The 57,671-nt window shown below is 71.8% G+C and carries 49 protein-coding genes, 5 tRNA genes and 1 pseudogene; 37 read left to right on the forward strand and 18 right to left on the reverse strand.

Annotation, left to right across the window (positions count from 1 at the left end):
* The 5 genes from EAO71_RS23555 to EAO71_RS23575 form a co-directional block, all read left to right on the forward strand.
* On the forward strand, positions 1-582 hold a 582-nt coding region (locus EAO71_RS23555), incomplete at its 5' end, for a TetR/AcrR family transcriptional regulator (protein WP_261992309.1).
* A 75-nt stretch (positions 583-657) separates the two neighbouring features.
* On the forward strand, positions 658-1,992 hold the full coding sequence (locus EAO71_RS23560; RefSeq protein WP_147979821.1) for an MFS transporter: 1,335 nt from the start codon (positions 658-660) through the stop codon (positions 1,990-1,992).
* 402 nt (positions 1,993-2,394) lie between these two features.
* Positions 2,395-4,011, forward strand: a complete 1,617-nt coding sequence (gene cimA / locus EAO71_RS23565; RefSeq protein WP_147979822.1) for a citramalate synthase — start codon at positions 2,395-2,397, stop codon at positions 4,009-4,011.
* 50 nt (positions 4,012-4,061) lie between these two features.
* A complete protein-coding gene (locus tag EAO71_RS23570; protein ID WP_261992310.1) occupies positions 4,062-6,407 on the forward strand; it encodes a glycoside hydrolase family 3 protein in 2,346 nt (781 codons plus the stop codon).
* A 59-nt stretch (positions 6,408-6,466) separates the two neighbouring features.
* Positions 6,467-7,804, forward strand: coding sequence for a hypothetical protein (locus EAO71_RS23575; RefSeq protein WP_147979824.1), 1,338 nt, complete (start codon positions 6,467-6,469; stop codon positions 7,802-7,804).
* A 48-nt stretch (positions 7,805-7,852) separates the two neighbouring features.
* Here the strand turns inward: EAO71_RS23575 and dnaN are convergent, their stop codons facing one another.
* Together dnaN and EAO71_RS23585 are read right to left on the reverse strand one after the other, a co-directional pair.
* Complete coding sequence (dnaN, locus tag EAO71_RS23580; RefSeq protein WP_147979825.1) at positions 7,853-8,983, reverse strand: DNA polymerase III subunit beta; 1,131 nt, start codon at positions 8,981-8,983, stop codon at positions 7,853-7,855.
* A gap of 163 nt (positions 8,984-9,146) precedes the next feature.
* A complete protein-coding gene (locus tag EAO71_RS23585) occupies positions 9,147-9,764 on the reverse strand; it encodes a YceI family protein (RefSeq protein ID WP_147979826.1) in 618 nt (205 codons plus the stop codon).
* Positions 9,765-10,104: 340 nt separating this feature from the next.
* On the opposite strand from EAO71_RS23585, the gene EAO71_RS23590 reads away from it, so the two are divergent.
* From EAO71_RS23590 to EAO71_RS23605, 4 genes are all read left to right on the forward strand, one after another.
* A complete protein-coding gene (locus EAO71_RS23590) occupies positions 10,105-13,959 on the forward strand; it encodes an endo-alpha-N-acetylgalactosaminidase family protein (protein WP_147979827.1) in 3,855 nt (1,284 codons plus the stop codon).
* 131 nt (positions 13,960-14,090) lie between these two features.
* Positions 14,091-16,436, forward strand: a complete 2,346-nt coding sequence (locus tag EAO71_RS23595; protein ID WP_147979828.1) for a polysaccharide lyase 8 family protein — start codon at positions 14,091-14,093, stop codon at positions 16,434-16,436.
* Between the two features lie 143 nt (positions 16,437-16,579).
* Entirely contained in the window at positions 16,580-18,163 is a 1,584-nt protein-coding gene (locus EAO71_RS23600) for an acyl-CoA carboxylase subunit beta (protein WP_147979829.1), read from the forward strand.
* A 14-nt stretch (positions 18,164-18,177) separates the two neighbouring features.
* On the forward strand, positions 18,178-18,375 hold the full coding sequence (locus tag EAO71_RS23605) for an acyl-CoA carboxylase subunit epsilon (protein ID WP_147979830.1): 198 nt from the start codon (positions 18,178-18,180) through the stop codon (positions 18,373-18,375).
* Positions 18,376-18,571: 196 nt separating this feature from the next.
* Here the strand turns inward: EAO71_RS23605 and EAO71_RS23610 are convergent, their stop codons facing one another.
* From EAO71_RS23610 to EAO71_RS23645, 8 genes are all read right to left on the reverse strand, one after another.
* Positions 18,572-19,153 (reverse strand): GTP-binding protein, encoded by a 582-nt coding sequence (locus EAO71_RS23610; RefSeq protein ID WP_017235983.1) that lies wholly within the window; start codon positions 19,151-19,153, stop codon positions 18,572-18,574.
* The gene (locus tag EAO71_RS23615) at positions 19,134-19,673 is read right to left on the reverse strand and encodes a DUF742 domain-containing protein (RefSeq protein ID WP_147979831.1); all 540 of its coding nucleotides are present in this window, start codon (positions 19,671-19,673) and stop codon (positions 19,134-19,136) included. Before EAO71_RS23615 ends, EAO71_RS23610 begins: the two co-directional genes overlap by 20 nt.
* A gap of 93 nt (positions 19,674-19,766) precedes the next feature.
* Positions 19,767-20,180, reverse strand: a complete 414-nt coding sequence (locus EAO71_RS23620; RefSeq protein WP_147980024.1) for a roadblock/LC7 domain-containing protein — start codon at positions 20,178-20,180, stop codon at positions 19,767-19,769.
* A gap of 7 nt (positions 20,181-20,187) precedes the next feature.
* Positions 20,188-23,406, reverse strand: a complete 3,219-nt coding sequence (locus EAO71_RS23625; RefSeq protein WP_147979832.1) for a sensor histidine kinase — start codon at positions 23,404-23,406, stop codon at positions 20,188-20,190.
* Positions 23,407-23,747: 341 nt separating this feature from the next.
* The gene (locus tag EAO71_RS23630; RefSeq protein ID WP_147979833.1) at positions 23,748-24,338 is read right to left on the reverse strand and encodes a GTP-binding protein; all 591 of its coding nucleotides are present in this window, start codon (positions 24,336-24,338) and stop codon (positions 23,748-23,750) included.
* A complete protein-coding gene (locus tag EAO71_RS23635) occupies positions 24,319-24,726 on the reverse strand; it encodes a DUF742 domain-containing protein (protein ID WP_147979834.1) in 408 nt (135 codons plus the stop codon). The genes EAO71_RS23630 and EAO71_RS23635 overlap by 20 nt, the downstream gene beginning before the upstream one ends.
* A 106-nt stretch (positions 24,727-24,832) precedes the next feature.
* Positions 24,833-25,246: a roadblock/LC7 domain-containing protein gene (locus EAO71_RS23640; RefSeq protein ID WP_147980025.1), complete on the reverse strand. Its 414-nt coding sequence runs from the start codon at positions 25,244-25,246 to the stop codon at positions 24,833-24,835.
* 9 nt (positions 25,247-25,255) lie between these two features.
* Positions 25,256-28,852, reverse strand: coding sequence for a sensor histidine kinase (locus tag EAO71_RS23645; protein WP_147979835.1), 3,597 nt, complete (start codon positions 28,850-28,852; stop codon positions 25,256-25,258).
* A 548-nt stretch (positions 28,853-29,400) separates the two neighbouring features.
* Here EAO71_RS23645 and EAO71_RS23650 point away from each other — a divergent pair.
* The 9 genes from EAO71_RS23650 (at position 29,401) to EAO71_RS23690 (ending at position 33,489) form a co-directional block, all read left to right on the forward strand.
* Positions 29,401-29,589 carry a hypothetical protein gene (locus EAO71_RS23650; protein ID WP_147980026.1) on the forward strand — a complete coding sequence of 63 codons (189 nt, stop codon included), beginning with the start codon at positions 29,401-29,403 and terminating at the stop codon, positions 29,587-29,589.
* Between the two features lie 80 nt (positions 29,590-29,669).
* A complete protein-coding gene (locus EAO71_RS23655; RefSeq protein ID WP_147979836.1) occupies positions 29,670-30,455 on the forward strand; it encodes a fumarylacetoacetate hydrolase family protein in 786 nt (261 codons plus the stop codon).
* Entirely contained in the window at positions 30,448-31,929 is a 1,482-nt protein-coding gene (gene gltX, locus EAO71_RS23660) for a glutamate--tRNA ligase (RefSeq protein WP_147979837.1), read from the forward strand. Before EAO71_RS23655 ends, gltX begins: the two co-directional genes overlap by 8 nt.
* 128 nt (positions 31,930-32,057) lie before the next feature.
* Positions 32,058-32,846, forward strand: coding sequence for an HAD family hydrolase (locus EAO71_RS23665; protein ID WP_147979838.1), 789 nt, complete (start codon positions 32,058-32,060; stop codon positions 32,844-32,846).
* A gap of 90 nt (positions 32,847-32,936) precedes the next feature.
* A tRNA-Gln gene (locus EAO71_RS23670) sits at positions 32,937-33,008 on the forward strand.
* Positions 33,009-33,050: 42 nt separating this feature from the next.
* Positions 33,051-33,123: transfer RNA gene (locus EAO71_RS23675), tRNA-Glu, on the forward strand.
* 88 nt (positions 33,124-33,211) lie between these two features.
* Positions 33,212-33,284 (forward strand) — tRNA-Glu (locus tag EAO71_RS23680).
* Positions 33,285-33,300: 16 nt separating this feature from the next.
* A tRNA-Gln gene (locus EAO71_RS23685) sits at positions 33,301-33,372 on the forward strand.
* Between the two features lie 41 nt (positions 33,373-33,413).
* Positions 33,414-33,489: transfer RNA gene (locus EAO71_RS23690), tRNA-Glu, on the forward strand.
* Positions 33,490-33,608: 119 nt separating this feature from the next.
* Here the strand turns inward: EAO71_RS23690 and ndgR are convergent.
* On the reverse strand, positions 33,609-34,325 hold the full coding sequence (gene ndgR, locus EAO71_RS23695; RefSeq protein ID WP_015036427.1) for an IclR family transcriptional regulator NdgR: 717 nt from the start codon (positions 34,323-34,325) through the stop codon (positions 33,609-33,611).
* Positions 34,326-34,506: 181 nt separating this feature from the next.
* On the opposite strand from ndgR, the gene leuC reads away from it, so the two are divergent.
* The 4 genes from leuC to EAO71_RS23715 all read left to right on the forward strand — a co-directional run bounded on the left by leuC (position 34,507) and on the right by EAO71_RS23715 (position 37,669).
* Positions 34,507-35,931: a 3-isopropylmalate dehydratase large subunit gene (gene leuC / locus EAO71_RS23700; RefSeq protein ID WP_147979839.1), complete on the forward strand. Its 1,425-nt coding sequence runs from the start codon at positions 34,507-34,509 to the stop codon at positions 35,929-35,931.
* A gap of 6 nt (positions 35,932-35,937) precedes the next feature.
* Positions 35,938-36,531 (forward strand): 3-isopropylmalate dehydratase small subunit, encoded by a 594-nt coding sequence (gene leuD / locus EAO71_RS23705; protein ID WP_147979840.1) that lies wholly within the window; start codon positions 35,938-35,940, stop codon positions 36,529-36,531.
* Between the two features lie 104 nt (positions 36,532-36,635).
* Complete coding sequence (locus tag EAO71_RS23710) at positions 36,636-36,863, forward strand: SCO5555 family protein (protein ID WP_147979841.1); 228 nt, start codon at positions 36,636-36,638, stop codon at positions 36,861-36,863.
* Between the two features lie 143 nt (positions 36,864-37,006).
* Positions 37,007-37,669 carry an HU family DNA-binding protein gene (locus EAO71_RS23715; RefSeq protein ID WP_147979842.1) on the forward strand — a complete coding sequence of 221 codons (663 nt, stop codon included), beginning with the start codon at positions 37,007-37,009 and terminating at the stop codon, positions 37,667-37,669.
* A 228-nt stretch (positions 37,670-37,897) separates the two neighbouring features.
* On the opposite strand, the gene EAO71_RS23720 is transcribed toward EAO71_RS23715, so the two are convergent.
* Positions 37,898-38,104, reverse strand: a complete 207-nt coding sequence (locus tag EAO71_RS23720; RefSeq protein WP_147979843.1) for a hypothetical protein — start codon at positions 38,102-38,104, stop codon at positions 37,898-37,900.
* 10 nt (positions 38,105-38,114) lie between these two features.
* Positions 38,115-38,762 (reverse strand): 2-phospho-L-lactate guanylyltransferase, encoded by a 648-nt coding sequence (gene cofC, locus EAO71_RS23725; RefSeq protein ID WP_147979844.1) that lies wholly within the window; start codon positions 38,760-38,762, stop codon positions 38,115-38,117.
* 161 nt (positions 38,763-38,923) lie between these two features.
* On the opposite strand from cofC, the gene EAO71_RS23730 reads away from it, so the two are divergent.
* From EAO71_RS23730 to EAO71_RS23740, 3 genes are all read left to right on the forward strand, one after another.
* Positions 38,924-39,676 (forward strand): lysophospholipid acyltransferase family protein, encoded by a 753-nt coding sequence (locus EAO71_RS23730; RefSeq protein ID WP_147979845.1) that lies wholly within the window; start codon positions 38,924-38,926, stop codon positions 39,674-39,676.
* Positions 39,673-40,674 (forward strand): NAD(P)H-dependent glycerol-3-phosphate dehydrogenase, encoded by a 1,002-nt coding sequence (locus EAO71_RS23735; protein ID WP_147979846.1) that lies wholly within the window; start codon positions 39,673-39,675, stop codon positions 40,672-40,674. The genes EAO71_RS23730 and EAO71_RS23735 overlap by 4 nt, the downstream gene beginning before the upstream one ends.
* A gap of 101 nt (positions 40,675-40,775) precedes the next feature.
* Positions 40,776-41,915 carry a D-alanine--D-alanine ligase family protein gene (locus EAO71_RS23740; protein ID WP_147979847.1) on the forward strand — a complete coding sequence of 380 codons (1,140 nt, stop codon included), beginning with the start codon at positions 40,776-40,778 and terminating at the stop codon, positions 41,913-41,915.
* A 103-nt stretch (positions 41,916-42,018) separates the two neighbouring features.
* Here the strand turns inward: EAO71_RS23740 and EAO71_RS23745 are convergent, their stop codons facing one another.
* Both EAO71_RS23745 and EAO71_RS23750 read right to left on the reverse strand, forming a co-directional pair.
* On the reverse strand, positions 42,019-42,498 hold the full coding sequence (locus EAO71_RS23745) for a DUF3515 domain-containing protein (protein WP_147979848.1): 480 nt from the start codon (positions 42,496-42,498) through the stop codon (positions 42,019-42,021).
* A 23-nt stretch (positions 42,499-42,521) separates the two neighbouring features.
* The gene (locus tag EAO71_RS23750) at positions 42,522-42,755 is read right to left on the reverse strand and encodes an Lrp/AsnC family transcriptional regulator (RefSeq protein ID WP_147979849.1); all 234 of its coding nucleotides are present in this window, start codon (positions 42,753-42,755) and stop codon (positions 42,522-42,524) included.
* Positions 42,756-42,994: 239 nt separating this feature from the next.
* Between EAO71_RS23750 and EAO71_RS23755 the strand changes: the two genes are divergently transcribed.
* Both EAO71_RS23755 and thiD read left to right on the forward strand, forming a co-directional pair.
* A complete protein-coding gene (locus EAO71_RS23755) occupies positions 42,995-43,957 on the forward strand; it encodes a thiamine-phosphate kinase (RefSeq protein ID WP_147979850.1) in 963 nt (320 codons plus the stop codon).
* Complete coding sequence (gene thiD, locus EAO71_RS23760; protein WP_147979851.1) at positions 43,954-44,754, forward strand: bifunctional hydroxymethylpyrimidine kinase/phosphomethylpyrimidine kinase; 801 nt, start codon at positions 43,954-43,956, stop codon at positions 44,752-44,754. Before EAO71_RS23755 ends, thiD begins: the two co-directional genes overlap by 4 nt.
* Before the next feature lie 195 nt (positions 44,755-44,949).
* Here thiD and rpmB read toward each other — a convergent pair whose 3' ends face one another.
* Positions 44,950-45,135 (reverse strand): 50S ribosomal protein L28, encoded by a 186-nt coding sequence (gene rpmB, locus EAO71_RS23765; protein ID WP_003957616.1) that lies wholly within the window; start codon positions 45,133-45,135, stop codon positions 44,950-44,952.
* Between the two features lie 239 nt (positions 45,136-45,374).
* Between rpmB and EAO71_RS23770 the strand changes: the two genes are divergently transcribed.
* The 9 genes and pseudogenes from EAO71_RS23770 to mutM all read left to right on the forward strand — a co-directional run bounded on the left by EAO71_RS23770 (position 45,375) and on the right by mutM (position 54,804).
* Entirely contained in the window at positions 45,375-47,000 is a 1,626-nt protein-coding gene (locus EAO71_RS23770) for a DAK2 domain-containing protein (protein ID WP_147979852.1), read from the forward strand.
* A 211-nt stretch (positions 47,001-47,211) separates the two neighbouring features.
* A pseudogene (recG, locus tag EAO71_RS23775) lies at positions 47,212-49,532 on the forward strand (ATP-dependent DNA helicase RecG).
* Positions 49,533-49,597: 65 nt separating this feature from the next.
* Positions 49,598-50,182 (forward strand): 16S rRNA (guanine(966)-N(2))-methyltransferase RsmD, encoded by a 585-nt coding sequence (rsmD, locus tag EAO71_RS23780; RefSeq protein WP_147979853.1) that lies wholly within the window; start codon positions 49,598-49,600, stop codon positions 50,180-50,182.
* Positions 50,183-50,208: 26 nt separating this feature from the next.
* On the forward strand, positions 50,209-50,700 hold the full coding sequence (gene coaD, locus EAO71_RS23785; protein WP_187282810.1) for a pantetheine-phosphate adenylyltransferase: 492 nt from the start codon (positions 50,209-50,211) through the stop codon (positions 50,698-50,700).
* Positions 50,701-50,820: 120 nt separating this feature from the next.
* Positions 50,821-51,873 carry a DivIVA domain-containing protein gene (locus EAO71_RS23790; protein ID WP_147979855.1) on the forward strand — a complete coding sequence of 351 codons (1,053 nt, stop codon included), beginning with the start codon at positions 50,821-50,823 and terminating at the stop codon, positions 51,871-51,873.
* Between the two features lie 142 nt (positions 51,874-52,015).
* On the forward strand, positions 52,016-52,747 hold the full coding sequence (locus EAO71_RS23795; protein ID WP_261992311.1) for a YceD family protein: 732 nt from the start codon (positions 52,016-52,018) through the stop codon (positions 52,745-52,747).
* 2 nt (positions 52,748-52,749) lie between these two features.
* Positions 52,750-52,923: a 50S ribosomal protein L32 gene (gene rpmF / locus EAO71_RS23800; RefSeq protein WP_030496967.1), complete on the forward strand. Its 174-nt coding sequence runs from the start codon at positions 52,750-52,752 to the stop codon at positions 52,921-52,923.
* 19 nt (positions 52,924-52,942) lie between these two features.
* Entirely contained in the window at positions 52,943-53,755 is an 813-nt protein-coding gene (gene rnc / locus EAO71_RS23805; RefSeq protein WP_147979856.1) for a ribonuclease III, read from the forward strand.
* A gap of 188 nt (positions 53,756-53,943) precedes the next feature.
* Positions 53,944-54,804, forward strand: coding sequence for a bifunctional DNA-formamidopyrimidine glycosylase/DNA-(apurinic or apyrimidinic site) lyase (gene mutM, locus EAO71_RS23810; protein WP_147979857.1), 861 nt, complete (start codon positions 53,944-53,946; stop codon positions 54,802-54,804).
* Between the two features lie 60 nt (positions 54,805-54,864).
* Here mutM and EAO71_RS23815 read toward each other — a convergent pair whose 3' ends face one another.
* On the reverse strand, positions 54,865-55,275 hold the full coding sequence (locus tag EAO71_RS23815) for a winged helix-turn-helix transcriptional regulator (RefSeq protein WP_187282800.1): 411 nt from the start codon (positions 55,273-55,275) through the stop codon (positions 54,865-54,867).
* 118 nt (positions 55,276-55,393) lie between these two features.
* On the opposite strand from EAO71_RS23815, the gene EAO71_RS23820 reads away from it, so the two are divergent.
* Positions 55,394-55,978 (forward strand): flavodoxin family protein, encoded by a 585-nt coding sequence (locus EAO71_RS23820; protein WP_147979859.1) that lies wholly within the window; start codon positions 55,394-55,396, stop codon positions 55,976-55,978.
* A 93-nt stretch (positions 55,979-56,071) separates the two neighbouring features.
* On the opposite strand, the gene EAO71_RS23825 is transcribed toward EAO71_RS23820, so the two are convergent.
* Entirely contained in the window at positions 56,072-57,529 is a 1,458-nt protein-coding gene (locus EAO71_RS23825) for a hypothetical protein (RefSeq protein ID WP_261992312.1), read from the reverse strand.
* Positions 57,530-57,671 lie beyond the last annotated feature (142 nt).

Consider the following 57,671-nt stretch of genomic DNA (forward strand, 5'->3'; position numbering starts at 1 on the left):
GCCGCCCCGCCTCGCGAGGACGTCCTCGCCGCCGCCATGGACACCATCGCCGCGCGCGGACTCGACGGGCTGACCATGGCCGGGCTGGGGCGCGAGGTCGGCATGAGCAGCGGGCACCTCCTCTACTACTTCCGCACCAAGGACGAGCTGCTGCTGCAGACGCTGGAGTGGAGCGAGGGGCGCCTCGGCGCCGAGCGCAGCGCGCTGCTGTCCCGGCCCGGTACCGCCCGCGAACGGCTGGACGGTTACGTCGACGTCTACGTCCCCGACGGTCCGCGCGACCCGCACTGGACCCTCTGGCTGGAGGTCTGGAACCGGTACCAGGGCGCAGGCGACGACGCCCGCGCGCGGCAGGCCGCCATCGAGGGGGCCTGGCACCGCGACCTGGTGGCGCTCCTCGCCGAGGGCGTCTCCCGCGGCGAGTTCCGGGCCGTGGACCCCGACCGCTTCGCCACCCGGATGCGGGCCCTGCTCGACGGGTTCAGCGTCCACGTGGCGGTCGGCATCCCCGGCTTCGGGCGCGACCAGGTCCTTGAACACGTACGGGAGTTCGTCGAACAGAGCCTGCTGGCGCGACCGTAAGGCACGTAAGTACTCCCGATCGTTGCGTGCTACACCCTTGTTGCGCGTCCCGGTCCTCCGGCACGGTTCCGGTCCATGGGACGAGAGCACTGGAAGAAGATCTGGGTCGGCTCGGCCGGCAACATGGTCGAGTGGTTCGACTGGTTCGTGTACGCGAGTTTCGCGACCTACTTCGCGGGGGCGTTCTTCCCCGAGGGGAACGACACCGCCAAACTCATGAACACCGCGGGCATCTTCGCCGTCGGATTCTTCATGCGGCCCGTCGGCGGCTGGCTGCTCGGCCGGGTCGGTGACCGCAAGGGCCGCAAGGCGGCGCTCACCCTCACCGTGYCGCTGATGTCCGCGTCGGCCCTGCTCATCGCCGTCGCCCCCACCTACTCCGTCGCCGGCTACGGAGGCGCGGCCGTCCTCCTGGTGGCCCGGCTGCTCCAGGGCCTGTCGGTCGGCGGCGAGTACGCCGCCAGCGCCACGTACCTCACCGAGGCGTCCGCCCCGGAGCACCGCGGCTTCGCCTCCAGCTTCCAGTACGTGTCGATGACCGCGGGCCAGGTCGTCGGTCTCGGCCTGCAGATCGTGCTGCAGCGCACGATGTCCGCGGAGGCCCTGCACAGCTGGGGATGGCGCATCCCGTTCGTCATCGGGGCGCTCGGCGCGGCCGTCGTCTTCTACCTGCGGCGCAACATGCTGGAGACCGACGTCTACGAGGAGACCGCGGACGACGGCGTCGCCCGCGGCGAGAAGGGCACGATCAAGGCGCTCTGGGCGCACCGGCGCGAGGCGTTCCTCGTCGTCGCCCTCACCATGGGCGGCACCGTGGCGTACTACACGTACACCACCTACCTGACCAAGTACCTCTCCAACTCCGCCGGGTTGCCCAAGCAGACCGCGACCCTGGTCTCCTTCTGCGCGCTGATCGTCTTCGCCTGCCTCCAGCCGCTCGCCGGACGGCTGTCCGACCGGATCGGCCGCCGCCCGCTGCTGATCACCTTCGCGGTCGGCTCCACGCTGCTCACCGTGCCGATCATGACGATGCTCCGGCACGCCGGCTCGTTCTGGCCCGCGCTCGGCCTCTCGCTCCTCGCGCTGGTCGTCGTCACCGGCTACACCTCGATCAACGCGTGCGTGAAGGCGGAGCTCTTCCCGACCGGCATCCGCGCCCTGGGCGTGGCCCTGCCGTACGCCGTCGCCAACGCGCTCTTCGGCGGCACGGCGGAGTACGTGGCGCTCTGGTTCAAGGACGCGGGGATCGAGTCCGGCTACTCCTGGTACGTGGCCGGCTGCGCGGCCGTCTCGCTGATCGTCTACCTGACGATGCGCGAGACCCGCGACATCGACCTGGGCCGGGTCGGCCGCACCGACGCGCCGGTCCCCCCGCGGGACCGGGCGGAGACCCCGGCCGCCTCGCGCTGACGCCTCGCCGCWGCCGGCACGCGGTCTCCCGGCGGACCGGGGGCCGCTCCGGCGCGGTCACGCGCCTCCTCGCGCGGGGCCGCGGCGGGGCGGCCGTCCGGCGGGCTGACCGCATCGTGAGATCCGTGTCCACGGGACGGGGCCGGTGTGGGAGACTGCGGGCGTGCTCGCTACCACCATGATTATCGGCAGCAGCGCGCCGGTCCGCAGTGACCGCTGACCCGTGGCTCGATCCCCGCGGCAGTGGACACCGTGCCCCAGACCCGCGCGCAGACCTCTCGCACCCGCGAGGGGTTTTTTCGTTTTCCGGCCCCACCACGGCCGGAGACGGACGGCGCGTGAAAATGGGGGCAAGTGGATCCATACCTTCCGGAGCCACATCCGACAGGAGCCATCACAGTCATGACCACGGAGACCGACGCGAGCCCGCGTCCCGACGACAGCTTCCATGTCTTCGACACCACGCTGCGCGACGGGGCGCAGCGCGAGGGCATCAACCTCACCGTCGCGGACAAGCTGACCATCGCGCGGCACCTCGACGAGTTCGGCGTGGGCTTCATCGAGGGCGGTTGGCCCGGCGCCAACCCGCGTGACACGGAGTTCTTCGCCCGTGCCCGGCAGGAGATCGACTTCCGGCACGCACAGCTCGTCGCCTTCGGCGCGACCCGCCGGGCCGGAGGCAGCGCCGCCGACGACCCGCAGGTCAAGGCCCTCCTCGACTCCGGCGCCCCGGTGATCACGCTCGTCGCCAAGTCCCACGACCGGCACGTCGAACTCGCCCTGCGGACCACCCTGGACGAGAACCTGGAGATGGTCCGCGACACCGTCGCGCACCTGCGCTCCCAGGGCCGCCGGGTCTTCGTCGACTGCGAGCACTTCTTCGACGGCTACAAGGCCAACCCGCAGTACGCGAAGGCCGTCGTCCGCGCGGCCCACGAGTCCGGCGCCGACGTCGTCATCCTCTGCGACACCAACGGCGGCATGCTCCCCGCCCAGATCCAGGCCGTGGTGGCCACCGTCCTCGCCGACACCGGCGCCCGACTCGGCATCCACGCCCAGGACGACACCGGCTGCGCCGTCGCCAACACCCTGGCCGCCGTCGACGCCGGCGCCACCCACGTCCAGTGCACCGCCAACGGCTACGGCGAGCGCGTCGGCAACGCCAACCTCTTCCCGGTCGTCGCGGCCCTGGAACTCAAGTACGGCAAGACGGTCCTGCCCCCGGGCGCGCTCGCCGAGATGACCCGGATCTCCCACGCCATCGCCGAGGTCGTCAACCTGACGCCCTCCACCCACCAGCCCTATGTGGGTGTCTCCGCCTTCGCCCACAAGGCCGGACTGCACGCCTCCGCCATCAAGGTCGACCCCGACCTGTACCAGCACATCGACCCCGAGCAGGTCGGCAACACCATGCGGATGCTCGTCTCCGACATGGCCGGACGCGCCTCCATCGAGCTCAAGGGCAAGGAACTGGGCGTCGACCTCGGTGGCGACCGCGAGCTCGTCGGCCGGGTGGTCGAGCGGGTCAAGGAGCGCGAACTCCGGGGCTACACCTACGAGGCCGCGGACGCCTCCTTCGAACTGCTGCTCCGCGAGGAGGCGGAGGGCCGGGCCCGCCGCTACTTCCGCACGGAGTCCTGGCGCGCGATCGTCGAGGACCGGCCCGACGGCACCCACGCCAACGAGGCCACCGTGAAGCTCTGGGCCAAGGGCGAGCGGATCGTCGCCACCGCCGAGGGCAACGGACCCGTCAACGCCCTCGACCGGGCGATGCGGGTCGGCCTGGAGCGGATCTACCCGCAGCTCGCCAAGTTCGAGCTGGTGGACTACAAGGTCCGCATCCTGGAGGGGCGCCACGGCACCGAGTCCACGACCCGGGTCCTGATCACCACCAGCGACGGCAACGGCGAGTGGTCGACCGTCGGCGTCGGCGAGAACGTCATCGCCGCCTCCTGGCAGGCCCTGGAGGACGCCTTCACCTACGGACTGCTGCGGGTGGGCATCGACCCGGCCGAGTAGCCGCGCGTCGTACCGGTTCTCCGGGCCCGGTACACCCCAGCATGTCCGATATGACTGGTCATATCTTCCGTGCGGCGCGGACGGGCACGGCGGCGGCCGTCGCGGCCGGCGCCGTCCTCACCGGATGCCTCACCGCGACAGCGACAGCCGCCGGGCCCGCGACCGCACGGCCCCCGGGCCCGGTGCGCGTCACCGCCTCCCCGGTCACCACCGTGGCCGAGGGGGGCACGGCCCGCATCCGTCTCACCGTCGACGCGGCCCGCCCCCTGGCGCGCCCGGTGACGGTCCGGTGGACGACCTCCGCACCCGCGCGCGCCACCGGCCCCGGCCCGTCGGCGCGCGGCGGGGCGGCGGCCGCGCCGGGTCCGGTCACGCGTGCGGCGGCCGCCTCGCCCGGACGGGACTACCGGGCGGCCTCCGGCACGGTCACCTTCCCCGCCGGCAGCCGGCCCGGAGCCGTACGGACCGTCGCGGTCGCCACCCTCCGCGACCGCGTCCCCGAGGTCGCCGAGGCCGTCCCGGTCGCCCTCGACGTCACCGGGGCCGCGGGCCCCGAACGCCACCCGGTGGTCGTCGTCGACGCGCACGGGCTGCCGTACCTCGACCCGGGACTCCCCGTCCGGGAGCGGGTCGCCGACCTCCTCGGGCGGATGACCCTCGCCGAGAAGGCCGGCCAGATGACCCAGGCCGGCCGCAACACCCTCGCCGCCCACGAGGACATCACCTCCTACGCCCTGGGCTCGGTGATCTACGAGGCGGAAGCGGCCGGCTCACCGGCGCAGCCCCCGGCGGCCTGGCGGAAGGTCACCGACACCTATCAGTGGTACGCGCGCGCCACCCGGCTGCAGATCCCGCTGCTCCTGGCCACCGACGCCGTGCACGGACACTCCTTCGTGCGGGGCGCCACCGTCATGCCGCACAACATCGGGCTCGGCGCCGCTCGGGACCCCGCTCTCGTCGAGCGACTCGCCGCGATCACCGCCGAGGAGGTGCGGGCCACCGGGATCGCCTGGAACTTCGCGCCCTGCGTGTGCGTCGTGCGGGACGTGCGCTGGGGCCGCACCTACGAGTCCTTCGGGGAGGACCCGGAGCTCGTCTCCTCGCTGGCGGTCGCCGTCCGGGGGCTCCAGGGCGCCGCCGACGGCCGGGACCTCGCCCGCAACGACAAGGTGCTCGCCACCGCCAAGCATTTCGTCGGCGACGGCGGCACCGCCTACGGCTCCGGCCGTCCGCCGTACCTCATCGACCAGGGCGTCACCCGGATCGACCGGGGCGAGCTGGACGCCGTGCACGTCGCCCCCTTCCGGCAGGCGATCGGCCTCGGCGCGGGGGCGGTCATGCCCTCCTTCTCCTCGCTCGAACTGACCGGGGAGCGCGGCGGGCCGGTGAAGATGCACTCCCACGGCGAGATGATCAGCGGCCTGCTGAAGAGCGAGCTCGGGTTCCGGGGCATCGTCGTCAGCGACTGGGAGGCCGTCGACCAGATGCCGGGGGACGCCGTCAGCGACGTGCGGGACGCGGTCAACGCCGGCATCGACATGAACATGGCCCCGCTCACGTACAAGGAGTTCGGCCGGACCGTCGTCGACGAGGTCGCCGCCGGCCGGATCCTGGCCGCCCGGATCGACGAGGCCGTCGGCCGGGTGCTCGAGCAGAAGTTCCGGCTCGGGCTCTTCGAGAAGCCGTACGCCGACACCACCCACCTGGCCGGGATCGGCTCCGCCGAGCACCGGGCCGCGGCCCGGGAGGCCGTCGCCCGCTCGCAGGTCCTCCTGAAGAACGGCGGGAGCCTGCTGCCGCTGCGGACCGGGCAGCGGGTGTACGTCGCCGGCTCCAACGCCGACGACCTCGCCCACCAGGCGGGCGGCTGGACCGTCGGATGGCAGGGCGCCGGCGACCGGGCGATCCAGGGCACCACCATCCTGGACGGCATCCGCAGAGCCGATCCGCGGGCGCGGGTCACCTACTCCGAGGACGCCTCGGCGCCCACCGCCGGACACGACGTGGGCGTGGTCGTCGTCGGCGAGACGCCGTACGCGGAGGGGGTCGGCGACGTCGGCGTCAACGGCCACGACCTGGAACTGTCCGAGGACGACGGGAAGGCCGTCGACCGGGTCTGCGCCGCGATGCGGTGCGCGGTGCTGGTCGTGTCCGGGCGGCCGCAGCTCCTCGGCGACCGGCTCGGAAGGATCGACGCGCTGGTCGCCTCCTGGCTGCCGGGCAGCGAGGGCGACGGCGTCGCCGACGTGCTCTACGGCAGGCGGGCCTTCTCCGGGCGCCTGCCCGTGTCCTGGCCGCGCTCCGCCGAGCAGCTGCCGCTGAACGCCGGCGACCGCGGCTACGACCCGCAGTTCCCGTACGGCTGGGGTCTCACCACCAGGGCCGTCGCGCCCTGACCGTACAGCCGTCCGATCGACAGGTCTGAATGTGCCTCTTTAGGGGTAATCGAGGTGGTATGAGGACGAGGATTCCCGTGCTGTCGGCCGTCGGCGGACTGCTCATGCTGCTGCTGCTCCTGGTCCTGGCCCCGACCGCGGGGGCCAGGGCCACGGGGATCCCCGACGCCGCCGACGCGCTGAAGCAGGGCCCGGTCTACGTCGACCCCGGCGCGGCGGACCAGATGTCCCCCGCGCAGGCGGACGCCCTCGCCCGGAAGATCAAGGACGCGGACAAGGCGCTGTTCGTCGCGGTCCTGCCCGCGAACGACCAGTTCCCGGCCGGCAACCTGCTGCGGAACCTGCGCACCGAGACCGGCGTGACCGGCCTCTACGCGGTCCGCCTCGGCGACGGCTTCGACGCCGGCGCCGACCGCGCGGTCATGTCCCGGGCCGCCGTCGACAACCTCGTCACCTCGGTGCGCCAGCCCGGCGTGGACGCCGTCACCGAGCTGAACAACTTCGTCGACCAGGCCCTGCCGACGATGCGCGGCTCCGCCCCGGCCTCCTGGAGCGGCGTCGGCGGCTCGAGTGACGGCGTTCCGGTCGGCGGACTGATCACCCTCGGCGCGGTCGTCGTCGCGGGCGGCGCCGGCGCCTACGCGATCACCCGGCGCAACCGCCTCCGCAAGGAGGCCGAGGAGCGAGCGGCCCTCGACAAGCTCCGGGTCGTCGTCGACGAGGACATCACCGCCTTCGGCGAGGAGCTGGAGCACCTGGACTTCCACCCGGCCGAGCCCGGCGCCGACGACGCCATGCGCGGCGACTACGAACGCGCCCTCGACGCCTACGACAAGGCCAAGTCCCTGATGGGCTCCGCCACCCGCCCGCACGACGTCCGGCCGGTGACCGAGCAGCTGGAGGACGGCCGGTTCTCGCTCGCGGTCCTGGCCGCGCGGCGGGAGTCCCTCCCCCTGCCCGAACGCCGGTCCCCGTGCTTCTTCGACCCGCGCCACGGCCCCTCGACCGAGGACCGCGTCTGGACCCCGGCCGGCGGCGCCACCCGCGAGGTGCCGGTCTGCGCCGCCGACGCCGCCCGCCTGGACGACGGCCGCGACCCGATGACCCGCACCGTCGACGCCGACGGCGTCCGCCGCCCGTACTGGGAGGCGGGCCCGGCCTACGGCCCCTGGGCGGGCGGCTACTTCGGCGGCATGCTCCCCGGCCTCCTCGTCGGCACCATGCTCGGCTCGATGCTCGCCACCCCGGCCTACGCCTCCGAGTACGGCGGCGGCGACTTCCAGGGCGGCGACTTCTCCGGCGGTGACTTCAGCTCCGGCGACTTCGGTTCGGGCGACTTCGGCGGCGGCGGCGACTTCGGTGGTGGCGGCGGGTTCGACGGCGGCGGCGGGTTCTGACGTCGACACCGGTCGGCCGCGGTCGGGGATCGCCCCGGCCGCGGCCGGTCACACCAGCGGCGCCCGGACCGACATCAGCAGGTGCCGGTGGGCGGTGCCCGACGCGTCGGTGAGCAGGGCGCGCTGCCCCGGTCCGAGGAGTCCGAAGCGGACGGAGTCCGAGGCGAAGCTGTGCAGCGCGTCCAGCAGGTACCCGGGATGGAAGGCGACCGTCAGGGACTCCGCGCCCTCCAGGACGGCCGGCAGGCGCTGGGAGGCCACGTCGTCCTCGTACCCCGCCCGCAGGTGGACGGCGTCCTCGGTGAAGTGGAGCTGGACCGGGCTGTCGCCCTCGGCGACCACCGCGACCCGGCCCACCGCCTCCGTCAGCGGCGCCAGCGCCGTCTCGGCGACCGCGTGCCCGCCGAGCGTGAAGAGCTTCTCGTGGCGGGGGAGGCGCCCGTCGAGCAGCCGGGTGGTGGTGCGGGTGCGCGCACTCTCGAAGCCGATCGAGCCGGCGTCCAGGGCCAGCCGGACCGGCTCCGCCGTGGTCAGGGAACGGGCGATCTCGGTCAGCCGGCGGGCGGGCACCACCACGTCGATCCCCTCGGCCGCGGCGCCGTCCGCGCCCGCCGCGTTCTCGACGGGCTCCGGCTTCCACTCCAGCGCCCGCACCGCGTAGCGGTACCGGTCGGTCGCGGCCAGCGTCATGGTGGTGCCGTCCAGCGCGAGCCGGATGCCCGTCAGGACCGGCAGCGAGTCGTCCCGGCCCGCCGCCACCGCGACCTGGGCGACCGCCTGGGCGAACGCCCCGGCCTCCACCGTGCCCCGGAACACGGGCAGCGCCGGCTGCGCGGGGTAGTCGTCCAGGGGCAGCAGGGAGAGCCCGAACCGGGCGCCGCCGCCGGTCACCGAGAGCCGCGCCCCCTCGATCGCGCACTCGACCGTGCCCCGGGGGAGCACCTTGCAGATGTCGAGCAGCCGGCGTCCCAGCACGAGGGCCCGGCCGTCCCGGTCGGTGTCCGCCGCCAGCTCGACGCGGGCCGAGGCCTCGTAGTCCCGGCCGGAGATCCGCAGCCCGCCGTCCGCCGCCTCCAGGAGCAGCCCGCCCAGCACGGGTACGGGCGAGCGGGCGGGCAGGACGCGGGACGCCCAGGCCACGGCTTCGGTCAACGCGCTGCTGTCGATACGGAATTCCATGGCGCGGACGCTAGCCAACGCCACTGACAACGCCCCCGGCCCGCGCGGCCGGCCCGGTGGGGTCCGGTGCCGGGACGGCCGGCGGAACGCCGAGCGCCCGCCCTTCCGCTGATGCGGAGGGCGGGCGCGCTCGGTGAGCTCGCCCCTCAGGGGGCGGCGGGGCTCAGGCGGCGTTCTTGATCGCGGAGATGTCGAAGTTCAGCTTCACCTTGTCGCTGACCATCACACCGCCGGTCTCCAGGGCCGCGTTCCAGGTCAGACCCCAGTCGGAGCGCAGGATCTCGGCCGAGCCCTCGAAGCCGACGCGCTCGTTGCCGTAGACGTCCGTGGCCGTGCCGTTGAACTCCAGGTCGATCGAGAGCGGGCGGGTGACGTCCTTGATGGTCAGGTCGCCGGTGACGCGGTACTTGTCGCCGCCGAGCTGCGCCGCCTCGGTGGAGCGGAAGCTCATCAGCGGGAACTGCTCGGCGTCGAAGAAGTCGCCGCTCTTCAGGTGGCCGTCGCGGTCGGCGATGCCCGTGTCGATGGAGGCGATCGTGACGTCGATCGAGGCGGCGGAGGCGCCCGGGTTCGAGCCGTCCAGCGACAGTGTGCCCTCGTGCTCGCCGAAGGAGCCGCGCACGTTGGTGACCATCGCGTGGCGGACCGTGAAGCCGATGCTGCTGTGGGCCGGGTCGATGGTGTATTCGCCGGTCAGCGCGGCGAGGGCCGGGTCGACGGGGAGGGTGGCGACGGCGGTGGCGGTGGCGGCGGTGTCGTTCTTGCGGCTGAAGATGCCCATGACGTGCTCCTTGGGGACGGTGCGCGGGGAGGCGGCACTTGTGTTCGGTTCGGTTGAACCTTCAACGAGATTGACTGTAGACCCATTCCGTTCAAAGTTCAACATCTTCTGGATTTCTTTCCGCTTCCCGGTCCCGCGGCCCTTCCCGCGGCCCGACCCGCCCCGCTTCCCGGGCCGCGGAACCACCGGCCGTCCGGCCCGTCCGACGCCCCGCGATCCCGGGCCACGGCCCGCCTCCCGCGACCGGACTTGGACTAAGCGACGGCGGTTCTTGGACTGCCGGGGCCGCCGTGCCGCCATCTCGTTGACGGTCCCGTGCCGCCCGGGCCAACTAGTCCCCATGTCCCTCCCCAAGTCGCGAAGAGTCCGTGCGGCCTGCGCTCTCGCCGCCGCTTCATCCGCCGTGTTCGCCCTGTCCGGGCCCGCCCTCGCCGAACCGGCGGCGGCGCCGGTGGCCGCGGAGGCCGCCGGCGCCGCCCTGGTCATCGGCTCCGACCGGCTGTCCGTCGCCGTCGCCGAGGACTTCCCGCGGGTCCTGTCGTACACGGACAGGGCGACCGGCGCCCGCCTGCTCGGCAGCACGGCCCCGGTGACCCAGGTCGTCCTCAACGGCACGGCGTACCCCGTCCGCGCCCAGGGCGCCCCGGTCCTGACCGCGGCCGCCGCCGCGTACACCCTGACCTTCCCCGACCTTCCCGGGGTCGAGATCGACGCGAGCCTGGGGGTCGCCGACCGGACGACCACCTTCAAGGTCACCGCCGTCCGCGACACCGCCGCCTTCCGCGTCGGGACCCTCGACATACCCGGGCACGACCTGGTCTCCGTCGGATCGGCGGACGGCGGCGCGCAGACCGCCTTCACCCGCCTCGACCCCGACTCCACCCGGACCGCGGACGTCTTCGCGGCGGTCACCGACACCACCGCCGCCGAGGCGAACCCCGTCGGAGCCAGCTACGCCCTGGTCAACACCGGCTCCCTCGCCGCCGCCGTCGAGTCCAACTCCAGCTACGACAAGCCCGCCGGCGCCTCCGCCCGCGACGGGGCCCGCTTCTGGCACCAGGCGCGCAAGAACGGCACCGAGACCCGCGTCGGCGTCTGGTCCGGCCAGTGGACCTACCGCGGCGAAGGCGCCCCGCGGCCCGAGAGCGGTGCCGGCCTGCCCTGGGCCAAGGTCGTCGTCACCCCCGACGCCAACGCCGACGGACGGACCGACTGGCAGGACGGCGCCATCGCCTTCCGCACCATCGGGATCAAGGCCCCCGGCAGCGACGCCACCCCCGACCGGGTGATCGCCCACATCCCGTTCAACTTCGCCAGCAACGCCACCCACCCCTTCCTGCGCACCCTCGACGACGTCAAGCGGATCTCGCTCGCCACCGACGGCCTCGGCCAGTTCGCCCTCCTCAAGGGGTACGGCTCCGAGGGTCACGACTCCGCCCACCCCGACTACGGCGGCAACTACAACAAGCGCGCCGGCGGCCTCGCCGACCTCAACAAGCTGCTGAAGGAGGGGAAGAAGTGGGGCGCGGGCTTCGGCGTCCACGTCAACGCCACCGAGGCCTACCCCGAGGCGAGGAACTTCAGCGAGACCCTCGTCGACAAGACCAAGCCGGGCTGGAACTGGCTCAACCAGAGCTACTACATCGACCAGCGCCGGGACATCAACAGCGGTGACCTCGCCCGCCGCTTCCAGCAGCTGCGCGACGAGACCGACCCGAACCTGTCGATGCTCTACATCGACGTCTACTACACCCACGGCTGGATCGCCGACAAGACCGTGCAGGCCGTCCAGGCCCAGGGCTGGAACGTCGCCACCGAGTGGTCCGAGAAGTTCGAGCGGGCCTCCCTGTGGTCCCACTGGGCCAACGACCTGGACTACGGCGGCGCCACCAACAAGGGCCTCAACTCGCAGATCGTCCGCTTCGTGCGCAACGGCGAGAAGGACGTCTGGAACGCCCACCCGGTCCTCGGCCAGACCGCCCTGGTGGACTTCGAGGGCTGGACCGGCGAGACCGACTGGAACCGCTTCACCGCGAACGTCTGGCAGAAGAACCTGCCCGCCAAGTACCTCCAGCAGCAGCGCATCACCCGCTGGAACGGCAACGACATCACCTTCACCGGCGAGGTCCGCGGCACCGTCGAGAACGGCCGCCGCACCTTCTACGACCACGGCCGCAAGGTCCTGGACGGCGAGTCCTACCTCCTGCCCTGGGACGGCGGCAAGAAGCTCTACCACTACAACAAGACGGGTGGCAGCAGCAGTTGGGCCGTCGCCGGCACCGGCTCGTACACCGTCTACCGGCTGACGGACAACGGCCGGGTGAAGACCGGCACCGTCCGGCCCGCGGGCGGGCGGATCACCCTCGACGCGGCCGCCGGACAGCCCTACGTCCTCTACCCCGACCGCGCCCCCGAGCCGCGCGACCCGCGCTGGGGCGAGGGCACCCCGGTCAGGGACCCCGGGTTCAACGACGCCCGGCTCTCCGCCTGGGCCACCACCGGCACGGTCGCCCGCGACACCGACGGCCAGGGCCGCAACAGCGCCAGGCTCACCGGCGCGGCCACCGCCTCGGTCCGCCAGCAGATCACCGGACTCGTCCCCGGCAAGCGGTACACGGCCTCCGCCCTCGTCGAGGTCGAGCCCGGGAAGACCCGGCCGACCACGCTGGCCATCGCCGGCGGCTCCGTCACCGTCGCACGCTCCGCCCTCGAGGACCGGGTCGCCGCCTCCGACTGGAACGGCACCCGGCTCCAGCGCGCCAAGGTCACCTTCACCGCCCCGCCCACCGGGACGGCGGCGCTTCGGATCGAGGCGGCGGCCGGCAGCGCCGCCGCCGTCCGCATCGACGACGTCCGGATCGTCGGCGGCGCCCCCGCGGCCAGGACCGGAGCCGTCGTCCACGAGGACTTCGAGGCCGTCGACCAGGGCTGGGGACCCTTCCTCAAGGGCGATGCCGGCGGCACGACCGACCCGCGCACCCACATCGCCCAGCTGCACGCCCCGTACACCAGGGCCGGCTGGAACGGGAAGCTCGTCGACGACGTCGTCGACGGCGCCGAGTCCCTGAAGTCGCACGACGAGAACAGCGGCCTCGTGTACCGGACCGCGCCCTGGACCGTCCCGATGGAGGACGGGCACTCCTACCGGGTGGAGTACGACTACCAGTCCAGCCACGCCGGCGCCTACGAGTGGGTCACCGGCTACGACCGCACCCGGGGTGACGGGCCGTCCGTCGAGACTCGCCGCACCCCGATCGGGCAGCAGCGCACCACCGCCCACTTCGCGCAGACGGTGACCGCCGGCTGCGGCGACACCTGGACCGGCCTGCGCAAGCGCGGCGACGCGCCCGACGGCGCCGACTTCGTCCTCGACGGCTTCACGGTCACCGACCTGGGCCCCGCCCCCGAGCGGGCCGCCTGCGGCACCCTCGGCCTCACCGCGCCGGACACCCTGGAGCCGGGCCGCGCCAACGAGGTCACCGCCACCTTCGCCAACGACGAGGCGAGCGCGGTCGACGCCGTCACCGCGGCCCTCGCGCTGCCCGCCGGCTGGACCGCCGAGCCGGCCGCCCCGGTCGTCGTCGGAACGGTCGCGGCGGGCGCCGAGGCCACCGCCACCTGGAAGGTCACCCCGCCCGTCGACGCCGCCTACCGCGGCTACCCGCTCGACGCCACGGTCACGTACACCGTCGGCGGCCAGGCCCGGAAGCTGACCGCGACCACCACCGTCCGCACGCTGCCCCCGCCGCCCGCCACCGACAGCTGGGCGAGCGACCTGGACTGGACGTCGTCGGCCAACGGCTGGGGTCCGGTGGAGCGGGACCTGTCCAACGGCGAGACCGGCAGCGGCGACGGCAGCCCGCTGCGGATCGGGGGAGTGGCCTACGCCAAGGGGCTCGGCACCCACGCCCCGGCCACGGTGCGCTACTACCTGGGTGGTTCCTGCCGCTCCTTCACCGCCGAGGTCGGGGTGGACGACGTCCAGGCCACCCGCGGCACCGTGCAGTTCAGCGTCCTCGCCGACGGTACGGAGAAGGTGAAGTCGCCGGTCCTCAAGGCCACCGACCCGGCCTGGTCGCTGACGGCCGACGTCACCGGGGCCTCCTACGTCGACCTGGTCGCCGGCGACGGCGGCGACGGGAACGGCAACGACCACGCGGACTGGGGGAACGCGCGCTTCCACTGCTCCGGCTGAGCAGGGCGCGGCGGGGCGGGAGTTGACGGAAAGCGCTTCCGCCCCGTCGTGCGGTGCTCATTGATTGCGTCGGAGAGCCGGTGTTAGACCGGCCCCAACCGGTCTACACCACTTCCCCCGGGAGGCTCCCCGTGCCCGTCCCCGCCTGGTCCCGACGCACCTTCCTGCTCACCGCCTCCGCCACCGCCGCCACCCTCGCGGTCCCGCTCCCCGCCGCCCGCGCCGCGGAGCCGGCCTCGCTCGCCGAGGAGTCGGAGGCGCTGCGGCAGCGCTGGGTCGGCATCCAGCTCGGCTCCGGCTTCGACGCCGGGGCCGAGCCGTACGCCACCCGCCTCGCCGAGACCGGCGCGCTCGCCCGCGCCTTCCGGGCCTCCATGGCCCCGACGGACACCTCCCTGTGGCCGGGCTACGCCTTCGACCCGCCGTCCGGCATCACCCAGTCGTACAGCCGCCTGTGGACCATGACGCAGGCGTACGCCCAGCCCGGCACGGGGCTCACCGGCGACCCGGGCCTCCTCACGGACATCGTCCGCGGCCTGGACCACCTCTCCGCGCGGGTCTACCACGCCACCACCGTCCGCTACGGCAACTGGTGGGAGTGGCAGATCGGCAGCCCCCGGCTGCTCATGGACATCGTCGCCGTCCTCCACCCCCACCTCGGAGCCGAACGGATCGAGGCCGCGTGTGCCGCCGTCGACCACTTCGTCCCCGACACCGTGCTCACCGACTACAGCGGCACCTCGACCGGGGCCAACCGCGTCGACCTCTGCCGCTCCGTCGCCCTCCGCGGCATCCTCGGGGCCGCCCCGGCCAAGACCGCGCTGGCCCGCGACGCGCTCTCGCCCGTCTTCCCGTACGTGACCCGGGGCGACGGCCTGTACGCCGACGGCTCCTTCATCCAGCACACCTGGGTGGCCTACTCGGGCACCTACGGGCAGGTCATGCTCGACGGACTCGGCCGGCTCTTCACCCTGCTCGCCGGCTCCACGTGGGCCGTCACCGACCCGAACCGCCAGATCATCCTCGACAGCGTCGAGAAGGCCTACGCGCCCCTGATCTACAACGGCCTGATGATGGACAGCGTCAACGGCCGCGCCATCAGCCGCGGTTACCTGAAGAGCGACGAGCGGCAGATCATGCGCTCCGACCACTTCCACGGCCAGGGCCTGATCGCCGCCATCGCCCTCCTGGCCGGCGGCGCGAGCGCCGCCGAACGCGACCGGTGGCACGCGCGCGTGAAGGGCTGGATCGAACGGGACACCGTCACCCCGGTCCTCACGGCCCGCCAGTTCGGCGTCGCCGACCTCGCCCGGCTCCACGCGGTCGCCACCGCCCCCGTCCCGGCCGCTCCCGAACCCACCGGCCACACCCTCTTCGCCGCCATGGACCGCGCCGTGCACCGCCGCCCCGGCTGGGCCGCCAACATCTCCATGGCCTCGGAGCGCGTCTCCTCCTACGAGTGCGGCAACGGCGAGAACCCGCGCGGCTGGCACACCGGGGCCGGGATGCTCTACTGGTGGGGCCCGGGCGCCGGATCCGACGCCCAGTACACCGACTGGTTCTGGCCCACCGTCGACCCCTACCGGCTGCCCGGCACGACCGTCTCCACCCGGCGGCTCGCCGACCGCGCGGGCGGCGAGTGGGGCGCGCACCGGCCCGCCGTGCAGTGGGTCGGCGGCGCCACCGACGGCGAGTTCGCCGCCGTCGGGCAGCACGTCAAGGGGCTCGGCTCCACCCTGGAGGCCCGCAAGTCCTGGTTCTGCGCCGCCGACACGGTCATCTGCCTCGGGGCCGGCATCACCGCCGCCGACGGAGTCCCCGTGGAGACGGTCGTCGACAACCGCCTCCTCGCCGACGACCGCGCCCAGCCCCTCACCACCGGCGCCCGGTGGGCGCACCTGGAGGGCCACGGCGGCTGGGTCCTCCCCGAGGGGACGGCCGGACTGCGCACCCTGCGCGAGGAACGGACCGGGGCCTGGAGCGACATCAACACCACCAGCTCCACCGAGCGCCGCACCCGCGGCTACCAGACGCTCTGGCTGGACCACGGCACGGACCCGGTCGACGCCTCGTACGCGTACCTGCTGATGCCCGGGGCCTCCCGCCGCGCCCTGGCCGCCCGGGCGGCCGACGGCGGCTGGCTGACGATCCTGGACAACACGGCGGACCGGCAGGCGGTCGCCGTCCCGTCCCTGGGGCTGACGGCCGCCAACTTCTGGCGGGCCGGTACCGTGGGGCGCCTGACGGTCACCGCCCCCGCGAGCGTGCTGGTGCGCCGGCGCCGATCGGTCCTCGACCTCCGGATCTCCGAGCCGCCCCGTACCGGGCAGCCCTTCGAGGTCGTCTGGGACGGGCCGGCCCGCCGGGTGATCGGCCACGACCCCTCGGTGGCGGTCCGGTCCACCGGGCGGTCCCTCCGGCTGACGATCACGCCGGGAGTCGCCGGAGCCACCCACCAGTGCACGGTGCTTGTGTAAGGATCCTACAAACGCCAGGGGTGTCTGGCTGTCGACTCGGCCGGGTGGGGGCATGGTTCTGTCCAGCCCCACCAGGAATCCGCGCGGGAGACTGTACGGAGTCGACGGCGGGATTTCCTTGGTCGGCTTCGTAGGGTCGGTACATGACCGTTGTGGACCAGATCCCGAGCGAGCCGACCGACGCCCGTGGCCGTGTTGCCGAGCTGCACGCACTCCGCGAGGAGGCGCGCCGCGGACCGAGCGACCGGGCGACCGAGGCCCAGCACGCCAAGGGCAAGCTGACCGCTCGCGAGCGCATCGAGCTGCTGCTCGACCCTGGCTCCTTCAACGAGGTCGAGCAGCTGCGCCGGCACCGCGCCACGGGCTTCGGCCTGGAGGCCCGCAAGCCGTACACCGACGGTGTCATCACCGGCTGGGGCACGGTCGAGGGCCGCACGGTCTTCGTCTACGCGCACGACTTCCGGATCTTCGGCGGCGCGCTGGGTGAGGCCCACGCCACCAAGATCCACAAGATCATGGACATGGCCATCGCGGCGGGCGCCCCGCTCGTCTCGCTGAACGACGGCGCCGGCGCCCGTATCCAGGAGGGCGTCTCGGCGCTCGCCGGCTACGGCGGCATCTTCCAGCGCAACACCCGCGCCTCGGGCGTCATCCCGCAGATCTCGGTCATGCTCGGCCCGTGCGCCGGCGGCGCCGCCTACAGCCCGGCCCTCACGGACTTCGTCTTCATGGTCCGCGAGACCTCGCAGATGTTCATCACCGGCCCGGACGTCGTCAAGGCGGTCACCGGCGAGGAGATCACCCAGAACGGTCTGGGCGGCGCGGACGTGCACGCCGAGACCAGCGGCGTCGCGCACTTCGCGTACGACGACGAGGAGACCTGCATCGCCGAGGTGCGCTACCTCCTGTCGATGCTGCCGCAGAACAACCGCGAGAACCCGCCTACGGTCGCCTCGGAGGACCCGGCGGACCGCCGCGGGGACGTCCTGCTCGACCTGGTGCCGGCCGACGGCAACCGCCCGTACGACATGCACAAGGTCATCGAGGAGCTCGTCGACGAGGGCGACTACCTGGAGATCCACGAGCGCTGGGCCCGCAACATCATCTGCGCCCTGGCCCGGCTGGACGGCCAGGTCGTCGGCATCGTCGCCAACCAGCCCCAGTCGCTGGCCGGTGTCCTGGACATCGAGGCGTCCGAGAAGGCCGCGCGCTTCGTCCAGATGTGCGATGCCTTCAACATCCCGATCATCACTCTTCTGGACGTCCCCGGCTTCCTCCCGGGCGTCGACCAGGAGCACGGTGGAATCATCCGCCACGGCGCGAAGCTGCTGTACGCGTACTGCAACGCGACCGTGCCCCGGATCTCGCTGATCCTGCGCAAGGCGTACGGCGGCGCCTACATCGTGATGGACAGCCAGTCCATCGGCGCCGACCTGACGTACGCCTGGCCCACCAACGAAATCGCGGTGATGGGCGCCGAAGGTGCCGCCAACGTCATCTTCCGCAAGCAGATCGCCGAGGCAGAGGACTCCGAGGCCATGCGGGCCCGCATGGTCAAGGAGTACAAGGCCGAGCTGATGCACCCGTACTACGCCGCGGAGCGCGGTCTGGTCGACGACGTCATCGACCCCGCCGAGACGCGTGAGGTCCTGATCAGGTCTCTCGCCATGCTCCGCACCAAGCACGCCGACCTGCCGTCCCGCAAGCACGGCAACCCGCCTCAGTAAGAGGAGCCACTGACGTGACCACGCCTGCCAACCTTCTCCGCGTCGAGAAGGGCCACGCCGACCCCGAGGAGCTCGCCGCGATCACCGCGGTGCTGCTCGCCCGGGCGGCCTCCCAGCCCGCCGAGACGTCCTCCCACGCCCCCTCCACGGCCGGCTGGCGCCGCCTGGAGCGCCAGTCGGGCTTCCGCCCCTCCCACTCCTGGCAGGGCTGACAGCGCAGACCCGAAGGCCCCCGCCTCCCTCCCGGGAGACGGGGGCCTTCGGCATGCCGGACGTCCCGCCGCGGCGCCCCGCCGTCACCGCCCGCCCGACACCGGGCACGCCCGGCGGCGCCGACCGTCCGGGGCACGCGAAGGCCCCCGCAACCGGACCGGTTGCGGGGGCCTCTCGCGGAACCCGGGGGGACGGTTACCGCAGACGTGCCATCAGGGCGTGCTCCACCAGCGTGATGAGGGCGCTCTTGGCGTCCGCGCGGTGGCGTGCGTCGGTGGTGATGATCGGGGTGTCCGGGCCGATCTGGAGGGCCTCGCGGACTTCCTCGGGCTGGTAGGGCTGGTGCCCGTCGAAGCCGTTGAGGGCGATGACGAACGGCAGCCCGGAGTTCTCGAAGTAGTCGACGGCCGGGAAGCAGTCGGCGAGGCGGCGCGTGTCGACCAGGACGACGGCGCCGATGGCGCCGCGGACCAGGTCGTCCCACATGAACCAGAAGCGGTCCTGACCGGGCGTACCGAAGAGGTACAGGATCAGGTCCTGGTCCAGGGTGATGCGGCCGAAGTCCATGGCGACGGTCGTCGTCGTCTTGTCGCCGGTGTGCGTGAGGTCGTCGATGCCCGCGGACGCAGACGTCATCACGGCCTCGGTACGCAGCGGGTTGATCTCCGAGACGGCGCCGACGAACGTGGTCTTGCCCACGCCGAAGCCACCCGCCACCACGATCTTCGCGCTGGTGGTTGAACGGGCCGCGCCGCCGCTAGAGCTTGCGAAGTCCACTGAGCACCCTTTCGAGCAGTGTCACGTCTGGCTGACCGCCGGCGGCTTCGTCGCCGCCGGGCTGGTGGATGGCGACAAGTCCGGCCTCCGCCAGGTCGGCGACGAGGATCCGGGCAACGCCGAGGGGGATGGAGAGAAGAGCCGAGATCTCGGCGACCGACTTGATCTCGAAGCACAGTCGGCAGATCCGCTGGTGCTCGGGCAACTGCCCCTGCAACCGGGCCGGATCGGCCGTCGTACTGACCAGCGCCTCGATGGCGAGCTGGTAGCGCGGCCGGGTACGGCCGCCGGTCATCGCGTAGGGACGCACCAGCGGGTTGTGCGTACCCGTACCGCCCGCACCGCGGGAGGCGCCGGGCGCGCCCACGGGCGACTGCTGGGCCTGGGGCTGCTGATAGGGCTGCTGTACACCCTGTCTGCTGGGCGCGGAAGGAAAGTTGAAGTGGTTCTGTCCGGCATCACCGTGCGGCTGCTGACCACCAAAACCATTGAACGGACTTCCGCCCGGGGGTGTTCCCACGTCTCCTCCTCCGACTGCCTCGCGGTCCATGTCCCTGTGGAACCGCGCCACCGCACCCTACGGTGCGGTGGCGCGAAACGCACTGTCTGTCTGTTAGTTGAGAAGACTTCCCTGAAGCTCCGCGCGGAGGTCAGGTGTCAGAACACTGCCCGCCCGGTCCACCAGCAACGCCATCTCGTAGCCCACGAGGCCGATGTCCGCCTCCGGGTGCGAGAGCACGGCCAGCGAGGAGCCGTCCGAGATCGACATGATGAAGAGGAAGCCGCGCTCCATCTCCACGACGGTCTGGTTGACCGCACCGCCCTCGAAGATCCGGGACGCGCCCGCGGTCAGCGAGGTCAGTCCGGAGGCGACGGCCGCCAGCTGGTCGGCTCGGTCACGGGGGAAGCCCTCGGACATCGCCAGCAGGAGTCCGTCGGCGGAGACCACCACAGTGTGGGACACCCCGGGGGTGTTGTCCACGAAGTTGGTGATCAACCAGTTCAGATTCTGCGCCGCCTGGCTCATGCTCACACTAACGCTCCTGGTTGTAGGTACTGCCCGGGCCGAGGCCCGATCCGTTCGTGTCCGTTCCCGCGTTGCGTCCCTGCTGAACGCCACGGCGCAGGTTGCTCAACCTGCCCCGCACGTCCTCGGGGGCGCGGGAGACCTGTGGGCCGCCCTGCGGGGTCTGCTCCGCCGTTCCCTCGACCAGATTGGCCTTGGGGACCCGTCGAGGAAGACCGGAGGGGGTGACCCCGCCCGCCTTCGGCTCGCGGAGCTTCTCGGCCCGCTCCCAGCGCTCGTCGTTGGCCGAGCGCCAGTCGTCGGTACCGGCGGCTTCGTTCTGCTGGGCCGCCCGTGCGGGCGGCTGCTGCTGCGCGGCCTGGGGCACCTGCGCGGCGTTGCTGCCACGGCGCGGCAGACCGGCGTCGGTCATCGCGTGCGCGGCGTCCGGGGTGGGGTTCGGGGTCGAACCCTGACGGTCGAAGCCTACGCGCTCAGGAGCCTGTTCGGGAGCGCTCGGGGCAGATTCCGTTTCTGCTCCGTACTGCTGACCGTACTCACCCTGGTACGCACCCTGACCAGCCCACTCACCCTGCTGGGCCTGCGGGTCGTAGCCATTGCCGTACTGCGCCTGGCCCTGGTCCTGACCCTGGTACGGGGCTTCCGCATAGGTGGGCTCAGGGTAGCCGCCGGAAGGCTGGCCGTACCCGTCGTAGCCCTGCGGGGACTGGCCGTAGCCGCCGTCCTGGGCCGGCCCGCCGTCGTACCCGGCGTGCTCCGGAGCGCGACCGAAGTCGGATGCGTACTCCTGTACGTACTCCTGCTCGGGAGCGTAGCCCTGCTCGTGCTCCTGCTGTACGTAGCCCTGCTGCGACGGGTCGATCTCGTCCCGGAACAGCGGACGTTCGCCACCCTGTGCCTGGGCCTCCAGGGCCGCCCGGCGCTCCTCGCGCTGGAGCGAGCGGTTCACCGGGTCGAGCTGGCGCTCCTCGCCCGGCTGCTCGTAGCGGGAGTCGTCGAAGCCGAGCTCCGCCGCGGTCCGCATCGGCTGCTGCGGGCTGGGGTCGAAGGCGTTCTGGCCCTGCTGCGGGATGATCTGCGAGACCGTGAAGTCGTTCTCGGGCAGCGACTCGCCACCACCACCGTGGGTGATCGCGTCCGGGAGCATGACCAGCGAGGTCGTGCCCGCCTGCTCGCCCGAGGGGCGGAGCTGGACCCGGATGCCGTGCCGGTCGGCGAGCCGGCCGACCACGAACAGGCCCATGCGCTGCGAGACGGCGGCGTCCACGGTCGGCGGGTTGGCCAGCTTGTGGTTGATGTCCGCGAAGTCCTCGGCCGTGAGACCGATGCCCTTGTCGTGGATCTCGACCATCACGCGGCCGTCGGGCAGCCGGGTCGCGGTCACGCGGACCTTGGTCTGCGGGGAGGAGAACGTGGTGGCGTTCTCCAGGAGCTCGGCGAGCAGGTGCACGAGGTCGGTCACGGCCTGGCCGTGGATCTCGGCCTCCGGGACACCGGCCAGCTCGATGCGCTCGTACTGCTCCACCTCGGAGGAGGCGGCGCGCATGACGTCGACCAGGGGGACCGGCTGGTCCCAGCGGCGGCCGGGCTCCTCGCCGGCGAGGACCAGGAGGTTCTCGCCGTTGCGGCGCATACGGGTGGCCAGGTGGTCCAGGCGGAAGAGGTTCTCCAGCTGGTCCGGGTCGGCCTCGTTGTTCTCCAGGTCGGTGATCAGGGTCAGCTGGCCCTCGATCAGCGACTGGTTGCGCCGCGACAGGTTGGTGAAGATCGCGTTGACGTTGCCCCGGAGCATGGCCTGCTCGGCGGCGAGCCGGACGGCCTCGCGGTGGACCTGGTCGAAGGCGCGGGCGACTTCGCCGATCTCGTCCTGGGTGTCGATGGGGATCGGCTGGACCCGGGTGTCGACGCGGCCGGGCTCGGTGCGCGACAGCTGGTCGACCAGCATCGGCAGACGCTGCTCGGCGATGCCGAAGGCGGCGGTGCGCAGCTGCTGCATCGAGCGGCTCATCTGGCGGGCCATGATGCCGGCCACGATGAAGGCGGCGAGGAGCGCGATGACCACGATGCCACCGTTGACGAACGCGTCCGTCTTGGCGTCGTCGGAGATCTCGGCGGCCTCGGTCACGGCCTTGTCGACGAGCTCCTTCTCGACCTCGGTGTAGCCGTCGAACTTCGCCGTGGCCGCACCCATCCAGGTCTCGGGGGTGACGTCGTCCTTGCGGAGGTCCTTGATCGCGTCGGCGTCCTTGGCCGAGCCGATCGCGTCCGTCAGGCCCGCGTAGACCGACGGCGGGTCGCCCTTCACCGGCGGGCTGAGCTGCGCCTCGGTGAGCCGCTTGGCGCCCTCGGTGGCCTTCTGCGTCATGACCTGCTTGAGGCGGTCGACGTCGGCCTGGGTGCCGCCGGACTGGTACTCACCGAGAGCGATCTGCTCCAGGTAGTTGTACGAGTTGAACGCCACCGACTGCGCGGCGAAGACCTTGGGGTCCTCGCTGGGCCGCACCAGGAGCTGCATGCCGATCGAGCGCTGGAGCGACTCGGCCGCCTTGGCGAGCTGGATGGCGTAGACCGTCCGGCCGTAGCTGGTGATGTTGCCGGTGCCCAGACCGAGCTCGTTGGAGAACTCCATCAGGTAGTGCTGCACGTCGGTGTACCGGGTCTGGGTGAACACCGGGTCGAGCGACTTGGAGTAGGCGACCTTGCGCAGCTCCTTCAGCTTGGGCTCCGCCGTGCGGAAGAGGCCCAGGCGGCGCTCCATGCCCTCGCCCTCGGGCATGTTCCTGACGGCCTCGTCGAACTTGACCTTCGCCTCGTCGGTGGCCGCGTAGGCCTGCGCGACGGCGTCGCTCTGCCGGTCCTCGGCCGTCCGGGCCGTCAGCAGGGGCGCTGCGGTCAGGTCACGCTCGTTGAGGAGGGCCTGGCCGTACTCCGAGGCGGCGCGCACGATCAGCGCCGTCTTCTCGGCGTTCTGCGCCTCCTGCCAGGTGTCGATCGACCCCTTCACCTGGAAGCCGCCCATGACGAGGCCGACCAGCACGGGTATGAGGAGGATCGCGTTCAGCTTCGTGGGCACCCGCCAGTTACGCGGGGACAACCTGCTGGAACTGCCCGTGCCGCTCGCGGCCTGGGGCGTCGCGGGTACCTCGACGGGCGGCGCCGCAGTGCGTGCCGGCGTGAAGTTGCCTCGCGCCTGCTGCTCCGCGGAGCCTTCCTTGCTTCGCCTCACTCGACCAACAACCTCTCGGCGTCGGCACCTACGTTGTGCCGGTGTTTCGTTCAGGGCCGTACTACTCGGGAGTTCATGAATTGCAGCACGTGAACGGTGTCCCTACCAAACAGCCGGAAGGGACGGTTTTCAGTGGTCCAGGCCGCAGATAAATCGGGCATAAAGAGCGAGCCCCGCCAAATGGCGGGGCTCATGTGAGCGCAGTGGCACCGTGCGGATGCGTCGGGTGTCCGGGGCCGCCCAATTCTCATTCGAAACGTTATGAAGGGCGGGGGCGGACCGTGTCAAAGGACACAGGCCGCCCCCAGCAGGGGCCTACGACAACTGCCGTAGAGGTCCGCCTACTTGAGTCGTGCCATCAGCGCATGCTCCACCAGCGTGATGAGGGCGCTCTTGGCGTCCGCGCGGTGGCGTGCGTCGGTGACGATGATCGGGGTGTCCGGGCCGATCTGGAGGGCCTCGCGGACTTCCTCGGGCTGGTAGGGCTGGTGCCCGTCGAAGCCGTTGAGGGCGATGACGAACGGCAGCCCGGAGTTCTCGAAGTAGTCGACGGCCGGGAAGCAGTCGGCGAGGCGGCGCGTGTCGACCAGGACGACGGCGCCGATGGCGCCGCGGACCAGGTCGTCCCACATGAACCAGAAGCGGTCCTGACCGGGCGTACCGAAGAGGTACAGGATCAGGTCCTGGTCCAGGGTGATACGGCCGAAGTCCATGGCGACGGTCGTCGTCGTCTTGCCGCCGGTGTGCGTGAGGTCGTCGATCCCGGCCGACGCCGAGGTCATCACCGCCTCGGTACGCAGCGGGTTGATCTCCGAGACGGCGCCGACGAACGTGGTCTTGCCCACGCCGAAGCCACCCGCCACCACGATCTTCGCGCTGGTGGTCGACCGGCTCGGAGAGCCGGCACCCCCGCTAGAGCTTGCGAAGTCCACTGAGCACCCTTTCCAGCAGTGTCACATCCGGCGTGCCGCCGGCCTCTCCGTTGCCCGGCTGGTGAATCGCCACCATGCCCGCTTCCGCCAGGTCGGCGACGAGGATCCGGGCCACCCCCAGCGGCATCGACAGCAGGGCCGACACCTCGGCCACCGACTTGACCTCGCGGCACAGGTGGCAGATCCGCTGGTGCTCGGGAAGCAGCGTGGCGAGGTGCGCCGGGTCGGCGGTGGTGCTGACCAGCGCCTCTATGGCGAGTTGGTACCGCGGCCGGGTCCGGCCACCGGTCATCGCATAAGGACGTACCAGCGGCTGGTCGCCTTCATGTCCGTACGACTCGTCGAGTGAGGCGCCGTACGGATCGTGAGAGGCGGGGGGCGGGGTCATGAATCCTCCGGGCGTGACAGCAAGAGGTCTGCCGTCTGATGGGGCCGGTGGGGGTGTGGGACAGGGCGGTACGGAGGGGCGCACCGCCTTGCCGTTTTGTGCGTGTCTAGTGGAGCAGGCTTCCCTGGAGCTCGGCGCGGAGGTCCGGGGTGAGGACACTGCCGGCCCGGTCGACCAGCAGGGTCATCTCGTAGCCCACGAGGCCGATGTCGCACTCCGGGTGGGAGAGCACGGCCAGGGAGGAACCGTCGGAGACGGACATCAGGAAGAGGAACCCGCGTTCCATCTCCACGACCGTCTGTGCCACGGACCCGCCCTCGAAGATCCGGGACGCGCCCGCGGTCAGCGAGGTCAGTCCGGACGCGACCGCCGCCAGCTGGTCGGCACGATCGCGGGGGAATCCTTCGGACATGGCCAGCAGCAGACCGTCGGCGGAGACCACCACCGTGTGCGACACCCCTGGGGTGTTGTCCACGAAGTTGGTGATCAACCAGTTCAGATTCTGCGCCGCCTGGCTCATCGCGCTCAACTAACGCTCCTGCTGGTGGGTGGGACCGAGGTGGAAGCTGCCCGTGGTGGAGTTGCCCGCCTGGCGGCCCTGCTGGATGCCGCGGCGCAGGTTGGTGAGCCGGCCACGGACGTCGTCGGGTGCACGCGAGACCTGGGGGCCGGCCGTGTGGGCCTGCTCCTGGGCGGTCCCGGGTACGAGGTTGGCGCGCGGCACCCGCCGCGGGAGCCCGGAGGTGGTGACACCGCCGGCCGCGGGCTTGCGCACCCGCTCGGCCTGGCGCACCAGCTCGTCATTGGGGGAGGTCCGCCAGGCGGCCTGCTGACCCGTGTCGCCGGCGCCCTGGGGGGCGGCGGGACGGCGCGGCGCCGGCTGCTGCGGCACGGCCGGGGTCTGCGTCGTCCGCTCGGCCTCCGGCGCGCGGCCGTTGTCCGGCTGACCCGCGGCCTGGCCCTGCGCCTGCCCGTGGAACCAGTTGGTCTCCAGCGTGTCGTACAGCGGGGTACGACCGTCGCCGGAACCGGTCGCCGGAGGCAGCGCCTCGGGCTGACGCGGCTGCTGGGGCCGGGGCTGCGGCTGCTGCTGGGGCTGCTGCGGCAGGTTGCCGGCGGGGCGCGGCGCACCGTAGTCGCCGCCGCCGCGCTGACGCGGGGCCGGCTGCTGCGGGGCCTGCTGCTGGTAGCCCTGCTGCTGGTTGAAGTCCGGCCGCGGGAACTGCGCGGTGGACGCCGGGTCCTGCGGCGCGGGCTGGTACCCCTGCGGGGCCTGCTGCTGGTTGAAGTCCGGCCGCGGGAACTGCCCCGTGGAGCCCGGGCCCTGCGGGGCCGCGGGACGGGCGTACTGACCCGTGGTGTCCGGCTCCTCGTGCCCACGCGGCGCGTCGAGCGGCGACATCTCCTGCTGCGGGCGGCGGACCGGCTGAGCCTGGTCGTTGCCCCAGCTGGTGGACTGCGGCCGCTGCTGCTGGTTGCCGGGGAGCTCGGGACGCGGGTAGCCACCCTGGTTGGGGTGGGCACCCTGCTGCCCCTGCTGCTGCGGAGCGTGCTGCGCCTGCTGCGGCTGAGGGGCCTGCTGGTTCTGGCTCTGGTTGCCCCAGACGTCCGTACGGGACGGGATGGCGCGCTGCGCGCCGCCGGCGAACCCGCCGGCGCCGCCCATGCCCGGACGCTGCGGCTCCTGGGGAACCTGCGGGAGCTGCGCGGTCTGCGGACCCTGGTTGCCCTGACCCTGACCCGGCCCCTGGGGACCGTTCTGGCCGGGGAGCGCGGCACGCGGACCGTTGCCCGCGCCGACCTGGCCGCGCGGGGCGCCCGCCGCGGCGCCGAGCCGGCCGGCCGCGGAGGACGGCGCGCCGCCGAGCCCGGGACGACCGCCGCCGGGACCACCGGACGCACCCGGGCCGCCGGCGAGCCGGCCGCCGGGGGCGGAGTTGCCCTGCGGCATCGCGCCCTGGCCGCCGGCACCCTGCTTGGGGGCCGGCTTCTTGCCGCCCTGGGCGACGTCGACGGGGAGCATGACGAGCGCGGTGGTGCCGCCGGAGTCCGACGGACGCAGCTGGATGCGGATGCCGTGTCGCAGGGACAGGCGGCCGACCACGAACAGACCCATGCGGCGCGAGACCGAGACGTCCACGGTGGGCGGCGACGCGAGCCGCTCGTTGATCGCGGCGAGGTCCTCGGGGGAGAGGCCGATGCCGGTGTCGTGGATCTCGACGAGCACCCGGCCGTCGGGCAGCGCGTGACCGGTGACCCGGACCTTCGTCTGCGGCGAGGAGAACGACGTGGCGTTCTCGAGCAGCTCGGCGAGGAGGTGCACGAGGTCGTTGACGACGCGGCCGGCGACCTCGGTCGCCGGGACGGCGGCGAGTTCGATGCGCTCGTACTGCTCCACCTCGGACGCGGCGGCGCGCAGGACGTCGACCAGCGGGACCGGACGGGTCCAGCGGCGGCCGGGTTCCTCGCCGGCGAGGACGAGGAGGTTCTCGCCGTTACGGCGCATGCGGGTGGCGAGGTGGTCGAGCTTGAACAGCGAGGACAGCTGGTCCGGGTCGGCCTCGCGGGACTCCAGCTCGGAGATGAGCGAGAGCTGACGCTGGATGAGGCCCTGCGAGCGGCGCGAGAGGTTGGTGAACATCGCGTTGACGTTGCCTCGCAGCAGCGCCTGCTCGGCGGCGAGACGGACGGCCTCGCGGTGCACGTCGTCGAAGGCCGCGGCCACCTGGCCGATCTCGTCCCGGGAGTGCACACCGACGGACTCGACGGAGGTGTCGACGTCCTGCGGGTCGGTCTCGGAGAGCTGCTTGACGAGCTCGGGCAGACGTTCCTGGGCGACCTTGGTGGCGGTGTCCTGGAGCCGGCGCAGCGACCGGATCATGGACCGGGCCACGACGAAGGCGCCGACGAGGGAGACACCGAGCACGAGGAGGATCAGCGCACCGTTGATGATCGCTTCGCGCTGCGACTCGGAGCGCAGCTCGCGGGCCTTGCTCTCCATCTCACCGAGGAGGGTGGCCTCGATGGTGTTCATCGCGGTGATCTTCGTGCCGTACTCGTCGGTGAAGTTCAGGTGACCGCGGGCGGTGATGTTGTCGAGGCCGGTGGAGCTCCTCAGGACGCGGCCCGTGTACTCGTCGGCGGCCTCGATGGAGGGGTTGCCGGTGGTCAGCGGCGCGATCAGCTCGTTGGCGTCGCCACCCGCCGACTCGTAGATCGTCGCGAAGGTCTTGAGCTCGACGTCCTCGCTCTCGCGGGCGGCCTCACCGTAGAGACGGTCGCCCGGTTCCAGCTTGCCGCGCTTGTCGTCGCCGGAGGGGAGACCGGCGGCGATGATCGCCTGCTGGATGGAGGCGTACTCCTTGGCGGAGGAGAAGGCGGCGAGCGCACGCGTGCGCTTGATCATCTCCGGGTTGCTGGTCGCCTGGGCCATGTCCTGGGACAGGCTGAGGAGGGACCGGATCAGCCGGCTGTACGCCTCGACCGTCACCGAGTGCGAGGCCTGGGTGTAGGCCTCTCCCCGGATCGCCTTGATCTTGACGATCTGCGCGGTGATCTGGCTGACGCTCTGCCGGATGCCCTGCAGCGCCTCGTCGCCCTCGGTGTCACCGATGCCCTCGGTGGCCGCCAGGAACTCCTTCTGGGCGCGGTCCGTGACGGCGCGCGGCTGGGCGACCTGGTAGTCGTTCGGCGAACGGCCGTTGGACAGGGGACCGGCGGACTTGTCGCGCTCCTCCTGGAGGGCCTTCGCGAGGTCCGTGGCCTCCTTGGTCATCTTGGTCAGCAGCTGCATGTGCTCCAGCTGCTCCATGTCCTGGAGCGACTCGCTGATGCGGATGCCGCCGAGGCTGGTGGCCGCGACCACGGGCAGGGTCAGCAGCGCCACCAGGCGCGTCGAGATGCGCCAGTTCCGCAGCGCTATTCGGGGGCCGGAGTCGGCCTCGGTCTTGATCGGCGGCGGTGCGGCCGCGCTGGTGGAACCGCCCCGCTTGGAGGCGTCACCGCCCTCGCCGGCCGTGCCCTGCCCAGGGGTCTGGGTGTGCGGGGCCGAGGAACCGCGGTCGGTTCCGGCGCGCGGCTCCTGCTCGGCCGCAGCGCTGCCATCCCTCTTGAAACGTCCCTGCACTAGCGTCGCAACCTCTGGACCAGGCGTCCTTCCGGGTGAACGGATCGGACGGTGTCGGCGTCTCGGGGTGCGGAATGCACCCCATGGTGGTCGTCGGTGACCGGCGCAGATCCCCCTTCCCGCCGCTCACCCGGCGCTGCGTTGCGCCCCCTGCGCGCCGGCTTGAAGCCCGCGACGGTGCGTGGAATTCCAGCACAGTGCCGGATCTCCAACAAGGGCTGGGTGTCGGGCCACGAGAGGTATAACAACCCGTGAACATCGCGTCACCCCATGTAGAAGATGATCAGGGAGGAATCGGGCGTATCACTCCCAAAGGCCCACGAGGCCCTCGTGTCCCAGTCGCGATGATCAGGAGCGGAATGGAGCATTCAGTGGCGTAATGTCCGATTGTTTGACACTCGAGCGCCGCCTGTAATGTCCGTCTTGTCTGTCAGGCCGTGAGCAAACTCACACACGGACGGGTGCCTTCCCCATGCATTCGAAGGGAGCCGCATGCTTAGCCTGACGTTTTACAAGTGCCCCCACTCTGTAGAGGTCTCCCACCCGTGATGAAGACGACGATGGTGCTCCGCTCCACGGCCAACCCCCGCCGTACGACGCTCGCCCACCTCGAGGACGCCGCCCGCCTCGACCGGGGCGCCCAGCCGGAGCACGCGGTCGACCTTCCCACGCAGACCGCCAACCCGCGTCGCACGGTCCTCATGACCGCCCCCGCGACGCCCCAGCCCGCCCTCTGAGAGGCGGTGTCGGCGCCCCTCGCCGCGTTAGCCTGGAGCGTCAGACTCCAGCCAGTAGCAAGTGAGGGGCGACAGCACTCGTGCGCATCGCCAGATTCTCCATCGACGGCAATGTCGCCTTCGGCGCCGTCGAGGGCGAGGGAACCGTCGAGTCCGGCGGCCTTGTCCTCGACATCATCAAGGGCATCCCGTACACCGACTTCGAGCTCAGCGGCACCAAGGTCCCGCTGAGCAAGGTACGGCTCCTGCCGCCCGTGCTCCCCAACAAGGTCGTGGCCATCGGCCGCAACTACGCCGAGCACGCCGCCGAACTCGGCAACGAGGTCCCGGACGTCCCGGTCGCCTTCTTCAAGCCGACCACCTCCGTGATCGGCCCCGGCGACGCCATCGAGTACCCCTCCTTCTCGAACGAGCTGCACCACGAGGCCGAACTGGCCGTGGTCATCGGCCGCATGTGCCGCGAGGTACCGCGCGAGCGCGTCAAGGACGTCGTCTTCGGCTACACCTGCGCCAACGACGTCACCGCCCGCGACGCCCAGCGGCGCGAGAAGCAGTGGGCCCGGGCCAAGGGCTTCGACACCAGCTGCCCGCTCGGGCCCTGGGTCGAGACCGAGCTCGACCCGGGCGACCTCACCATCCAGGCCACGGTCAACGGCGAGCAGCGCCAGCTCGGCCGCACGAGCGAGATGATCCGCTCCGTCGAGGACCTGGTCGTCCACATCACCGAGGCCATGACGCTCCTTCCCGGCGACGTCATCCTCACCGGCACTCCGGCCGGGGTCGGCCCCCTCAACGTCGGCGACGAGGTCGCCGTCACCATCGAAGGCATCGGCACTCTCACCAACAGGGTGATCAAGCGTGGCTAACGCGAACGTCCGCGTACGTTTCTGTCCCTCCCCGACCGGCAACCCCCACGTGGGCCTGGTCCGCACCGCCCTCTTCAACTGGGCGTTCGCCCGCCACCACGGCGGCACGTTCGTCTTCCGCATCGAGGACACCGACGCTGCCCGCGACTCCGAGGAGTCGTACCAGCAGCTGCTCGACTCGCTGCGCTGGCTCGGCTTCACCTGGGACGAGGGACCGGACGAGGTCGGCGGCCCGCACGCCCCGTACCGCCAGTCGCAGCGGATGGACATCTACCGCGACGTCGCGCAGAAGCTGCTCGACGGCGGGTACGCGTACCACTGCTTCTGCACCGCCGTGGAACTGGAGGCCCGTCGCGACGCCGCCCGTCTGGCCGGCAAGCCCTCGGGCTACGACGGCACGTGCCGCAACCTGAGCGCCGAGCGCATCGAGCGCTACCGCTCCGAGGGACGCGAGTCCATCGTCCGCTTCAAGATGCCGGACGAGCCGATCACCTTCCACGACCTGGTCCGCGGTGAGCTCACCTTCACCCCGGACAACGTCCCGGACTACGGCATCGTGCGCGCCAACGGCGCCCCGCTGTACACCCTGGTCAACCCGGTAGACGACGCGCTCATGGAGATCACCCACGTGCTGCGCGGCGAGGACCTCCTGTCCTCCACCCCGCGCCAGATCGCGCTCTACAAGGCGCTGATCGAGCTGGGCGTCGCCAAGGAGATCCCGGCCTTCGGCCACCTCCCGTACGTGATGGGCGAGGGCAACAAGAAGCTCTCCAAGCGCGACCCGCAGGCGTCCCTCAACCTCTACCGGGAGCGCGGCTTCCTCCCCGAGGGCCTGCTGAACTACCTGTCCCTGCTCGGCTGGTCCTTCTCGGCCGACCAGGACATCTTCACCATCGACCAGATGGTGTCGAAGTTCGACATCGCCGACGTGAACGCCAACCCGGCGCGCTTCGACCTCAAGAAGGCCGAGTCGATCAACGCCGACCACATCCGCCTGCTGGACGAGAAGGCGTTCACCGCGGCCTGCGAGCCGTGGCTGCGGGCCCCGCACGCCGCGTGGGCTCCCGAGGACTTCGACCGCGCGGCGTGGGAGGCCATCGCCCCCTACGCCCAGACGCGGGTCACCGTCCTCTCGGACATCACGGCCAACGTCGACTTCCTCTTCCTGCCCGAGCCCGTCTTCGACCAGCCCTCCTGGGACAAGGCCATGAAGGGCGAGCCGGCCGCGCTGCTCACCACCGCGCGCGAGAAGCTCGAGGCCGCGGACTGGAGCGACCCGGAGTCGCTCAAGAACGCCGTCCTGGTCGCCGGCGAGGAGCACGGCCTGAAGCTCGGCAAGGCGCAGGCGCCGGTCCGCGTCGCCGTCACCGGCCGCACGGTCGGCCTGCCGCTCTTCGAGTCCCTGGAGATCCTGGGCCGGGAGAAGACCCTGGCCCGTATCGACGCGGCCCTGGCGAAGCTCGCCGCCCAGTAGGCGAAGTACACCGACGAGGCCCGGTCCCCCGCGGGGGGACCGGGCCTCGTCGCTTGCGGCCTGTCCCCGGTCGTCCCGAGGGATTCCCGGCGGTCCTCGATGTGTCGAGGCTCACGTACCGTGGGTCCATGGTCATTCGCGCCGTCCTGTGGGACATCGACGACACCCTCTTCGACTACGCCCGCGCCGACCTCGCGGGCATGCGCGACCACCTCGCGGCCGAGGGCCTCGCCGTGGGCCCCTGCGCGGACCGGCCTTGGGGGCCGGCCGCGGACGGCGACGGGCCCTGGGTGCGGTCCGGAGGCTTCGGCTCCGTCGCCGAGGCCCTCAGCCGGTGGCAGGAGCTCACGGTCGTCCACTGGCGGCGCTTCGAGGCCGGCGGCGTCGACTTCCAGGAGCAGCGGCGCGAGCGCGTACGCGACTTCCTGGGGCGGGAGGATCTGGGCGCCGCCGAGGCCGACGCCTGGTTCGGGCGCTATCTCGCGCACTACGAGGCCGCGTGGGAGCTCTTCCCCGACTCCGTGCCCGTCCTCGACCTGCTGGCGGGTGACTACCGTCACGCCGTCCTGTCGAATTCGAGCATCCACAACCAGGAGCGCAAGCTGCGCGTCCTCGGCGTGCGCGACCGGTTCGAGGCCGTCGTGTGCGCCGCCGAGCTCGGATTCGCCAAGCCGGCCGCCGAGGCCTTCCACGCCGCCTGTGCCGCCCTGGGCCTGCCGCCGCACGAGGTCGCGTACGTGGGCGACCAGCCCGACATCGACGCGCGCGGAGCCGTCGAGGCCGGCCTCCTGGGCATCTGGCTGGACCGTGCGGGGACCGGCGGACGGCCGGAGCTGACCCGCATCACCGACCTCCACCAGCTCCCTCCGCTGCTGGGCGGCGATACCCGTTTTGGAGCGCCGGACACCTTCAGGTAATGTTCTTCCTGCGCCGAGGGGAGCAAGCCGAAAGGCCGAAACCCACGGAGCACAACCCGAACAAGATCCCCGCAAGGGATTGCGTTTTGGTGGCCTATGGTGTAATTGGCAGCACGACGGTTTCTGGTTCCGTTAGTCTAGGTTCGAGTCCTGGTAGGCCAGCTCGCAGAGCTCATCTGCACCACGCGGATCCAGATCCGCAAAGCCCCCGTTGTGTAGCGGCCTAGCACGCTGCCCTCTCAAGGCAGTAGCGCCGGTTCGAATCCGGTCGGGGGTACAGATCCATCCTGCGGATCACCAGGGTCGCACCCGGTGATCATGCGGTGACATCATCCGGCACTCTGGTGCCGGATGGGATCGCTAGGGCCCCCGTTGTGTAGCGGCCTAGCACGCCGCCCTCTCAAGGCGGTAGCGCCGGTTCGAATCCGGTCGGGGGTACTGGTTCAACCCACCATGGCCTATGGTGTAATTGGCAACACTACGGTTTCTGGTACCGTCATTCTAGGTTCGAGTCCTGGTAGGCCAGCTCGCAGAGCTCATCTGCAAAACGCGGATCTGATCCGCAAGGCCCCCGTTGTGTAGCGGCCTAGCACGCCGCCCTCTCAAGGCGGTAGCGCCGGTTCGAATCCGGTCGGGGGTACCACGAGAGAAGCCCTTCCCTTCGGGGGAGGGCTTCTTCGTCGTCCGGCCACGGCACACACAACTCCGGCCCACCGCTGCGGCGTTGGAGCGGTGGGCCGGATCGGACGGAGGAGCGGAAGGTCAGCCGGTGCGGCGGAGCGCCTCGGAGAGGCGGGCGGCGGCGTCGATGACCGCCTGGGCGTGCATACGCCCCGGGTGGCGGGTCAGACGCTCGATCGGCCCGGAGACCGACACGGCGGCCACGACGCGGTTCGAGGGCCCGCGCACCGGCGCGGAGACGGACGCGACGCCCGGCTCCCGCTCGCCGATCGACTGGGCCCAGCCGCGGCGCCGTACGCCCGACAGGGCCGTCGCCGTGAACCGGGCACCCTGAAGACCGCGGTGGAGCCGCTCGGGCTCCTCCCAGGCCATCAGGATCTGCGCGGAGGAGCCGGCCTTCATGGTCAGCGTGGAGCCGACCGGCACGGTGTCCCGCAGGCCCGAGAGGCGCTCGGCGGCCGCCACGCAGATGCGCATGTCGCCCTGGCGGCGGTAGAGCTGGGCGCTCTCGCCGGTGACGTCGCGCAGGTGCGTCAGCACCGGGCCCGCCGTGGCGAGCAGGCGGTCCTCACCGGCCGCGGCGGCGAGCTCCGCCAGGCGCGGTCCGAGGATGAACCGGCCCTGCATGTCGCGCGCCACCATCCGGTGGTGTTCCAGTGCCACGGCGAGTCGGTGTGCCGTGGGTCGTGCGAGTCCCGTCGCCGCGACCAGACCTGCGAGGGTGGCCGGACCGGACTCCAGGGCGCTCAGGACAAGGGCTGCCTTGTCGAGAACGCCTACGCCGCTAGAGTTGTCCATGCAACGATATTCGCGTCTCACTCTGTGAAACGCAAGTTCAATTTTCCTGGGAACTTGCGAACCTGTACGTGCGGCCCGCGGACCAATCGGGTCCGCTGCCGGCGTCCGGCGCGTGGGGTACGGACGCGGGCCCACATGTCTCTAGAAGTGCCGGCACACCACGCCGGCCGGAGGGAAAGCGATGGGTAGGACACTCGCGGAGAAGGTCTGGGACGACCATGTCGTCCGGCGCGCCGAGGGCGAGCCCGACCTCCTCTTCATCGATCTGCACCTGCTGCACGAGGTGACCAGCCCCCAGGCGTTCGACGGCCTGCGCCAGAACGGCCGCCAGGTGCGGCGCCTCGACCTCACCATCGCCACCGAGGACCACAACACCCCGACCCTCGACATCGACAAGCCGATCGCCGACCCGGTCTCCCGCGCACAGTTGGAGACCCTGCGGAAGAACTGCGCCGAGTTCGGCGTCCGGCTGCACCCGCTGGGCGACGTCGAGCAGGGCGTCGTCCACGTCGTGGGCCCGCAGCTGGGCCTGACCCAGCCGGGCACGACCGTGGTCTGCGGAGACTCCCACACCTCCACCCACGGCGCCTTCGGCGCGCTGGCGTTCGGCATCGGCACCAGCCAGGTCGAGCACGTGCTGGCCACCCAGACGCTGCCGCTGGCCCGCCCCAAGACGATGGCCATCACCATCGACGGCGAGCTGCCCGACGACGTCACGGCCAAGGACCTGATCCTGGCGATCATCGCGAAGATCGGCACCGGCGGCGGCCAGGGCTACATCCTGGAGTACCGCGGCTCCGCCATCGAGAAGCTCTCGATGGAAGCCCGGATGACCATCTGCAACATGTCGATCGAGGCCGGTGCCCGCGCGGGCATGATCGCCCCCGACGAGACCACCTTCGCCTACCTGAAGGGCCGCGACCACGCCCCCGAGGGCGAGGACTGGGACGCCGCCGTCGCGTACTGGAAGACCCTGAAGTCCGACGAGGACGCGGTCTTCGACGCCGAGGTCGTCATCGACGCCGCCTCCCTGGCGCCGTTCGTCACCTGGGGCACCAACCCGGGCCAGGGCGCGCCGCTTTCCGCGCACGTCCCCGACCCCGCTTCGTACGAAGACGCTTCGGAGCGCCTGGCCGCCGAAAAGGCCCTGGAGTACATGGGGTTGACCGCCGGACAGCCGCTGCGCGACATCCGGGTCGACACCGTCTTCGTAGGCTCCTGCACCAACGGCCGCATCGAGGACCTGCGCAACGCCGCCGACCTGCTGCGCGGCCGCAAGGTCGCCGAGGGCGTCCGCATGCTGGTCGTCCCCGGCTCGGTCCGGGTCGCCCTGCAGGCCGTCGAGGAGGGCCTGGACAAGGTCTTCAAGGAGTCCGGCGCCGAATGGCGGCACGCGGGCTGCTCGATGTGCCTGGGCATGAACCCCGACCAGCTGGCACCCGGTGAGCGCTCCGCGTCCACCTCCAACCGCAACTTCGAGGGCCGGCAGGGCAAGGGCGGCCGGACCCACCTGGTCTCGCCCCAGGTCGCCGCCGCCACCGCCGTACTGGGCCACCTGGCCTCCCCGGCCGATCTGTCCGACGTCGCTACGCCCGCGGGGGTCTGAGGAACCATGGAAGCTTTCACCACCCACACCGGCCGGGCCGTCCCGCTGCGCCGCAGCAACGTCGACACCGACCAGATCATCCCCGCGCACTGGCTGAAGAAGGTCACCCGCGACGGCTTCGAGGACGGCCTGTTCGAGGCCTGGCGCAAGGACTCCGAGTTCGTGCTCAACCGCCCCGAGCGGCAGGGCGCCTCGGTCCTGGTGGCCGGCCCCGACTTCGGCACCGGCTCCTCCCGCGAGCACGCCGTCTGGGCGCTGCAGAACTACGGCTTCAAGACCGTCGTCTCCTCCCGGTTCGCCGACATCTTCCGCGGCAACTCGCTGAAGAACGGGCTCCTGACCGTGGTCCTGGACCAGAAGGTCGTGGACGCGCTCTGGGAGCTGACCGAGGCCGACCCCACCGCCGAGATCACCGTCGACCTGGAGCAGCGGAAGGTCCTCGCGGCCGGGATCGACGCCGACTTCGAGCTCGACGAGAACGCCCGCTGGCGGCTGCTGAACGGCCTGGACGACATCAGCCTCACCCTTCAGAACGAAGCGGACATCGCGGCCTACGAGGCGGCACGGCCGGCCTTCAAGCCCCGTACAATTACCGCCTGAGCAGCGCTTTTCCACGACTGCGCCCCCCACCTTCCGGTGGGGGGCGCAGTCGCTTGTTGAGACCCCGTCGGGCGACAACTCGCCCTAGATGGCACAATCGGTGCATGGAACGCGACAGCCAACTCGAGCTCTACGAGGCAGTCGCCGCCCGATTGAAGGAAGCGCACACAAGAGTGCGCTCACTGCAAGTCCCGGAGGGCGTAAGGATGGCGCTGTCCCGGAAGCTGCTGGTCGTGACGGCGGCGGCGAAGCACGATCTCGCGGACGCGGCAACGCGTCTGGACCGGTTGATGAAGGACCTCGACGAGGGCCGATTCCCTGAAGACGACTGACACCAGGAACTCCGCAACGGGACTTCTGCGTTGCGGCACTAGGGTGATTAGCCCGTTTCGTGTTTGATTTGCGGTATATACATGCCTAACGTGCGAAAAAGCTTGAACACTTTCGTTCTGGCAATGTCTCCGAAGGGGAAGACGTGAACAAGGCGCAGCTCGTAGAAGCGATTGCCGACAAGCTCGGCGGCCGTCAGCAGGCCGCGGACGCTGTCGACGCGGTGCTGGACGCGATCGTGCGTGCCGTGGTCGGCGGGGACCGGGTCTCGGTCACCGGCTTCGGTTCGTTCGAGAAGGTCGACCGTCCGGCCCGGTACGCCCGCAACCCGCAGACGGGTGAGCGCGTGCGGGTCAAGAAGACCTCCGTTCCGCGCTTCCGTGCGGGTCAGGGCTTCAAGGACCTGGTCAGCGGCTCGAAGAAGCTGCCCAAGGGTGGCGAGGTCTCCGTCAAGAAGGCGCCCAAGGGCAGCCTCACCGGCGGCGCTTCCGCGACCGTGAAGAAGGCCGCCGCGAAGAAGGCCACCACCGCGAAGAAGGCCGCCGCGAAGAAGGCGACCCCCGCGAAGAAGGCCGCGGTCAAGAAGACCACCGCCGCGAAGAAGGTCGCCGTCAAGAAGACCACGACGGCGAAGAAGACCACGGCCGCCGCCAAGAAGGCGACCCCCGCGAAGAAGACCACGGCCACGGCCAAGAAGACCGTCGCCAAGAAGACCGCGCCGGCGAAGAAGGCCACGGCGAAGAAGGCGCCCGCCAAGAAGACCACGGCGCGCAAGACCACCGCCAAGAAGACCGCCGCCAAGAAGTAACGCATCTGTAAGCGGCACCAGGGCCAAGGGCCACTCACACGCCGGGCCGGACTCCCTCGCGGGGAGCCCGGCCCGCGGCGCGTTCCGGCGTCGCCCGCGACGGCGGTGCCCACCCCGCCGCACGGCGGACCGCCCCGGACGCGCCGGCCGTTCCGACCGCGCCGGCGGTGGGCCGGACCACCGGACGCGCCCCGGATGGCCGAATTCCGCCGGTTTTCCGCCGAGGATTCAGAAGGTCTGCAGCGTGATCAGCGTGATGCGCGGTCCGGAATCGCCCGCGGGCTCCGTCTCGATGCGCACCCGCTGCCCAGGACGCAGCAGCCGCAGCCCGCCCGCGTCGAAGGCGTCGGTCCCGAACTCCACCGGGGTGCCGTCGTCGAGCAGCACACTGCCGCTGCGGGTCTCGGGGTCGTACGTGAACGCGGTCGCCTGCATGGGCAGCAGCCTATCCGGCCGCGCGTTCCCAGCGGGCGGCCGTCCGAGGACCGACACCCAGCGCGAGCGCCGCCGCCAGATCCTCGCCGGTGTCCACGTCCCGGCGCACGGAATCGACCCCCGCCAGCCGGATTTCCACGGCCCCGGACGACAAATGCCGCCGCCGTGAAGGGCCCCCGAAAGCAGGTGCCAATTCCACTCCGGGGCCCGCCGAGAGGAATGTCGTACCGATTTCGGCCGCATCCGCGAGAAATGCCCGGGGGAATTCCCCGGCCGCCGACAGGACCCGGCCGAGCTCCGCCGGCCGCAGCGCGGGCAGGTCCGCGTTCAGCGCCGCGACCCGGGCCCGCGGGCGCGACCGGCGCACCGCCCGCACCCCGTGCGCCAGCGCCGCGTTGAGCCCCGCGGCCGGCACGTCGGGCACGATCCGCGCCCCGAGCGCCGCCAGCGCGAGCCCGGCGACGTGATCGTCCGTGACGACCGCCACATCCCGCACGCCGGGAGTCTCCAGCGCCGCGGCCACGGTGTCCTGCGCGAACGCCAGCGCCAGCCGTGGCCGCAACCGTTCCCCGGCGGCCGCCGCGAGCCTGCTCTTCGCCCGCACAAGGGGCTTCAGGGGGACGACCAGGGACCAGCCGCCATCCGGATCGGTGTTCATCGGGGCCATTGTGACCCGGGGCCCGGCACGGCCGGCCGACGGGCGGCGGGCCCGGTGCCCGGCGGGACCGGGAACCCGAGGCGTACCGTGTCCTCGACAGACCAGGGGCATGGGGCGACACTTGACCCCCTGCAAACCCAGTCCCAGAGGAAGGTGTCCGAGTGTCCCGCCGCAGAATCGGCTTCTGGTACCGCCTGGCGGCGGTCATCGCTAAACCGCCGCTGGTGGTTCTCTTCAAGCGGGACTGGCGCGGAACGGAACACATTCCGGCGGACGGCGGATTCATCACCGCCGTCAACCACAACTCGTACCTGGACCCGCTGTCGTACGCGCATTACCAGTACAACACCGGCCGGGTCCCGCGCTTCCTCGCCAAGGCCGCACTCTTCAAGGGCTCGTTCGTCGGCACGATGCTGCGCGGCACGGGGCAGATCCCGGTCTACCGCGAGACCACCAACGCCCTGGACGCCTTCCGGGCCGCCGTCGACGCCATCGAGCGCGGCGAGTGCGTCGCCTTCTACCCCGAGGGCACCCTCACCCGCGACCCCGAGATGTGGCCCATGGCCGGCAAGACCGGCGCCGCCCGCGTCGCGCTGCTCACCCGGGCCCCGGTCATCCCGGTCGCCCAGTGGGGCGCCAACCTCGCGATGCCGCCGTACGCCAAGGAGGACAAGCTCCGCCTGTTCCCGCGCAAGACGCTGATCGTGCAGGCCGGCCCGCCCGTCGACCTCTCCCGGTTCTACGACCTGGAGGCGACGCCCGAGGTGCTGCGCGAGGCCACCGAGGTCATCATGGCCGCGATCACCGCGCTCTTGGAGGACGTCCGCGGGGAGAAGGCGCCCGGCGAGCCGTACGACCACCGCAAGGCCCGGATGGAACAGCGGCGCAAGGCCGCAGGGGAAGGGACGAAGTGACCAAGGCAGCAGTCTTCGGCACGGGATCGTGGGGGACCGCCTTCGGGATGGTGCTCGCCGACGCCGGCTGCGAGGTGACCCTGTGGGGCCGCCGGCCCGAACTCGCCGAGGCGGTCAACGCCACCCGCACCAACCCGGACTACCTGCCCGGCGTCGTCCTCCCGGAGAACGTCCGGGCCACCACCGACCCCGCCGAGGCCGCCCGCGACGCCGACTTCACCGTCCTCGTCGTCCCCTCGCAGACCCTGCGCCGCAACCTCACCGAGTGGGCGCCCCTGCTGGCCCCCGGCACCGTCCTCGTCTCCCTGATGAAGGGCGTCGAACTCGGTACCGCCAAGCGCATGAGCGAGGTCGTCGAGGAGGTCGCGAAGGTCCCCTCCGACCGTGTCGCCGTCCTCACCGGACCCAACCTGGCCAAGGAGATCGCGGCCCGCCAGCCCGCCGCCGCCGTCGTCGCGTGCAGCGACGAGAGCGTGGCCCAGCGCCTCCAGAGCGCCTGCATGACCCCCTACTTCCGCCCCTACACCAACACCGACGTCGTCGGCTGCGAACTGGGCGGAGCGGTCAAGAACGTCATCGGGCTCGCCGTCGGCATCGCCGACGGGATGGGCCTCGGCGACAACTCGAAGGCCACCCTCATCACCCGCGGCCTCGCCGAGACCACCCGTCTCGGACTCGCCATGGGCGCCGACCCGCTCACCTTCTCCGGCCTCGCGGGCCTCGGCGACCTGGTCGCCACCTGCTCCTCGCCGCTGTCCCGGAACCACACCTTCGGCACCAACCTGGGCCGCGGCATGACGCTGCAGGAGACCATCGCCGCGACCAAGCAGACCGCCGAGGGCGTCAAGTCCTGCGAGTCCGTGCTCGATCTGGCCCGCCGCCACGGGGTCGACATGCCGATCACCGAGACGGTCGTCTCCATCGTCCACGAGGGCAAGCCGCCCATCGTCGCCCTCAAGGAACTGATGTCGCGCAGCGCCAAGTCCGAGCGCCGCTGACCAGGCCCGAACCGGCGGACCGGAACCTTCCGGGACACGACCCGCGCGCGGCGGACCAGGCCCTCGGGCCCGCCGGAGACGCAGGGTACGCTCATCGCGATATGAGCGAGAACACCCAGAGCCCCCGCAAGCCGCGCGTGGCCGTCGTCTTCGGCGGACGCAGCTCCGAGCACGCCATCTCCGTCGTCACGGCCGGCGCCGTCCTGCGCGCCATCGACCGGACCAAGTACGACGTGCTGCCCATCGGTATCACCACCGACGGCCGCTGGGCGCTGACCGCCGACGCCCCCGAGCGGATGGCCATCGCCGACCGCTCCCTGCCGAGCGTCGCCGACCTCACCGAGTCCGAGCAGGGCGGCGTCGTCCTCTCCGTCGACCCGGCCAACCGCGAGGTCGTCTACACGGAGCCCGGCGCCGTGCCCAAGGCGCTGGGCGAGGTCGACGTGGTCTTCCCGATGCTCCACGGCCCCTACGGCGAGGACGGCACCCTCCAGGGCCTCCTGGAGCTCTCCGGAGTCCCCTACGTCGGTGCGGGCGTCCTCGCCTCCGCCGTCGGCCAGGACAAGGAGTACATGAAGCGGGTCTTCACCTCCTTCGGCCTGCCCGTCGGCCCCTACGAGGTCGTCCGGCCCCGCGAGTGGGACCAGAACCCGGCCGCCGCCCGCAAGCGGATCGTGGAGTTCGCCGCGACCCACGGCTGGCCGCTCTTCGTGAAGCCCGCCCGCGGCGGCTCCTCGATGGGCATCACCAAGGTCGACGAACTCTCCGGCCTGGACGAGGCCATCGAGGAGGCCCGCCGCCACGACCCCAAGATCCTCGTCGAGTCGCTGCTGCGCGGACGCGAGATCGAGTGCGGCGTCCTGGAGTTCGAGGACGGCCCGCGCGCCAGCGTGCCGGCCGAGATCCCTCCCGTCACGGACCACGACTTCTACGACTTCGAGGCCAAGTACATCGACTCGGCCTCCGGGATCGTCCCGGCACCGATCGGGGACGAGGCCACCGCCGAGGTCCAGCGCCTCGCGGTCGCCGCCTACGAGGCCGTGTCGTGCGAAGGGCTGGTGCGCGCGGACTTCTTCCTCACCGACGAGGGCGAGTTCGTGATCAACGAGATCAACACCATGCCCGGCTTCACCCCGATCTCGATGTACCCGCGCATGTGGCAGGAGAGCGGCGTGAGCTACCCCGAGCTGGTCGACCGCCTCATCCAGGCCGCGCTGACCCGCTCCACCGGCCTGCGCTAGTCGGTACCCGGGCGGACCCGAAGCGGAACGCCGGAGCCGTGCCCGGGGACGGCGGCCCGAGCCGCCGTCCCCGGCCCGCACCACGCCTCGCGGCGCGGGGGGATCACAGGCTGGGGGGCACCGCCCCGGCGACGGGACCCGCGAGATCCACCAGCGGGCCGACGTCGTGCGCGTACCGCGCGTCCAGCGTCACCTCGACGTAGGCCTTGCGGTACGTGGTGGTGAACCGGGGGCCGTCGCCCTGCCGTTCCTCCAGCAGCCAGTTCACGCCGTCGGCCTCGACGGCGTGCGCCTGGGGATCGTTCATCTTTTCGGGCCGGGGGACGCCGCAGCGCAGTACGATCGCCGCGTCCCCCCACCCGGCGGTCAGCTCGGAGTCAGGCTCCGGATCGTTCCGTTCCAGCCCCGCCACGGTGTCGGGAAGCACCTTCGCCAGCGCCCGGCAGAAGGCGGCTTCCTCCGCCGGAGGGCTGGGAACCGGGACCGACGCCTTCGCGTCCGTGGAGGAGCAGCCCGCGGCGCCCAGCAGCAACGCGGCCGCTGCGGCGGCGAAGGGCAGGCGGAAGGGCCGGTGAGAGGACATCACCGGCCAAGGGTAGACGGGGGCTACAGATGGACGACCGGGCAGGTGAGGGTACGCGTGATGCCCTCCACTTGCTGGACCTTGGCGACCACCATGCGGCCGAGGTCGTCGACCGTGTCGGACTGGGCCCGGACGATCACGTCGTACGGCCCCGTCACGTCTTCGGCCTGGATCACCCCCGGGATCTTGGAGATGGTCTCGGCGACGGTCGACGCCTTGCCCACCTCGGTCTGAATGAGGATGTACGCCTGTACCACGGAACCTCCAGGGCGGCCACGAGGATCATTGGGGGGAGATGAATGAACCTGCAGAAAGGTTCGCCACGGTACCGCGTCGCCGCGGGCCGCGGGGAGACCTCCGCGCTCGGGGGCGCCCACGGTGTGGCGTACGCACGACAGAAGTTGACGGTCTACTTGACGGTATCCGGCGCGGTGGCGGCTCGCGACCCGCGGAGCGGGGCACGCACGTCCGGCACGACGACACGAGGTGAGACGCGGTGAAGGGCACAGTCGGCGAGTTGGGGGAGTTCGGGCTCATCAAGGAGCTCACCTCCCGGCTCACCTCCACCCCGGCGGTACGGATCGGTCCCGGCGACGACGCCGCGGTCGTCTCCGCACCCGACCGGCGCGTGGTGGCCAGCACGGACATCCTGCTGGAAGGACGTCACTTCCGCCGTGACTGGTCGACGGCCTACGACGTCGGCCGCAAGGCGGCGGCGCAGAACCTCGCGGACATCGCGGCCATGGGCGCCGTCCCCACCGCCCTGCTCCTCGGCCTGGTCGTCCCCGCCGAGCTCCCGGTCACCTGGCCCACCGAGCTCATGGACGGTCTGCGGGACGAGTGCCAGGTGGCCGGCGCGGCCGTCGTCGGCGGCGACGTCGTCCGCGGCGACACGATCACCGTCGCCATCACGGCCCTCGGCGACCTGCGCAACCACGACCCCGTGACCCGGGGCGGAGCCCAGCCCGGCGACGTCGTCGCCTACACCGGCTGGCTCGGCTGGTCCGCCGCCGGATACGCCGTCCTCTCCCGAGGCTTCCGCTCCCCGCGCGCCTTCGTCGAGGCCCACCGCCGGCCCGAGCCGCCGTACCACGCGGGTCCCGCCGCCGCCGGGCTCGGCGCCACCGCGATGTGCGACGTCAGCGACGGCCTCATCGCCGACCTCGGCCACATCGCCGAGGCCAGCAAGGTCCGCATCGACCTGCGCTCCGGCCTCATCGACATTCCCACCCAGATGAACGACATCGGCCAGGCCGTCGGCGTGGACCCGCTGCAGTGGGTGCTCACCGGGGGAGAGGACCACGCCATCGTGGCCACCTTCCCGCCCGACGTGAAGCTGCCCGCCCGCTGGAAGGTCATCGGCGAGGTCCTCAACCCCTCCGCGCTGCCCCAGGTCACCGTGGACGGCGCCCCCTGGCACAGCAAGGGCGGCTGGGACCACTTCGGGGCCACCGAGTGACCACCGCGCCGCCCCGGGTGCTGACCGTCGCCGGATCCGACTCCGGCGGCGGCGCGGGCATCCAGGCCGACCTGAAGACCATGCTCGCCCTCGGCGTCCACGGCATGAGCGTGATCACGGCCGTCACCGCTCAGAACTCGCGGGGCGTCCAGGGCGCCTGGGAACTGCCCGAGGAGGCCGTGCGGGCCCAGTACCGGGCCGTGGTCGACGACATCGGCGTCCAGGCGGTGAAGACCGGCATGCTGGCCTCCACCGTCCTGGTGGAGACCGTCGCCGACCTGCTCGCCGGGACGGACGCCCCCGTGGTCGTCGACCCGGTCGGCGTCTCCAAGCACGGGGACGCCCTCCTCGCCGCCTCCGCGCTCGACTCCGTCCGCACACGCCTGCTGCCGCGCGCGACGGTCGCCACGCCGAACCTGGACGAAGTGGCGCAGCTCACCGGGGTACGGGTCGAGGACGAGAGCGGCATGCGGCGGGCCGCCGAGGCGATCCTGGCCTTCGGACCGCGCTGGGCCCTCGTCAAGGGCGGCCACCTGCCCGCCGGGTCGGGTGCCGTGGACCTGCTCACGGACGGCGGCGAGGAACACTGGCTGCGCGCACCGCGCCTCGACAACCGCCACACCCACGGGACGGGCTGCACGCTCGCCTCGGCCGTGGCCGCCGGACTGGCCAAGGGCCTGACGGTGCCGGCGGCGGTGCACGAGGCCAAGGAGTACGTCACCGGCGCCATCGCCGCCGGTTTCCGTCTGGGGACCGGCATCGGCCCCGTCGACCACGCCTGGCTCACACGCGGCTGAGGGCTGTCCCGTGAGCCCGGCGGGGAAGGCGGGGCGGCCCCGAGGTCCCGGGCGGGACCTCGACGGCCCTCAGGCGTTTCCGGGCATGGCAAAAGGCCGGCTCACCGAGGTGAACCGGCCTTTCAAGGCAACCGCAGGGGCTGCGCTACGACAAAACGTCGGCGGGATCTTCCCCACTTGCGCGGGGAGCATCACTTAGCGCGAGACCTTGCCGGCCTTGATGCACGAGGTGCAGACGTTGAGCCGCTTCGGCGTCCGACCGACCACGGCACGCACACGCTGGATGTTCGGGTTCCAGCGACGAGACGTACGGCGGTGCGAGTGCGAAATGTTGTTGCCGAAGCCCGGCCCCTTGCCGCAGACGTCGCAGTTGGCAGCCACGGGTCACTCCAAAGACTTCAGATTTACAGTGAAATCCGGCGCACCGGAATCAGAGTTCTGAAGTGGCTTGCCGGGGGAATGGCCCGACTTTCATCGGGCAACCGAAGCAGCATACAACGACTGCTCCCGTGGAACGAAACTACCACGGCCACCGCGGCCCCCGCCCCCGTCCCAGGTCACGAGCGGGTCTACCCTGCGGTGAGCTCAGCCCCTGAGGCCCCTAGCAGGAGGATCACCCGTTGCCGCAGACCGCGCAGACCCTCGACGCCGCAGCGGTCCGATCCTGGTGCGTACGGGCGCTGCACGCGCTCGGCCGGGAACGCGAGGAGATCGACGCGATCAACGTCTACCCGATCGCCGACGGGGACACCGGGACCAACCTCTATCTGACCCTCGAATCCGCCGTGCAGGCGGTCGAGGAGGTCTTCGCGGCGGACCCCGCGGGCACCTCCGGCACGTCCGCCGACGGCGAGGCGGTGGGGCCCGACCCCGCCGCGGCCGTCCGGGCCATGGCGCACGGCGCCCTGATCGGCGCCCGGGGCAACTCCGGCACGATCCTCTCCCAGTTGCTGCGCGGGATGACCCCCGTGCTCGCCGACGGACGTGACGGTGATCACCTGGCCCGCGCGCTCGCCGCCGCGGCCGAGGCGGCCCGGCAGGCCGTGGCCCACCCCGTCGAGGGCACCATCCTCAGCGTGGCGAGCGCCGCCGCCGGCGCCTGCGCGGCCGGCGGGGACCTGGTCACGGTGGCCCGCCGGGCGTACGACGGGGCCCGGGCCGCGCTGGCGGCCACCCCGGGACAGCTCGCCGTGCTGGAGCGCGCCGGGGTCGTGGACGCCGGCGGGCGGGGACTGGTGACGGTCCTCGGAGCGCTGGTCGAGGCCGTCTCGGGAGAGGTCCAGATCCGCCCCGTCACCGCACCGCCGCACCGGCCGCTCGCGGCCGAGGACTGCGCGACGGGGGACGGCCCGGCCTTCGAGGTCCTCTACCTCCTGGAGGCCCCCGACCCCGCCGTCGAACGGCTCCGGTCCCGCCTCGACGCGCTGGGGGAGTCCCTCGTCGTCGTGGGCGGCGACGGACTGTGGAACGTGCACGTCCACACCGACGACGCGGGAGCCGCCGTCGAGGCGGGCGTGGAGGCGGGCCGGCCGTACCGGATCCGCATCACCCACTTCCCCGGCACCGCCGAGGCGCCCGAGCGCGCCCAGCGGGCCGTGGTCGCCGTCCTGCCGGGGGAGGGGCTCGCGGGACTGTGCGAGGCCGCCGGGGCGACGACTCTGCTCGCCAGGCCGGGACGGCCGCCGGTCAGCGGCGACCTGGTCGAGGCGATCCGGCGGGCCCACGCGCGCGAGGTGGTCCTGCTGCCCAACGACACCGACCTGCGGCACACCGCGGGTGCCGCCGCCGAACAGGCCCGCGCGGAGGGCATCCGGGTCGCCCTGATCCCGACCCGCGCGGCCGTCCAGGGCATCGCGGCCCTCGCCGTCCACGAACCGGACCGGCGCTTCGACGAGGACGTGGTCGCGATGACGGCGGCGGCCGGCGCGACCCGGTACGCGGAACTCGCCGTCGCCGAACGGCAGTCCTTCACCTCGGCCGGCGTCTGCCAGGCAGGCGACGTCCTCGGCCTGATCGAGGGCGACGTGGCGGTGATCGGCCACGACCTGACCACCACCGCCCGGACCGTCCTGGACCGGATGCTCTCGGCGGGAGGCGAACTCGTCACCCTCATCGTGGCCGACGGCACGCCCCCGTCCCTGGCGGCCGCCCTCGAACGCCACGTGCGCGAGACCTACCTGGCCGTCGACACGACGACCTACCAGGCGGGCGCCGGAGCCCCGCCGCTCCTGATCGGCGTCGAGTAGCGGCCGGCCGCACGGGACGCGGGGACCGCCCGGCCGCCAGGCGGTACCCCCCGCCCACGGCCGGCCCCGGGGGCGTCGCGCCGAGCTCGCCCATCCCGGCGGGCTCCCGGCCGATCGGCGGACGGGGCGGGCGGGATCCGGCCCCGTCCAGGAGACACCCCGCCCGTGATCTTCCCGGCCTGCGGGACGGTTGTCGGTCCCGTGGTGTGCAATGGAGCCCGTGCCCGCGCTCGACGAACCACTGAAGAAGCTGCTCGGCGCCGCCACCGCGAAGGTGATGGCCGAGCACCTCGACCTGCACACGGTCGGGGACCTGCTCCACCACTACCCCCGGCGCTACGCCGAGCGCGGGGAGCTGACCGCGCTCGGCGAACTGCCCCTGGACGAGCACGTCACGGTGGTCGCCCAGGTCGCCGACGCCCGCGTGCTCACCTTCAACAAGGGCGGACGGGGCACGGGCCAGCGGCTGGAGGTGACCATCACCGACGGCAGCGGCCGGATGCAGCTGGTCTTCTGGGCACGGGCCAGCGGCTGGAGGTGACCATCACCGACGGCAGCGGCCGGATGCAGCTGGTCTTCTTCGGCCGCGCGGTCTTCTTCCACCAGAAGGAGCTGCTGCCCGGGCGGCGCGGGATGTTCGCCGGCAAGGTCGGCCTCTTCAACCGCAAGCTCCAGCTCTCCCACCCCGAGTACAAGCTCCTCGACGCCGACACCAGCGACGAGACGGTCAAGGCCTTCGCGAGCGAACTGCTGCCGATCTACCCGGCCGTCAAGCAGCTGGAGTCCTGGACGATCGAGCAGTCCGTCTCCATCGCCCTGGACTCCATGGAGGCCACCGGCTGGGCCGGACTCGTCGACCCGCTGCCGACCGCCCTGCGCGAGGGCCGCGGCCTCACCGACCTCCCCGACGCCCTCCGGAAGGTCCACCGCCCGCACACCAAGGCGGACATCGCGYAGGCCCGCGACCGGCTCAAGTGGGACGAGGCCTTCGTCCTCCAGGTGGCGCTCGCCCGCCGCCGCTACGCGGACACCCAACTGCCCGCCGTCGCCCGCCGACCCGCCCCCGACGGCCTCCTCGACGCCTTCGACGCCAAGCTGCCCTTCACCCTCACCGACGGCCAGCGGCGCGTGACGAAGGAGATCTTCGACGACCTCGCCACCGAACACCCCATGCACCGCCTCCTCCAGGGCGAGGTCGGATCCGGCAAGACGATGGTCGCCCTGCGCGCCATGCTCGCCGTCGTCGACGCCGGCGGACAGGCCGCCATGCTGGCGCCCACCGAGGTCCTCGCCCAGCAGCACCACCGCTCCGTCACCGAGATGATGGGCGAGCTCGCCGAGGGCGGCATGCTCGGCGGCTCCGAGCACGCCACCAAGGTCGTCCTGCTCACCGGCTCCATGGGAGCCGCCGCCCGCCGCCAGGCCCTGCTCGACCTGGTCACCGGCGAGGCCGGGATCGTCATCGGCACCCACGCGCTGATCGAGGACAAGGTCCAGTTCCACGACCTGGGCCTGGTCGTCGTCGACGAGCAGCACCGCTTCGGCGTGGAACAGCGCGACGCCCTGCGCGGCAAGGGCCACACCCGGGGCGAGAAGCGCACCCCGCACCTCCTCGTCATGACGGCCACCCCCATCCCGCGGACCGTCGCCATGACCGTCTTCGGCGACCTGGAGACCTCGGTCCTCGACCAGCTCCCGGCCGGGCGTTCCCCCATCGCCAGCCACGTCGTGCCCGCCGCCGACAAGCCCCACTTCCTCACCCGCGCCTGGGAACGGGTGCGCGAGGAGGTGGAGAACGGCCACCAGGCCTACGTGGTCTGCCCCCGGATCGGCGACGGCGAGGACGAGAACGGCAAGGGCGGCAAGGCGGCCAAGGGCGCGAAGAAGAAGGCCGCGCCCGAGGACGACGCCGAGAAGCGCCCCCCGCTCGCCGTCCTGGACGTGGCCGCGCAGCTCGGTACCGGTCCGCTGGCCGGGCTGCGGGTCGAGATCCTGCACGGCCGGATGCACCCGGACGACAAGGACGACGTGATGCGCCGCTTCGCCGCGGGCGACGTCGACGTCCTGGTCGCCACCACCGTCATCGAGGTCGGCGTCAACGTCCCCAACGCCACCGCCATGGTCATCATGGACGCCGACCGCTTCGGCGTCTCCCAGCTCCACCAGCTCCGCGGCCGCGTCGGCCGCGGCTCCGCCCCCGGGCTCTGCCTGCTCGTCTCCGAGATGCCCGAGGCCGCACCCGCCCGCCGGCGGCTCGAAGCCGTCGCCTCCACCCTCGACGGCTTCGAGCTCTCCCGGATCGACCTCGAACAGCGCCGCGAGGGCGACGTCCTCGGACAGGCCCAGTCCGGCGTCCGGTCCTCCCTGCGGATGCTCACCGTCATCGACGACGAGGAGGTCATCGCCGCCGCCCGCGAGGAGGCCACCGCCGTCGTCCGCGCCGACCCGGAGCTGGAGGACCACCCGGCCCTGCGGACCGCCCTGGACGCCCTCCTGGACAAGGAGCGGGAGGAGTTCCTGGAGAAGGGGTGACCTCACGGACGCGCCCCCGGCCATATCGTGGAGATACCGATCTCAGCGAAGGACGAGGACCTCAGATGACCCGCGTGATCGCCGGCACCGCCGGCGGACGCCGACTGGCCGTACCGCCGGGCAACGGCACCCGCCCCACTTCCGACCGGGCACGCGAAGGCCTCTTCTCCACCTGGGAAGCGCTCCTCGGCACCCTCGACGGGACCCGGATCGCCGACCTCTACGCGGGCTCCGGCGCCGTCGGCCTGGAGGCCCTCTCCCGCGGCGCGGCCCACGCGCTCCTCGTCGAGGCCGACTCCCGCGCCGCGAAGACCGTCCGCGAGAACGTCCGGGCGCTCGGCCTGCCCGGCGCCGAGGTCCGCACCGGCAAGGCGGAGCAGATCGTCACGGGGCCGGCTCCCGCCACCCCCTACGACCTGGTCTTCCTCGACCCGCCGTACGCCGTCTCGGACGACGATCTTCGAGAGATCCTCCTCACACTCCGCTCCGGGGACTGGATCGGAGACGATGCCCTCGTCACCGTGGAGCGCAGCACCCGAGGCGGGGAATTCGGTTGGCCGGCCGGTTTCGAACCACTGCGGGCCCGTCGCTACGGCGAGGGAACGTTTTGGTACGGTCGCGCCGCCTCTACGTGCGAAGACGCACGATGACCGGACCGGAGAGCGAGGGACCCAAGTTGCGCCGCGCCGTCTGTCCGGGGTCATTCGACCCCATCACCAACGGACATCTCGACATCATCGCCCGCGCCTCCAAGCTGTACGACGTCGTACATGTCGCGGTGATGATCAACCAGTCCAAGAAGGGACTGTTCACGGTCGACGAGCGGATCGAGCTGATCCGCGAGGTCACCGCCGACTTCGGCAACGTCGAGGTCGAGGCCTTCCACGGCCTCCTCGTCGACTTCTGCAAGCAGCGCGACATCCCCGCCATCGTCAAGGGGCTGCGCGCGGTCAGCGACTTCGACTACGAGCTGCAGATGGCCCAGATGAACAACGGCCTCTCGGGCGTCGAGACGCTGTTCGTGCCGACGAACCCCACCTACAGCTTCCTGTCGTCCTCCCTGGTCAAGGAGGTCGCCGCGTGGGGCGGCGACGTCTCCCACCTGGTGCCGCCCGCCGTCCTCGGCCGGCTCACCGCGCGCCTCGCGGAGCAGCGCTCCTCTACGTGACCGCGAGCGACGGACGTTGACGGTCCGTCACTCACGGTCACCTGGTGTCGGGCGGGCGCCGACTGCCCTTACAGTCGTCCCGTCCGTCTCCATCCAGCTGTAGAGAGTGGCGAGCACCCGGTGGACGTGCAGAAGAAGCTCGACGAGATCGTTGCGACGATCACCAACGCCCGCTCCATGCCCATGTCGGCGTCCTGCGTGGTCAACCGCGCCGAGCTGCTCGCCGCGCTCGAAGAGGTGCGGGAGGCCCTGCCGGGCTCGCTGGCGCAGGCCCAGGAGCTCCTCGGCGGTCGCGAGCAGATGGTCGAGCAGGCCCGCCGCGAGGCCGAGCGGATCATCGAGGTCGCCCACGCCGAACGCGGGTCGCTGATCTCCGACACCCAGGTCGCCCGCCAGTCCCAGGACGAGGCGGACCGGATCCTCGGCGAGGCCCGCCGCGAGGCCGAGGAGATCCGCGCCGAGGCCGACGACTACGTCGACTCCAAGCTCGCCAACTTCGAGGTCGTCCTCAACAAGACCATCGGATCCGTCGACCGGGGCCGCGAGAAGCTCCTCGGCCGCGGCCCGGGCCTCGACGAGCAGGGGTACGCGGACGAGGACGCCCCCGAGTACAGCGCCGACCCGCAGACCCTGATCCAGCGGGCCGACGAGTACGTCGACGCCAAGCTCGGCGCCTTCGAGGCCGTGCTCAGCAAGACCCTGGAGGCGGTCGGCCGCGGCCGGCAGAAGCTGCACGGGCGGATCGCCACCGACGACCTCGGCGCCCACATGGCCGCCCAGGACGCGGCGGGCGGCACGGTCCACACCAGCGACGCGGACTACCTGGCCGGCCTCGCGGAACTGGCCGACCCCGAGCCGGCCCAGCAGCCGGCCGCCCCGCAGATCCCGGCGCAGCAGCCCGACCCGTACGGCTACCCCCAGCAGCCGCAGGACGCGTACGCGGCCGGTGTCACCTACGCGGGGGCCGAGTACGGCGTCGGCCAGGACCCCTACGCCTACCAGGCCCAGGACCCGTACGCGTACCAGCAGCCGCAGCAGCAGGACCCGTACGCGTACCAGCAGCAGGTGCAGCAGCAGATGCCGCAGCAGCAGGCCGCGCTCGACGAGACCAGCTTCTTCGACACGAGCATGATCGACCTGGAGCAGCTGCGCCGCTACGAGCAGGGCCACTAGGGCGTGCGGCGAAAGTCCCGCCTGCCCCGCGGGGCCCGACCTCCGGGCGGACGGCGCTGCTTTCGCAGCAAGCCCTAGGTCCGCCGGGCCCGGATTGGGTCCTGGGCGAAGCGTCCAGTATCCTGGCTCTTCGGTCGCGCGTATGCCCGCGATCCTTGCTGCCCGCTTCGCCCCACCCGGTGGACGTGGCAGCCCCCTCGACGATCCGAAAGCAGGAAGAACCCTGAGCACGCGCCTCGACCACCGCAACCCCCTCGTGTTCGACACACACGAGCTGGGGCGGCGTCCTGGTGCCCTTCAGCGGCTCTCGCGTTCGGTTGCGGCTCCCCAGCACCTCGGTGTCGAAGGAGTCGTCGGTGTGCCGGAGGGCGCGCCCGTGGAGATCGACCTCCGTCTCGAGTCGGTCATGGAAGGGGTGCTCGTCACAGGCACCGCCCGTGCATCGGCCGAGGGGGAGTGCGTAAGGTGTCTGGAGCCCGTCGAGATCGATCTCGACGTGGACTTCCAGGAGATGTTCTCGTACCCCGACTCCGACGACCGGGGCCGCTCCAAGGCGGCCGCGGACGACGAAGCCGAGGCCGACGAGGACATGATCCCCCTCGAGGACGGCATGTTCGACCTCGAACCCTTGCTGCGTGATGCGGTGGTGCTCGCACTGCCGATGCAGCCGGTGTGCCGGGAGGACTGTGCGGGGCTGTGTTCCGACTGCGGAACCAACCTGAACGACCACCCGGACCACCACCATGACGCCGTCGACATTCGTTGGGCGGCACTGCAGGATCTCGCCGGTTCGCTGGGAACCGATGAGAAGGACAACATGAGCGGCACTGCATCTGACGACGTTCAGAGCGCCGCCGAGAAGCAGGAGAAGTAGCCGTGGCTGTTCCGAAGCGGAAGATGTCGCGCAGCAACACGCGCCACCGCCGGTCGCAGTGGAAGGCTGCGGTCCCCACCCTGGTTTCGTGTGAGCGTTGCCAGGAGCCGAAGCAGCAGCACATCGCGTGCCCGAGCTGCGGCACCTACAACAAGCGCCAGGTCCTCTCGGTCTGAGTGGCTGGTGAGAGGCGCAATGTCTGAGTCCAACAAGACGGACACTGCCTCGTCCCACACGCTTCTGGAAGGGCGGCTCGGGTATCAGCTCGAGTCCGCCCTTCTGGTGCGTGCGCTGACGCATCGCTCGTACGCGTACGAGAACGGCGGTCTGCCCACCAACGAGCGTCTCGAGTTCCTCGGGGACTCCGTGCTCGGCCTGGTGGTCACGGACACGCTGTACCGCACCCACCCCGACCTGCCCGAGGGCCAGCTGGCCAAACTGCGGGRCGCGGTGGTCAACTCGCGTGCGCTGGCGGAGGTCGGCCGCGGCCTCGAACTCGGCCTCTTCATCCGGCTCGGCCGGGGCGAAGAGGGCACGGGCGGGCGGGACAAGGCGTCCATCCTCGCCGACACCCTGGAAGCGGTGATCGGCGCGGTCTATCTCGACCAGGGCCTCGATGCGGCGTCCGAGCTGGTGCACCGGCTCTTCGACCCGCTCATCGAGAAGTCCTCGAACCTCGGTGCCGGCCTGGACTGGAAGACCAGCCTCCAGGAGCTCACCGCGGCCGAGGGTCTGGGTGTGCCCGAGTACCTCGTCTCCGAAGAGGGACCGGACCACGAGAAGACCTTCACTGCTGCCGCCCGCGTCGGTGGTGTCTCGTACGGCACCGGCACCGGCCGCAGCAAGAAGGAGGCGGAGCAGCAGGCCGCCGAGTCCGCGTGGCGCGCGATCCGCGCGGCCGCGGACGAGCGCGCGGCGGCGGCCAAGGCCGCGGCCGAGGCCGGCGAGACCGGCCCGCAGGAGGAGAACGGCGGGGCGCCGACCGCCGCCGACCTCCKGTCGGCCTGACGCGCACGCTCCCTTCGCACACGCATCCCGCCCGTCCCCCGTTCCGGGGGGCGGGCGGTTGTGTTGCCGCCCACCGGCCGCCCCCGCCGCGCCCCGTCGCTCCCGGGCGGCCGCCGTACCGGGCCCGCCCGGCACCCCGCGGGCGATAGGCTTTCGGCAGCGTTCCCGTACCCCAGCGGAGGAGTCCCGTGCCCGAGTTGCCCGAGGTCGAGGTCGTACGGCGCGGGCTGGAGCGCTGGGTCGACGGGCGGACCGTGGGCGAGGTCGAGGTGCTCCACCCGCGGGCCGTGCGACGGCATCCGGCGGGTGGCGCGGACTTCGCCGCCCGGCTGAAGGGACACCGGTTCGGGGCCGCCCGCCGGCGTGGCAAGTACCTCTGGATCCCCCTCGCGGACTCGGACAGCTCCGTCCTCGGCCATCTCGGCATGAGCGGCCAGCTGCTGGTGCAGCCGGAGACCGCGCCGGACGAGAAGCACCTGCGCGTCCGGGTGCGCTTCCAGGACGGCCTCGGCACCGAGCTCCGCTTCGTCGACCAGCGCACCTTCGGCGGTCTCTCCCTGCACGACAACACCCCCGACGGGCTGCCGGACGTCATCGCGCACATCGCGCGCGACCCCCTCGACCCGGAGTTCGACGACGCCGCCTTCCAGACCGCGCTGCGCCTGCGCCGCACGACCGTCAAGCGGGCGCTGCTCGACCAGTCGCTGATCAGCGGGGTCGGGAACATCTACGCCGACGAGGCGTTGTGGCGCAGCCGACTGCACTACGACCGCCTCACGGCCACCCTCACCCGCCCCCGCTCCGCCGAACTGCTCGGCCACGTACGGGACGTGATGAACGCGGCCCTCGCCGCCGGCGGGACCAGTTTCGACAGCCTCTACGTCAACGTGAACGGCGAGTCCGGCTACTTCGACCGCTCCCTGGACGCCTACGGGCGCGAGGACGAACCGTGCCGCCGATGCGGTACCCCGATACGTCGGCGCCCCTGGATGAACCGGTCCAGCTACTTCTGCCCGCGCTGCCAGCGCCCGCCGCGTCCGTCGCTCTGACGCGGGGCGCCGGACGGGTCACGGCCCCTCCGTGCCCGCTCATGGCCGCCGGGACGGGGGTCAGGACGTGACGGGGGCGCGTTCCTCGTCGTAGGTCCGGCGCGCCGACAGGACCTCCGGCATCCGGCCCTCGACCAGCTGGATCAGGCCCAGCAGCCGCTCGGCGATCTCCCGGCCCAGCGGGGTGAGGGTGTAGTCCACCCGCGGCGGGTTCGTCGGCTGGGCCTCGCGATGGACGAGACCGTCCCGCTCCAGCGCGTGCAGCGTCTGCGACAGCATCTTCTCGCTGACGCCGTCGACCCTGCGGCGCAGCTCGTTGAACCGGAAGCCGCCGTCGTACAGCGCCCCGAGCGTGAGGCTGCCCCAGCGCCCGGTCACGTGTTCCAGGGTGCCGCGCGACGGGCAGGCCCGCGCGAACACGTCGAACCCGAGGTCACCGGCCGGGCACTCCGTCGCGAGGTCGTCAGTCATGCACTCCACCATACTCCGGCACAGCGCTGACTCAGGGGCTGCGCTAACTGGTAGGTTGCGCTTCCGAATAGTTAGTGCTCTACTTCTGGTGCATTCCCTGCCGATGAGGAGCTTTCCTGTGACCACCCCTGTCGTCTCCATCGCGTACCACTCCGGCTACGGCCACACCGCCGTCCTCGCAGAGGCCGTCCGTGCCGGGGCCGCCGACACCGGCGCCACCGTCCACCTGGTCAAGGTCGACGAGATCACCGACGCCCAGTGGGAGCTGCTCGACTCCTCCGACGCGATCGTCTTCGGCTCCCCGACCTACATGGGCACCGCGTCCGGCGCGTTCCACGCCTTCGCGGAGGAGAGCTCCAAGCGCTGGTTCTCCGACGCCTGGCTGGACAAGCTGGCCGCGGGCTTCACCAACTCCGCGTCCAAGAGCGGCGACAAGCTGCACACCCTGCAGTTCTTCCAGATCCTGGCCGGTCAGCACGGCATGCACTGGGTCAACCTCGGCCTGAAGCCGGGCTGGAACTCCAGCGAGGCGTCCGAGAACGACATCAACCGTCTCGGCTTCTTCGCCGGCGCCGCCGCCCAGTCCAACAACGACCAGGGGCCGGAGGCCGTCCACAAGGCGGACCTGGCCACCGCCGAGCACCTCGGCCGCCGCGTCGCCGAGACCGCCCGCACCTTCGCGGCCGGCCGCGCCGCGCACTGACGCGCCACGGCGGGACGACGGAGGGCCCCGTTCACCGATCGGTGAACGGGGCCCTCCGTCGTCCTTCGGCCGGTCTCGCGACCTCCCGCCGGATCAGTCACCGGGGGGCGGGGCGCCCGTGCCGCCGGCGCCGGCCGCCGTCGTGGCGGAGGTCGCCGGCCCCGTGTCGAGGAACTCGCGGATGGCGAAGCCGACCAGGACCACGACGACGATCCACACCACGACCGCCGCGGTCGGGTAGCTCCACGTCGCGAGGACGACGGCCGCGATGGCGAGAATCCCGGCCCCGATCCAGCGCTTGTACCGGTTGACGAAGCGGCCGACCGGCCCGAGGCGCAGCCCGTGTGCCGTCGAGGCGTCCCGAAGCGCGCCGATCGCCGACCTGCAGGCGGTGCGGATCGAAACGGCGACCCTCGACGGGCCGATCAGGAAGGCGCCGACGGCCGTCACCAGTGCGGTGACACCCACGGCGCGGATGGCCGCGCGCAGGAAGCGGATCAGGGTGTCGTAGATCGAGCCGGCGGCGGCCTGGGACGCTCCGGGCGGCAGGTGGTCCAGGTAGAAGGACCTGAAGACCGTCAGCACGACGCCCAGGAAGAGCATGGCGACGGCCACCCCGAGCGCCGCGCCGATCAGGCCGCGCCGCCGGTTGACGGCGGTGAACACGCCGGCGGCGGCGACCAGTACGGCGATGATCGGCAGCCAGGTGCCCATGATCTGCAGGAGCCGGAACCAGGTCTTGACCTTGCCGACGTCCTTCGAGGCGAACACCACGAAGTTGGTGTGCACCTCGGGGATCTTTGCCGCCGGTGTGAAGCCGGAGCTCACCAGCTCGTCCTTCACCTTGGCGACGAACGGCCCGATGTCGATGGCGACCTGGTTGTTCTGCAGCGACACCGCGCCGCCGCCCTTGCCCGTCAGCGCCTTGTCGAGCGTGGAGTGCACGGCCCGGTTGGCGTCGACCCACAGGGTCGCGAACTGGTCGCTGGTCACCACCTTGTTCACGGTGCTGCTGACCAGCTGGGTGAGGCCGCTGGTGATCGGCCCGGTCAGGTCTCCGATGAGCTTGCCGAGCCGGGGCGGCGCACCCTGCTCGGTGGCGGCCTGGGAGAGCTGGTCCACCACGGCCTTCACGTCGATCTGCGCCAGCACCTCCGACGTGACCCGGCTGGTGACCGCGGCCTGGACATCGGGGTCGCTCGCCAGCGGGGCGACCGTGGCGACGTACCGGTCGGTGTCACCGACGATCGAGTCGGTCCACACCGCGACGACCGCGAGCAGCGCCAGCACGGAGGAGAGGACGATCAGCACGACCGAGCCGGACGTGCGAAGGCGGTGGTGACGGGCCCGGGGCGGTGGTTTCGATGCCTCGAGTGCGGCGAGCCGCTGCCGCAACTCCTCGATCTCGGAGCGGTCGCCCGCGGTGCCCCGGGGCTCGGACGCGGCGTGCGGTGGACGGCCGGCCCCAGGCGCTTCGCCGTCGGGCCGGCCCTGCTGCGGGCTGTTGTCGCCCGTCGGATCGGAAGCCGGATCGGGCTGGCCGCTCGGCATGGCATGCTCCCTGCGTCGGGTTGTCTGGCAGAGGCGGGGACGGTCGCGCTGACAGTGCGCCCTCTTCAGGAGATACCGTGAGTGACGCCGGTGCCACCGGGTGCGCTCGCTCGGGTGAACCCCGGGTCGAGGGCGGCGGCCG

Origin of the sequence: Streptomyces sp. MS191 (genome assembly GCF_008042125.1) — a bacterium.
Lineage (GTDB): Bacteria > Actinomycetota > Actinomycetes > Streptomycetales > Streptomycetaceae > Streptomyces.

Bases quoted from the DNA above. Each gene is read 5' to 3' on its own strand.
- cimA (WP_147979822.1), top strand. From the start codon at position 2,395: ATGACCACGGAGACCGACGCGAGCCCGCGTCCCGACGACAGCTTCCAT.
- EAO71_RS23570 (WP_261992310.1), top strand. From the start codon at position 4,062: ATGACTGGTCATATCTTCCGTGCGGCGCGGACGGGCACGGCGGCGGCC.
- EAO71_RS23575 (WP_147979824.1), top strand. From the start codon at position 6,467: ATGAGGACGAGGATTCCCGTGCTGTCGGCCGTCGGCGGACTGCTCATG.
- dnaN (WP_147979825.1), bottom strand. From the start codon at position 8,983: ATGGAATTCCGTATCGACAGCAGCGCGTTGACCGAAGCCGTGGCCTGG.
- EAO71_RS23585 (WP_147979826.1), bottom strand. From the start codon at position 9,764: ATGGGCATCTTCAGCCGCAAGAACGACACCGCCGCCACCGCCACCGCC.
- EAO71_RS23590 (WP_147979827.1), top strand. From the start codon at position 10,105: ATGTCCCTCCCCAAGTCGCGAAGAGTCCGTGCGGCCTGCGCTCTCGCC.
- EAO71_RS23600 (WP_147979829.1), top strand. From the start codon at position 16,580: ATGACCGTTGTGGACCAGATCCCGAGCGAGCCGACCGACGCCCGTGGC.
- EAO71_RS23620 (WP_147980024.1), bottom strand. From the start codon at position 20,180: ATGAGCCAGGCGGCGCAGAATCTGAACTGGTTGATCACCAACTTCGTG.
- EAO71_RS23635 (WP_147979834.1), bottom strand. From the start codon at position 24,726: ATGACCCCGCCCCCCGCCTCTCACGATCCGTACGGCGCCTCACTCGAC.
- EAO71_RS23640 (WP_147980025.1), bottom strand. From the start codon at position 25,246: ATGAGCCAGGCGGCGCAGAATCTGAACTGGTTGATCACCAACTTCGTG.
- EAO71_RS23650 (WP_147980026.1), top strand. From the start codon at position 29,401: ATGAAGACGACGATGGTGCTCCGCTCCACGGCCAACCCCCGCCGTACG.
- EAO71_RS23665 (WP_147979838.1), top strand. From the start codon at position 32,058: ATGGTCATTCGCGCCGTCCTGTGGGACATCGACGACACCCTCTTCGAC.
- ndgR (WP_015036427.1), bottom strand. From the start codon at position 34,325: ATGGACAACTCTAGCGGCGTAGGCGTTCTCGACAAGGCAGCCCTTGTC.
- leuC (WP_147979839.1), top strand. From the start codon at position 34,507: ATGGGTAGGACACTCGCGGAGAAGGTCTGGGACGACCATGTCGTCCGG.
- leuD (WP_147979840.1), top strand. From the start codon at position 35,938: ATGGAAGCTTTCACCACCCACACCGGCCGGGCCGTCCCGCTGCGCCGC.
- EAO71_RS23710 (WP_147979841.1), top strand. From the start codon at position 36,636: ATGGAACGCGACAGCCAACTCGAGCTCTACGAGGCAGTCGCCGCCCGA.
- EAO71_RS23720 (WP_147979843.1), bottom strand. From the start codon at position 38,104: ATGCAGGCGACCGCGTTCACGTACGACCCCGAGACCCGCAGCGGCAGT.
- cofC (WP_147979844.1), bottom strand. From the start codon at position 38,762: ATGAACACCGATCCGGATGGCGGCTGGTCCCTGGTCGTCCCCCTGAAG.
- EAO71_RS23740 (WP_147979847.1), top strand. From the start codon at position 40,776: ATGAGCGAGAACACCCAGAGCCCCCGCAAGCCGCGCGTGGCCGTCGTC.
- EAO71_RS23745 (WP_147979848.1), bottom strand. From the start codon at position 42,498: ATGTCCTCTCACCGGCCCTTCCGCCTGCCCTTCGCCGCCGCAGCGGCC.
- rsmD (WP_147979853.1), top strand. From the start codon at position 49,598: ATGACCCGCGTGATCGCCGGCACCGCCGGCGGACGCCGACTGGCCGTA.
- EAO71_RS23795 (WP_261992311.1), top strand. From the start codon at position 52,016: ATGCCCGCGATCCTTGCTGCCCGCTTCGCCCCACCCGGTGGACGTGGC.
- EAO71_RS23815 (WP_187282800.1), bottom strand. From the start codon at position 55,275: ATGACTGACGACCTCGCGACGGAGTGCCCGGCCGGTGACCTCGGGTTC.
- EAO71_RS23825 (WP_261992312.1), bottom strand. From the start codon at position 57,529: ATGCCGAGCGGCCAGCCCGATCCGGCTTCCGATCCGACGGGCGACAAC.